The 55,347-nt window shown below is 69.2% G+C and carries 56 protein-coding genes (2 of these 56 only partly in view); 30 read left to right on the top strand and 26 right to left on the bottom strand.

Annotated elements, in window-relative coordinates; all coding sequences use genetic code 11:
- A protein-coding gene (locus C8D87_RS22385) for an ABC transporter ATP-binding protein (protein ID WP_109638635.1) crosses the window boundary here: on the top strand, positions 1-539 show its 3' portion. The gene continues 160 nt to the left of window position 1, outside the view; 539 of the gene's 699 nt are visible here — the last part of the coding sequence; the start codon falls outside the window, past its left edge; the stop codon is at positions 537-539.
- Positions 539-1,867, top strand: a complete 1,329-nt coding sequence (locus C8D87_RS22380) for an ABC transporter permease (RefSeq protein WP_170166535.1) — start codon at positions 539-541, stop codon at positions 1,865-1,867. Before C8D87_RS22385 ends, C8D87_RS22380 begins: the two co-directional genes overlap by 1 nt.
- Positions 1,868-1,938: 71 nt before the next feature.
- Here the strand turns inward: C8D87_RS22380 and C8D87_RS22375 are convergent, their stop codons facing one another.
- Both C8D87_RS22375 and C8D87_RS22370 read right to left on the bottom strand, forming a co-directional pair.
- Positions 1,939-2,730, bottom strand: coding sequence for an aldo/keto reductase (locus tag C8D87_RS22375; RefSeq protein ID WP_112228283.1), 792 nt, complete (start codon positions 2,728-2,730; stop codon positions 1,939-1,941).
- A gap of 55 nt (positions 2,731-2,785) precedes the next feature.
- Positions 2,786-3,550 (bottom strand): SDR family NAD(P)-dependent oxidoreductase, encoded by a 765-nt coding sequence (locus C8D87_RS22370; RefSeq protein WP_112228204.1) that lies wholly within the window; start codon positions 3,548-3,550, stop codon positions 2,786-2,788.
- 83 nt (positions 3,551-3,633) lie between these two features.
- On the opposite strand from C8D87_RS22370, the gene C8D87_RS22365 reads away from it, so the two are divergent.
- From C8D87_RS22365 to C8D87_RS22350, 4 genes are read left to right on the top strand one after another with little or no spacing between them, the layout of a single operon-like run.
- A complete protein-coding gene (locus C8D87_RS22365) occupies positions 3,634-4,071 on the top strand; it encodes a MarR family winged helix-turn-helix transcriptional regulator (RefSeq protein WP_109638632.1) in 438 nt (145 codons plus the stop codon).
- 22 nt (positions 4,072-4,093) lie between these two features.
- Positions 4,094-5,185 (top strand): acyl-CoA dehydrogenase family protein, encoded by a 1,092-nt coding sequence (locus C8D87_RS22360; protein WP_112228203.1) that lies wholly within the window; start codon positions 4,094-4,096, stop codon positions 5,183-5,185.
- Between the two features lie 15 nt (positions 5,186-5,200).
- Complete coding sequence (locus C8D87_RS22355) at positions 5,201-5,998, top strand: thymidylate synthase (protein WP_109638630.1); 798 nt, start codon at positions 5,201-5,203, stop codon at positions 5,996-5,998.
- The gene (locus C8D87_RS22350) at positions 5,995-6,450 is read left to right on the top strand and encodes a dihydrofolate reductase (protein ID WP_112228202.1); all 456 of its coding nucleotides are present in this window, start codon (positions 5,995-5,997) and stop codon (positions 6,448-6,450) included. Before C8D87_RS22355 ends, C8D87_RS22350 begins: the two co-directional genes overlap by 4 nt.
- Here C8D87_RS22350 and C8D87_RS22345 read toward each other — a convergent pair.
- Genes C8D87_RS22345 through C8D87_RS22335 form a run of 3 tightly spaced genes read right to left on the bottom strand, consistent with a single transcriptional unit; the run spans position 6,447 to position 8,227 of the window.
- Entirely contained in the window at positions 6,447-6,968 is a 522-nt protein-coding gene (locus tag C8D87_RS22345) for a YciI family protein (RefSeq protein ID WP_109638628.1), read from the bottom strand. The genes C8D87_RS22350 and C8D87_RS22345 overlap by 4 nt on opposite strands.
- Complete coding sequence (locus C8D87_RS22340) at positions 6,968-7,327, bottom strand: MmcQ/YjbR family DNA-binding protein (RefSeq protein ID WP_109638627.1); 360 nt, start codon at positions 7,325-7,327, stop codon at positions 6,968-6,970. The genes C8D87_RS22345 and C8D87_RS22340 overlap by 1 nt, the downstream gene beginning before the upstream one ends.
- A 9-nt stretch (positions 7,328-7,336) precedes the next feature.
- Positions 7,337-8,227: a proteasome assembly chaperone family protein gene (locus C8D87_RS22335; protein WP_233439840.1), complete on the bottom strand. Its 891-nt coding sequence runs from the start codon at positions 8,225-8,227 to the stop codon at positions 7,337-7,339.
- Between the two features lie 129 nt (positions 8,228-8,356).
- Between C8D87_RS22335 and C8D87_RS22330 the strand changes: the two genes are divergently transcribed.
- Both C8D87_RS22330 and C8D87_RS22325 read left to right on the top strand, forming a co-directional pair.
- Positions 8,357-8,965 (top strand): DUF4230 domain-containing protein, encoded by a 609-nt coding sequence (locus tag C8D87_RS22330; protein ID WP_112228201.1) that lies wholly within the window; start codon positions 8,357-8,359, stop codon positions 8,963-8,965.
- Positions 8,966-9,027: 62 nt separating this feature from the next.
- On the top strand, positions 9,028-10,632 hold the full coding sequence (locus C8D87_RS22325; RefSeq protein ID WP_112228200.1) for a serine/threonine-protein kinase: 1,605 nt from the start codon (positions 9,028-9,030) through the stop codon (positions 10,630-10,632).
- Here C8D87_RS22325 and C8D87_RS22320 read toward each other — a convergent pair.
- From C8D87_RS22320 to C8D87_RS22305, 4 genes are all read right to left on the bottom strand, one after another.
- Entirely contained in the window at positions 10,629-12,695 is a 2,067-nt protein-coding gene (locus C8D87_RS22320; RefSeq protein ID WP_112228199.1) for a transglutaminase domain-containing protein, read from the bottom strand. The two genes, C8D87_RS22325 and C8D87_RS22320, sit on opposite strands and share 4 nt — an antisense overlap.
- 87 nt (positions 12,696-12,782) lie before the next feature.
- Positions 12,783-13,889, bottom strand: a complete 1,107-nt coding sequence (locus tag C8D87_RS22315; protein WP_233442233.1) for a DUF58 domain-containing protein — start codon at positions 13,887-13,889, stop codon at positions 12,783-12,785.
- A 13-nt stretch (positions 13,890-13,902) separates the two neighbouring features.
- Positions 13,903-14,868 carry an AAA family ATPase gene (locus C8D87_RS22310; protein ID WP_211337475.1) on the bottom strand — a complete coding sequence of 322 codons (966 nt, stop codon included), beginning with the start codon at positions 14,866-14,868 and terminating at the stop codon, positions 13,903-13,905.
- Positions 14,865-17,021 carry an NHL repeat-containing protein gene (locus C8D87_RS22305; RefSeq protein WP_112228198.1) on the bottom strand — a complete coding sequence of 719 codons (2,157 nt, stop codon included), beginning with the start codon at positions 17,019-17,021 and terminating at the stop codon, positions 14,865-14,867. Before C8D87_RS22305 ends, C8D87_RS22310 begins: the two co-directional genes overlap by 4 nt.
- 185 nt (positions 17,022-17,206) lie before the next feature.
- On the opposite strand from C8D87_RS22305, the gene C8D87_RS22300 reads away from it, so the two are divergent.
- Positions 17,207-17,851: a methyl-accepting chemotaxis protein gene (locus tag C8D87_RS22300; RefSeq protein WP_109638624.1), complete on the top strand. Its 645-nt coding sequence runs from the start codon at positions 17,207-17,209 to the stop codon at positions 17,849-17,851.
- Positions 17,852-18,030: 179 nt separating this feature from the next.
- Here C8D87_RS22300 and C8D87_RS22295 read toward each other — a convergent pair whose 3' ends face one another.
- On the bottom strand, positions 18,031-18,702 hold the full coding sequence (locus C8D87_RS22295; RefSeq protein ID WP_112228197.1) for a fibronectin type III domain-containing protein: 672 nt from the start codon (positions 18,700-18,702) through the stop codon (positions 18,031-18,033).
- A complete protein-coding gene (locus tag C8D87_RS22290) occupies positions 18,699-19,301 on the bottom strand; it encodes a hypothetical protein (RefSeq protein ID WP_112228196.1) in 603 nt (200 codons plus the stop codon). Before C8D87_RS22290 ends, C8D87_RS22295 begins: the two co-directional genes overlap by 4 nt.
- A gap of 80 nt (positions 19,302-19,381) precedes the next feature.
- Between C8D87_RS22290 and C8D87_RS22285 the strand changes: the two genes are divergently transcribed.
- Positions 19,382-20,269 (top strand): LysR family transcriptional regulator, encoded by an 888-nt coding sequence (locus C8D87_RS22285; RefSeq protein ID WP_112228195.1) that lies wholly within the window; start codon positions 19,382-19,384, stop codon positions 20,267-20,269.
- Here C8D87_RS22285 and C8D87_RS22280 read toward each other — a convergent pair.
- The gene (locus C8D87_RS22280) at positions 20,172-21,035 is read right to left on the bottom strand and encodes an EamA family transporter (protein ID WP_112228194.1); all 864 of its coding nucleotides are present in this window, start codon (positions 21,033-21,035) and stop codon (positions 20,172-20,174) included. The two genes, C8D87_RS22285 and C8D87_RS22280, sit on opposite strands and share 98 nt — an antisense overlap.
- Before the next feature lie 93 nt (positions 21,036-21,128).
- On the opposite strand from C8D87_RS22280, the gene C8D87_RS22275 reads away from it, so the two are divergent.
- On the top strand, positions 21,129-22,037 hold the full coding sequence (locus C8D87_RS22275; RefSeq protein WP_112228193.1) for an RluA family pseudouridine synthase: 909 nt from the start codon (positions 21,129-21,131) through the stop codon (positions 22,035-22,037).
- Here C8D87_RS22275 and C8D87_RS22270 read toward each other — a convergent pair.
- Both C8D87_RS22270 and C8D87_RS22265 read right to left on the bottom strand, forming a co-directional pair.
- On the bottom strand, positions 22,032-22,925 hold the full coding sequence (locus tag C8D87_RS22270; protein ID WP_112228192.1) for a phosphotransferase family protein: 894 nt from the start codon (positions 22,923-22,925) through the stop codon (positions 22,032-22,034). The two genes, C8D87_RS22275 and C8D87_RS22270, sit on opposite strands and share 6 nt — an antisense overlap.
- The gene (locus C8D87_RS22265; protein WP_112228191.1) at positions 22,925-26,119 is read right to left on the bottom strand and encodes a GH92 family glycosyl hydrolase; all 3,195 of its coding nucleotides are present in this window, start codon (positions 26,117-26,119) and stop codon (positions 22,925-22,927) included. The genes C8D87_RS22270 and C8D87_RS22265 overlap by 1 nt, the downstream gene beginning before the upstream one ends.
- 53 nt (positions 26,120-26,172) lie before the next feature.
- On the opposite strand from C8D87_RS22265, the gene C8D87_RS22260 reads away from it, so the two are divergent.
- From C8D87_RS22260 to C8D87_RS22250, 3 genes are all read left to right on the top strand, one after another.
- Positions 26,173-27,438 carry a BNR-4 repeat-containing protein gene (locus tag C8D87_RS22260; protein ID WP_112228190.1) on the top strand — a complete coding sequence of 422 codons (1,266 nt, stop codon included), beginning with the start codon at positions 26,173-26,175 and terminating at the stop codon, positions 27,436-27,438.
- A gap of 40 nt (positions 27,439-27,478) precedes the next feature.
- A complete protein-coding gene (locus tag C8D87_RS22255; RefSeq protein WP_109638615.1) occupies positions 27,479-27,862 on the top strand; it encodes a VOC family protein in 384 nt (127 codons plus the stop codon).
- Positions 27,863-27,961: 99 nt separating this feature from the next.
- Positions 27,962-28,651: a chitinase gene (locus tag C8D87_RS22250; RefSeq protein WP_109638614.1), complete on the top strand. Its 690-nt coding sequence runs from the start codon at positions 27,962-27,964 to the stop codon at positions 28,649-28,651.
- A gap of 10 nt (positions 28,652-28,661) precedes the next feature.
- On the opposite strand, the gene C8D87_RS46065 is transcribed toward C8D87_RS22250, so the two are convergent.
- Positions 28,662-28,820, bottom strand: coding sequence for a hypothetical protein (locus C8D87_RS46065; RefSeq protein WP_170166493.1), 159 nt, complete (start codon positions 28,818-28,820; stop codon positions 28,662-28,664).
- On the opposite strand from C8D87_RS46065, the gene C8D87_RS22245 reads away from it, so the two are divergent.
- Both C8D87_RS22245 and C8D87_RS22240 read left to right on the top strand, forming a co-directional pair.
- Entirely contained in the window at positions 28,798-29,817 is a 1,020-nt protein-coding gene (locus C8D87_RS22245) for a chitinase (protein WP_112228189.1), read from the top strand. The two genes, C8D87_RS46065 and C8D87_RS22245, sit on opposite strands and share 23 nt — an antisense overlap.
- A gap of 38 nt (positions 29,818-29,855) precedes the next feature.
- Positions 29,856-30,347, top strand: a complete 492-nt coding sequence (locus C8D87_RS22240) for a DinB family protein (protein WP_109638612.1) — start codon at positions 29,856-29,858, stop codon at positions 30,345-30,347.
- Here C8D87_RS22240 and C8D87_RS22235 read toward each other — a convergent pair.
- Both C8D87_RS22235 and C8D87_RS22230 read right to left on the bottom strand, forming a co-directional pair.
- Positions 30,344-30,589 (bottom strand): mycoredoxin, encoded by a 246-nt coding sequence (locus C8D87_RS22235; RefSeq protein WP_109638611.1) that lies wholly within the window; start codon positions 30,587-30,589, stop codon positions 30,344-30,346. The genes C8D87_RS22240 and C8D87_RS22235 overlap by 4 nt on opposite strands.
- An 83-nt stretch (positions 30,590-30,672) precedes the next feature.
- Positions 30,673-31,791 carry a DUF2341 domain-containing protein gene (locus C8D87_RS22230; protein WP_112228188.1) on the bottom strand — a complete coding sequence of 373 codons (1,119 nt, stop codon included), beginning with the start codon at positions 31,789-31,791 and terminating at the stop codon, positions 30,673-30,675.
- Positions 31,792-32,097: 306 nt separating this feature from the next.
- On the opposite strand from C8D87_RS22230, the gene C8D87_RS22225 reads away from it, so the two are divergent.
- The 3 genes from C8D87_RS22225 to C8D87_RS22215 all read left to right on the top strand — a co-directional run bounded on the left by C8D87_RS22225 (position 32,098) and on the right by C8D87_RS22215 (position 34,720).
- Positions 32,098-32,718, top strand: a complete 621-nt coding sequence (locus C8D87_RS22225; protein WP_112228187.1) for a DUF4360 domain-containing protein — start codon at positions 32,098-32,100, stop codon at positions 32,716-32,718.
- A 60-nt stretch (positions 32,719-32,778) separates the two neighbouring features.
- Positions 32,779-33,426: a DUF4360 domain-containing protein gene (locus C8D87_RS22220; protein ID WP_109638608.1), complete on the top strand. Its 648-nt coding sequence runs from the start codon at positions 32,779-32,781 to the stop codon at positions 33,424-33,426.
- Between the two features lie 91 nt (positions 33,427-33,517).
- Complete coding sequence (locus C8D87_RS22215) at positions 33,518-34,720, top strand: hypothetical protein (RefSeq protein ID WP_146771827.1); 1,203 nt, start codon at positions 33,518-33,520, stop codon at positions 34,718-34,720.
- On the opposite strand, the gene ilvA is transcribed toward C8D87_RS22215, so the two are convergent.
- Positions 34,721-35,956: a threonine ammonia-lyase IlvA gene (gene ilvA, locus C8D87_RS22210; protein WP_112228185.1), complete on the bottom strand. Its 1,236-nt coding sequence runs from the start codon at positions 35,954-35,956 to the stop codon at positions 34,721-34,723.
- Positions 35,957-36,024: 68 nt separating this feature from the next.
- On the opposite strand from ilvA, the gene C8D87_RS22205 reads away from it, so the two are divergent.
- Both C8D87_RS22205 and C8D87_RS22200 read left to right on the top strand, forming a co-directional pair.
- Positions 36,025-36,879, top strand: a complete 855-nt coding sequence (locus tag C8D87_RS22205; protein WP_146771826.1) for a lytic polysaccharide monooxygenase auxiliary activity family 9 protein — start codon at positions 36,025-36,027, stop codon at positions 36,877-36,879.
- A gap of 84 nt (positions 36,880-36,963) precedes the next feature.
- The gene (locus tag C8D87_RS22200) at positions 36,964-38,196 is read left to right on the top strand and encodes a ThuA domain-containing protein (RefSeq protein ID WP_112228281.1); all 1,233 of its coding nucleotides are present in this window, start codon (positions 36,964-36,966) and stop codon (positions 38,194-38,196) included.
- On the opposite strand, the gene C8D87_RS45240 is transcribed toward C8D87_RS22200, so the two are convergent.
- The gene (locus C8D87_RS45240; RefSeq protein WP_170166492.1) at positions 38,193-38,543 is read right to left on the bottom strand and encodes a hypothetical protein; all 351 of its coding nucleotides are present in this window, start codon (positions 38,541-38,543) and stop codon (positions 38,193-38,195) included. The genes C8D87_RS22200 and C8D87_RS45240 overlap by 4 nt on opposite strands.
- Before the next feature lie 6 nt (positions 38,544-38,549).
- Here C8D87_RS45240 and C8D87_RS22195 point away from each other — a divergent pair, with 6 nt between their 5' ends.
- From C8D87_RS22195 to C8D87_RS22180, 4 genes are all read left to right on the top strand, one after another.
- A complete protein-coding gene (locus tag C8D87_RS22195) occupies positions 38,550-38,882 on the top strand; it encodes a hypothetical protein (protein ID WP_233442232.1) in 333 nt (110 codons plus the stop codon).
- A gap of 336 nt (positions 38,883-39,218) precedes the next feature.
- A complete protein-coding gene (locus tag C8D87_RS22190; protein ID WP_112228279.1) occupies positions 39,219-40,283 on the top strand; it encodes an ATP-dependent DNA ligase in 1,065 nt (354 codons plus the stop codon).
- The gene (locus tag C8D87_RS22185; RefSeq protein WP_112228183.1) at positions 40,280-40,885 is read left to right on the top strand and encodes a YigZ family protein; all 606 of its coding nucleotides are present in this window, start codon (positions 40,280-40,282) and stop codon (positions 40,883-40,885) included. Before C8D87_RS22190 ends, C8D87_RS22185 begins: the two co-directional genes overlap by 4 nt.
- A 110-nt stretch (positions 40,886-40,995) precedes the next feature.
- Positions 40,996-41,289 (top strand): WD40 repeat domain-containing protein, encoded by a 294-nt coding sequence (locus C8D87_RS22180; protein WP_112228182.1) that lies wholly within the window; start codon positions 40,996-40,998, stop codon positions 41,287-41,289.
- A 12-nt stretch (positions 41,290-41,301) separates the two neighbouring features.
- Here the strand turns inward: C8D87_RS22180 and C8D87_RS22175 are convergent, their stop codons facing one another.
- On the bottom strand, positions 41,302-43,899 hold the full coding sequence (locus C8D87_RS22175; protein ID WP_112228181.1) for a glycoside hydrolase family 3 protein: 2,598 nt from the start codon (positions 43,897-43,899) through the stop codon (positions 41,302-41,304).
- Between the two features lie 514 nt (positions 43,900-44,413).
- Positions 44,414-46,060, bottom strand: coding sequence for a glutamate--tRNA ligase (locus C8D87_RS22170; protein WP_112228180.1), 1,647 nt, complete (start codon positions 46,058-46,060; stop codon positions 44,414-44,416).
- 77 nt (positions 46,061-46,137) lie between these two features.
- On the opposite strand from C8D87_RS22170, the gene C8D87_RS22165 reads away from it, so the two are divergent.
- Together C8D87_RS22165 and C8D87_RS22160 are read left to right on the top strand one after the other, a co-directional pair.
- Positions 46,138-47,319 (top strand): zinc-dependent alcohol dehydrogenase, encoded by a 1,182-nt coding sequence (locus C8D87_RS22165; protein WP_112228179.1) that lies wholly within the window; start codon positions 46,138-46,140, stop codon positions 47,317-47,319.
- 19 nt (positions 47,320-47,338) lie between these two features.
- Positions 47,339-47,959, top strand: a complete 621-nt coding sequence (locus C8D87_RS22160) for an L-threonylcarbamoyladenylate synthase (RefSeq protein WP_109638594.1) — start codon at positions 47,339-47,341, stop codon at positions 47,957-47,959.
- A gap of 3 nt (positions 47,960-47,962) precedes the next feature.
- Here C8D87_RS22160 and C8D87_RS22155 read toward each other — a convergent pair whose 3' ends face one another.
- Positions 47,963-49,801, bottom strand: coding sequence for a S8 family serine peptidase (locus tag C8D87_RS22155; RefSeq protein WP_112228178.1), 1,839 nt, complete (start codon positions 49,799-49,801; stop codon positions 47,963-47,965).
- A gap of 226 nt (positions 49,802-50,027) precedes the next feature.
- Here C8D87_RS22155 and C8D87_RS22150 point away from each other — a divergent pair, with 226 nt between their 5' ends.
- Positions 50,028-50,987 (top strand): hypothetical protein, encoded by a 960-nt coding sequence (locus C8D87_RS22150; RefSeq protein ID WP_146771824.1) that lies wholly within the window; start codon positions 50,028-50,030, stop codon positions 50,985-50,987.
- 316 nt (positions 50,988-51,303) lie between these two features.
- Here the strand turns inward: C8D87_RS22150 and C8D87_RS22145 are convergent, their stop codons facing one another.
- A complete protein-coding gene (locus tag C8D87_RS22145) occupies positions 51,304-51,891 on the bottom strand; it encodes an NUDIX domain-containing protein (RefSeq protein WP_233439836.1) in 588 nt (195 codons plus the stop codon).
- A gap of 127 nt (positions 51,892-52,018) precedes the next feature.
- Between C8D87_RS22145 and C8D87_RS22140 the strand changes: the two genes are divergently transcribed.
- Complete coding sequence (locus C8D87_RS22140) at positions 52,019-53,116, top strand: helix-turn-helix transcriptional regulator (RefSeq protein ID WP_170155073.1); 1,098 nt, start codon at positions 52,019-52,021, stop codon at positions 53,114-53,116.
- Between the two features lie 4 nt (positions 53,117-53,120).
- Here the strand turns inward: C8D87_RS22140 and C8D87_RS22135 are convergent, their stop codons facing one another.
- Positions 53,121-54,014, bottom strand: coding sequence for a ParB/RepB/Spo0J family partition protein (locus C8D87_RS22135; RefSeq protein ID WP_112228176.1), 894 nt, complete (start codon positions 54,012-54,014; stop codon positions 53,121-53,123).
- Positions 54,015-54,094: 80 nt separating this feature from the next.
- Positions 54,095-54,487 (bottom strand): CoA-binding protein, encoded by a 393-nt coding sequence (locus C8D87_RS22130; RefSeq protein ID WP_112228175.1) that lies wholly within the window; start codon positions 54,485-54,487, stop codon positions 54,095-54,097.
- Between the two features lie 117 nt (positions 54,488-54,604).
- Here C8D87_RS22130 and C8D87_RS22125 point away from each other — a divergent pair, with 117 nt between their 5' ends.
- Positions 54,605-55,027 carry a YciI family protein gene (locus C8D87_RS22125; RefSeq protein WP_109638588.1) on the top strand — a complete coding sequence of 141 codons (423 nt, stop codon included), beginning with the start codon at positions 54,605-54,607 and terminating at the stop codon, positions 55,025-55,027.
- Here the strand turns inward: C8D87_RS22125 and C8D87_RS22120 are convergent.
- A protein-coding gene (locus tag C8D87_RS22120) for a PucR family transcriptional regulator (protein WP_112228174.1) crosses the window boundary here: on the bottom strand, positions 55,021-55,347 show its 3' end. 429 nt of this gene lie beyond the right edge of the window; only the last 327 of its 756 coding nucleotides appear in the window; its start codon lies beyond the right edge, outside the window — the gene reads right to left on this strand; the stop codon is at positions 55,021-55,023. The two genes, C8D87_RS22125 and C8D87_RS22120, sit on opposite strands and share 7 nt — an antisense overlap.

The following is a 55,347-nucleotide window of genomic DNA, read 5'->3' as shown; positions in this document are numbered from 1 at the left end:
GCAAGTCGACGCTGCTGAGCCTCATCGGTCTCTTCGACCGCGCCGACGAAGGTCAGTACCTCCTGCACGGCAACGACATCACGAAGCTGCCCGAGCGCAAGGCCGCGGCGTTGCGCAGCGCGGAGTTCGGGTTCGTGTTCCAGCGGTTCTTCCTGCTCAAGCACCTCACCGCGGCGCAGAACGTGGCGATGGCGCTGGTGAACGGCCAAGGCTGGTCGTCGCGCCGCAAGCGCAAGCAGCAGGTCATGGAGGCGTTGGAGCAGGTCGGCATCGCGCACCTCGCGAAGTCCAAGCCCTCCAGGCTCTCCGGTGGTGAGCAGCAGCGCGTGGCGATCGCCCGCGCGCTCGTGCGGCAGCCGCGCGTGATCCTCGCCGACGAGCCGACAGGCGCGCTCGACACCGAGACCGGCAACCTCGTCGTCGAGGTGCTGCTCAACACGACCAGGCAGGGCTGCGGCCTCGTGCTGGTCACGCACGACCACGACCACGCGCGCAAGATGGGCCGCGTGCTGGAGCTGCGCGACGGGCGGTTCAACTGATGTTCTCCGGCAAGCTGCGGTCCGCCCTGGTCATCGGCGGACAGGGCATCCGCGCCCGCAAGCTGCGCACGTTCCTGTCGATGGTGTCGCTGTTCCTCGGCGTCCTCGCGATCGTGGCCGTGCAGGCGGGTTCCGAGATCGCCGAACGCGCGATGCTCACCGACGTCGAGCTCCAGGAGGGCAAGGACGGCACGGTCACGGGTTACATCCCCGGTGAGAAGGGTGCGCCGGGGATCGTGGAGGCGACGTTCAAGGGCCGCACCGACGCGGTGGCGATGATCAGTTCGAAGGCGGTCATCGGTGAGCCGGGTGTGCGGCCGATCAACGAGGGCGGCATGCCGTTCGAGTACGCGAACCAGGGCGGCAGCTACGGCGGTCCGTCGATGATCTGCGACGTCGGCGGCGTGTGCCACGAGCAGAAGCCGCAGGAGAAGAAGCCGGACGGCCAGGCGATCGAGGTCAGCATGGTCGCGCTGACCGGCGACATCCGCCCGTTCAAGCCGTTCCGCCCCGTCTCCGGCAGCTGGCTCGACTTCACCTCGGCGCCGTCCCTCGCACCCCGGATCGTGCTGAACGAGGAAGCCGCCAAGGGTCTGCAGCAGTACCGCGTCCCCGGCGAGATGATGATCGAGGGCGCCACCCACCACGTGACACCGCAGATCGTCGGCGTGGTGCAGGACGGCAACATGCAGCCACGCGTCTACCTGCGCCTCGACGAGCTGCGCACGTGGATGCCGACCGCGACGGAAACCAACAACGCCAACCGGTACGGCGGCGGCGGCACCGGCCTCGAGGTGTACCTGCAGCCCGGTTCCGACGACCTTCAGCAGCTGCTGAAGGCCAAGCTCGTCGGGGCCGGCGTCGACCAGAGCCAGCTCCACTTCCGCGCGGTGAACTCCAAGGAGCGCATGGAGTCCCAGCTGAAGATCATGCGGCTGATCTTCCTCGGCATGGCGTTCCTGGTGCTGCTGATCGGCGTCGCGGGCATCCTCAACGTCGGTCTCGCCACGGTCGGCGAACGCGTCGAGGAGTTCGCGCTGCGCCGCGCGGTGGGCATGTCCCGCATGCTGCTCGCGGGCATCGTGCTCGCCGAGACGTTGCTGACCGGTCTGCTGACCGCGGCGCTGGCGATCGGCGCGGGTGTGGCGGGTCTGCAGATCGCGCTGATGATGTTCGGCAGCCGCTTCCCGTCGTTGCAGGGCACCGCCTTCCCGTGGGAGGCGGGCGTCGCGGGGGTGATCGCGGGTCTCGTCGCGGGTGTGCTGGGGGGTCTCATCCCGGCGATCCGGGCGGCGCGCATCCCGATCGCCACAGTCATGCGGGCCTAGGAGCAGGAGGCAGGCCCGTTGCCGGCGAAGCCCCGGACCGCGAGCATGCGGTCCGGGGCTTCGTACTTCCGTCAGGCTTCGTTGAACTCGTCCGGGTTCGGCCCCATGCGGCCGCCGCGGTCGAGAGTGGACAGTGCGGCCATCTCCTCGTCCGACAGCTCGAAGTCGAACACCGCGATGTTCTCCCGGATGCGGGACGGCGTCACGGACTTCGGGATCACGACGTTGCCGAGCTGCAGGTGCCAGCGCAGCACGACCTGCGCCGCTGAACGGCTGTGGCGTGCCGCGATCTCGGTGACGACCGGGTCGGCGAGCAGCTCACCGCCCTGGCCGAGCGGCGACCAGGCCTCGGTCCGGATGCCGTGCTTCGCGTGGAACTCGCGCAGTTCGGCCTGCTGCAGGTACGGGTGCAGCTCGATCTGGTTGACCGCGGGCACCACACCGGTCTCGTCGATCAGGCGGCGCAGGTGCGCTGGCTGGAAGTTCGAGACGCCGATCGCGCGGACCCGGCCCTCCTTCTGCAGCTGCACGAACGCCTTCCAGGTCTCCACGTACAGGTCACGGGCGGGCATCGGCCAGTGGATCAGGTAGAGGTCGAGCACGTCGAGCCCGAGCTTCTTCACCGACTCGTCGAACGCGCGCAGCGTGGCGTCGTGCCCGTGATCGGAGTTCCACAGCTTGGTGGTGACGAAGACCTCGTCACGGTCCACACCGGACCGCGCGATGGCCTCACCGGTGCCGCCCTCGTTGCCGTAGGCGGCGGCGGTGTCGATGCTGCGGTAGCCGGCCTTCAGCGCCTCCGCGACGGCGGTCGTGGCCTCGGCGTCCGGCACCTGCCAGACACCGAAACCGAGCTGGGGCATCTCGACGCCGTTGTTGAGCTTCACGATGTTCACAAGCGATCTTCCTTACTCTGGCTTACGGGATCAGCGTCGGTGCGGTGCCGCCGTCGACGCGCAACGCGGCTCCGGTCGTCGCGGACGACAGGTCCGACGCGACGTAGGTGATGAGGTTCGCGACCTCGTGCGGGCGGATCAGGCGGCCCAGCAACAACGTCGGGCGTTCGGTGCGGACGAACTCCGCCTCGCCGCCGTCGCCGACGCGGTCGCGGATGAACTCCTCGACGCCCGGCGTGAGAGTCGGGCCGGGCAGCACCGAGTTCACCGTGACGCCGGTGCCCTTCACGGCCTGCGCCATGCCTCGCGAGATCGCGAGCTGTGCGGTCTTCGTCATGCCGTAATGGACCATCTCGGTGGGCGTGAAGACGGACGACTCGCTGCTCACGAAGATCACCCGGCCCCAGCCGCGCTCGACCATGCGCGGCGTGTAATGCCGCGAGAGCCGCACGCCGGACATGACGTTGGTGTCGAAGAACCGCTGCCATTCGGCGTCGTCGATCTCGAACACCGGCTGCGCGCCGTAGATGCCCATGTTGTTGACGAGCACGTCGACGTCCGGCACCTGCTCGATCAGGTCCGCGGCGCCCTCGGCGGTCGCGATGTCCGCCGCGACGCCGCGCACGTCACCGTGGCCGCTGAGCTTGCCGACGGCTTCCGCCACCCGCTCCTCGCCGCGGCCGGTGACGAAGACCTTCGCACCCGCCTTGAGCAGCGCCTCCGCCGTCGCGAAGCCGATGCCGGAGGTGGAGCCCGTCACAAGCGCCGTGCGTCCAGACAGATCCATGTCTCTCCCCGGTAGACTTGTTGAGGACGATAACGAGCGTACGCAATAGTTGCAGACGCTGTCTATTCGAGAAGGGTTGACCTATGTCACTGGACGACGACGCCGTCCAGGCGCGCGCTCAGGGCTGGCGCACGCTCGCGGCGTTGCACGCGCGCATCGAGGACCGCCTCGAGAGAGCCCTGCAGAAGGCGCACGAACTCTCCGTCAGCGAGTACACCGTTCTCGACGTCCTCAACCGCCAGGACGGCTTCCACCTCCGGATGAACCAGCTTTCCAACGCCGTGGTGCTCAGCCAGTCGGCCACGACGCGCCTGGTCACGCGCCTGGAAGACCGCGGCCTGCTCGCCCGCTACCTCTGCCCGACGGATCGCCGCGGCATCTACACCGAGGTCACCGAGAAGGGCCACGAACTGCTCGCCCTCGCCCGTCCCACTCACGACCAGGCCCTGGCGGCGTCGCTGGAGGAGGCCGAGGGCATCCCGGAGCTCAAGCCGCTCGTCGAGGCGCTCGCCAAGCTGTAGCCCGCCCGGCAGGATCGCCCGCATGGATCTCCACGCCCTGATCCGCTCCGAAGCACCGCTGGCCGAGCAGCAGCGCGCCCTCACCGAGCCGGTGGTGACCGCACTGGTCGACCACGGTCTGCACCGGATGCTCCTGCCGGAGCGCCACGGAGGCCTCGAACTCGGCCTGCCCGAGTGGAGCCGGGAGATCCAGAACCTGTCGTGCTCGGACGCCTCGACGGGCTGGACCGTGATGACGACCACCATCTCGTCGTCACTCGCCTGGTTCCTGCCGGTGGCCGCCGCGGACGAGATCTTCGGCGATCCGCGCGCGCTGATCGCGGGCACCGCCGCACCGATCGGACGTGGTGAGCCCGCGGACGGCGGCTACCGCGTGTCCGGCCGATGGGGCTGGGGCAGTGCGGTCCAGCACAGTCAGTGGGTCATCGGCGGAAGCCTCACGCCAGACGGCCCGCGTCTCGCCGTGTACCCGCGTTCGGACGTGACGATCCACGACACCTGGTACGTCTCCGGCCTGCGCGCCACCGGTTCGCACGAGTTCTCCGTCACGGACGCCTTCGTCCCGGCCGGCCGGACCGCGCTGCCGGGCGTGACAGCCCCCGGCACCAACGGCCCGCTCCCCCGCTTCCCGTTCTTCTGCTTCCTCGCCGCCGGCGTTGCCTCGGTGAGCCTGGGCGTCGCGCGGCGCGCGATCGACGAGATCGTGGCGCTGGCCGTCGAGAAGACTCCGCAGCACGCGTCGAAACGCCTCGCCGACCAGACCGGAGTCCAGATCGACGTCGCTCTGATGGAGGCCAGGCTCTCGGCCGCCCGCGCGTTCCTCGCCGATGAGCTGAGCGCGGCCTGGGAGCTGGCCGTGGCCGGTTCGGAGGTGCCGGACGCCGTCAAGGGCCGGTTGCGGCTCGCCTGCACGTTCGCGTCCGCCGAGGCCACCGAGGTGACCCAGAAGGCGTTCGCGCTGGGCGGCGGCACGTCCGTGTTCGAGTCGTCGGCGCTGCAACGATGTCTGCGTGACGCCCACGTCGCGAACCAGCACACGATCGTGTCCCGCCGACTGCTGGAGACGTACTCGATGGTGCGGTTCGGGCTCGGCCCGGACACCGCGCGCTTCTAGATTAGGCTCACCCGTATGGCCGACACGCAGTACGAAGACCTCCTCCTGCACGTCCTGAAAGAGGGCGTGCGCAAGGAAGACCGCACCGGCACCGGCACGCGGTCGATCTTCGGCCATCAGCTGCGCTACCCGCTCGCGGCGGGCTTCCCGCTGATCACCACCAAGAAGGTGCACTTCAAGTCGATCGCCTACGAGCTGCTGTGGTTCCTGCGCGGCGACAGCAACGTGAAGTGGCTCCAGGACCACGGCGTGACGATCTGGGACGAGTGGGCCTCCCCTGACGGTGAGCTCGGCCCGGTCTACGGCGTGCAGTGGCGCTCGTGGCCGACCCCGGACGGCGGCCACGTCGACCAGATCGCCGAGGTGCTGCGCACGTTGCGGGAGAACCCCGACTCCCGGCGGATCATCGTGTCCGCCTGGAACGTCGGCGAGATCGCGCAGATGGCGCTGCCCCCGTGCCACGCGTTCTTCCAGTTCTACGTGGCCGACGGCAAGCTGTCGTGCCAGCTCTACCAGCGCAGCGCGGACCTGTTCCTCGGCGTGCCGTTCAACATCGCGTCGTACGCCCTGCTGACGCACATGATCGCCGCCCAGACCGGTCTCGGCGTCGGCGACTTCATCTGGACCGGCGGCGACTGCCACATCTACGACAACCACGTGGAGCAGGTCGAGCTGCAGCTGAGCCGCGAGGCCCGGCCGTTCCCGGCGCTGACGCTCGCGCCGGCCGACAGCCTCTTCGACTACACCTACGAGCACTTCACGATCTCCGGCTACGACCCGCACCCCGGCATCAAGGCCCCGGTGGCGGTGTGATCGGCCTGATCTGGGCCCAGGCGGCCAACGGCGTCATCGGCCGCGACAACGCCATCCCGTGGCACATCCCCGAGGACATGAAGCACTTCCGCGAGATCACCGCGGGCTCGGCCGTCCTGATGGGCCGCCGCACCTGGGAGTCGCTGCCGCCGCGCTTCCGCCCGCTGCCCGGCCGCCGCAACCTGGTGCTGTCGCGCACCCCGCAGGAGGGCGCCGAGACGTTCGGCAGCCTGGAGAAGGCGCTCGCGGACGTCACCGGCGACCTGTGGGTGATGGGCGGCTCGGCGGTCTACGCGGCCACGCTGCCGTTCGCTGACCGCCTCGAGGTGACCGAGATCCGCGAGAACTTCGAGGGCGACACGTACGCGCCGAAGATCGACCGCGAGCCGAAGACGGTCGGTGCGTGGCAGGAGTCCAGGTCAGGGCTGCACTACCGGTTCGTCAGCTACTAGCGGCGGCCGCCGAACTCCCACTCGTGCACCTCGACGGCGGCATACCGTTCGACGGTGAGCACCGCGGCCGGATCCGCGGACCTGACCAGCGCCGCCGTACCGAGCCACGCCGTGCCGTCGTCGGACAGCAACGGCCCGTACGCGATCAGGCTCTCCGCACGCGCCGGGGCGAGGTCCACGGGCTCACCCGACCCGAACCCGAGCACCAGGTGGCCGCCGCCTTCCCCGCCTCCGGGAAAGTCCCACATGGTTCGTCCCAGGACGTTGCGCCATCTGCGCACGAGCACGTCGCGGTAGGCGCCGGCCTGGTAGTTCGGCTCGTCGAACGCGAACGCACGGGCCTCAACCGGAGACGCCACGTCGACGATGTGCACGCTGCCCGTCAGCACGTCACCGGTGAAGGTGGGGCCGCGGGCGATCAGCTCGAACCGGTCCATGTAGGACCAGTGCTCCTCGGTCAGCTTCTCGCGCAGCGGCAACGAACCGGGCCGATCCCGGTGGTAGCAGAAGAACTCCACTAGCGGCGCCTCGCCCGCGCGTGCCAGGCCTCGACGATCAGCTCTTCCAGCTCCCCCACCTCGATGTGCTCCAGCCGCACCAGGATCGCCGGATATCCGTGGAAGTGCGGTGTCGTGAAGTAGACCGTGCCGTCGGAGGCCAGCAGCGCCTCCTTCGCGCCCAGGTCCGGCACCCTGGCGGCGAGGATCGGCCCGGACGGCGCCGACGCGCCCAGCGCGGCGATGTCCGTTTTGCGCAGCGGGCGTTCCCACACGAACAGCTTGTCCTTGACCCTCCAGTCGACGACGCCCTCCCGCACCCGCTCCGTCACGTCGGGCATGGAGGTGGCGATCCGGCGCACGTCGTTCCAGGTGGCCATCTCAGGCTCCTACAGGTGGTCCGGCGGACGCTGCTGCTCGGCCAGGAACCGCTCGAACTCGGCCCCCAGTTCGTCCGCGCTGGGGAGGTCGGTGTTCCCGACAGTCTGGATGAAAGCGTCGTACTGCCGCTCGAGCGCTTCCACCACCTGGGCGACCTCTTCCGACTCCGCCACCTGCCGGTGGATCTCGGCGTCCGCGGCCTGGGCCGCGTCGATCAGCGACCCGATCGGCAACGCGAGGCCCGTCGCCCGCGCGACGGCGTCCAGCAGCGTCACGGCCGCGGTCGGGTACTGCGACTGCGCGAGGTAGTGCGGCACCTGGGCGGCGAAGCCCAGCGCGTCGTGGCCCGCCTGGCCGAGACGGAACTCCAGCAGGCCGGACACGTTGCCCGGCACCTGCACCCGGTTGAAGAACGGCTGGTACTCCGACACGAGCTCGGGCCTGGTCGCGTGGCCGATGACGTTCAGCGGACGCGTGTGCGGCACGCCCATCGGGATGCCGTGGAAACCGACGGTCAGGCGCACGCCCCAGCGGTCGATCAGCGACCGCACGGCGAGCACGAACGCCTCCCAGCTCCGGTCCGGCTCCGGGCCCGTGAGCAGCAGGAACGGGTGACCTGCGCTGTCCCACAGCAGGTGCACGACCAGCTCGGGGGTGGCGTAGTCCTCCCAGTGGTCGGTCGCGTAGGTCATCAGCGGCCGGCGGGACCGGTAGTCGATCAGGCTGTCGGCGTCGAAGCGGGCGACGACACGGCTCTCGAGCGTCTCGAGCAGGTGCTCGGCGAGCAGGCGGCCCGCGGCACCGGCGTCCATGAAGCCCTCGAAGTGATGCAGCAGCACAGCACCCGTCAGGTCTGGCACCTCCGAGTCCACCTCGTACAGGTTCTCCGGGTCCAGCACCGCAAGCCTCCAAAACCGTCGTTTCAGTCTCGTCCAAAGCCAACCAGATGGACACGTGACTGATTCCGCACGGGTCGATTAGCCCATACGCATCGTGTGAGCGCATCACCTCACGGGTACTCCAACGCGGTGGACAGGCGCTGGGTGACGCGTGGAGCTCTGGTCGTTGCCGTCTTCATCATCCTCGGCGCGGCGTTGTACGTCTTCGGGCAGTGGAAGCCCTCCGGTGACTCCATCGACCGCAGCCAGCCCGCGGTGCTCAAGTCGGTGCGGGACCTCAGCCAGTACCACGCCGCCTCCGGCGAGTTCCAGGTCGTGCTGGACATCGAGCACGACGTGAAGTGGGTGCCCGCCGCACTCGCCGGCGAACGAACGCTGTTCGTCGCCGCCGGGTCGGTCAACGCCTACGTCGACCTCGGCAGTTTGAAGGACGACGGGCTGGTCGTGTCGCCGGACGGCAAGACCGTCGAGATCCGCCTGCCGGAGGCGCAACTGGACAAACCGAACCTCCACCACGACCGCTCGTACGTCTTCAGCCAGCAACGCGGCCTGATCAACGATCTGCAGGCCCTGGCGGGACCCCCTGACCAGCAACGGTTCTACGTCGCGGCCGAGGCCAAGCTGTCGGAGGCGGCGAAGCAGTCGGAGCTGCGCAAGCGCGCGCAGGACAACACCCGCGTGATGCTGACGGGAATGCTGCAGTCGCTGGGATTCCAGGTGAACGTGGTTCGCGACTGAACCCTTTCCGCGGTGACGCCGAACGTCGGGGTGAGCCGGCCGCAGCGGGATAGGATTCGTTGGTGGAAGACGATCTGATGGCGTGGGCGCCCGCCGCGGGTGCCGCGGCGGCACCCGAGATCGCGTTACCCGGCTACAGCGGTTTCCGCGTGATCGCGCAGGGTGGCGAGGGCACGATCTACCGGGCCCGCCAGGACGGCCTGGGCCGCGACGTCGCCGTCAAGGTTCTGCAGGTGACCGATCCCGCGACGCTGACCCGTTTCCGCCGCGAGCTGGCGATCACCGTCGAGCTCGGCCGCCAGCACCCGCACATCGTGACGGTGCTGGACACGGGCACGCTTCCGGACGGCCGCCCGTGCATCGTCATGGAGTACTACGAACGCGGCTCGCTGCACGACCGTTTGCGCGCCATGGGCCCGTTGCCCGTGCCGGACGTCGTCGCCGCCGGCATCGCGGTCGCCGACGCGCTGGCGTTCGCGCACGGCCAGGGCATCCTGCACCGCGACGTGAAGCCGCAGAACGTCCTCGTGCTGCCCACCTCCTACGTCCTGGCCGACTTCGGCATCGCCCGCGGCACCGACGCGGGTCACTCGGCCTCGCTGCAGATGGTGAGCTACCGCCACGCGGCGCCGCAGATGCTGGAGGGCGGCACCCCGTCGTTCGCCGACGACGTCTGGTCGCTCGGCTCGACCCTCTTCACGCTGCTGGAGGGCAAGCCGCCGTTCGCCTCCGACAACCCGGACGAGGACACGCTCCTGTCCTACGTCGGCCGCGTCAGCAGCGCCGAGCCCCGCTCGCTGACCCGCTTCGACGTGCCGGCGTCGCTGGTCGCCGTGATCAGCCGCTGCCTGCGCAAGGACCGCGCAGAACGCTTCACCTCCGCGCTGGAACTGCGCGACGCGCTGATGGCCGTGAGCGCGGGCGTGTCGACCGCGCCGTCAGTGTCCATTGTGGACCCCGACTCGACGATCATGCTCGGCGAGCGCACCACGGTCTTCCCGGACGGCCCGACCGAGGCCCCCGGCTTCGGCCCGCGCCCGAAGATCGAGGACGACAAGCCCGCCGAGGAGCCGGAAGAAGAACCGGACGACTCGTGGCAGGGCAGGCTCGCCGACCTGACCTACCGTCAGCAGGACCTGGTCGCGCCACCGCCACCCCGGCAGGTGGCCGTGCTGCCGACGCTCGACGTGCCCCCGGCCGAACCGATGACCGCCCCGGTCCGCAAGGGCAAGCGTTCCGGCGTCCTGGCGCTGCTGGCCGTGGTGGCGGTGACCGGTGGTGTCCTCGCTGGGCTGCTCCTCAGTCGCCCCGACGACCGGCAGACACGGACGCTGGTGTCCACGACGCTCCCGGTGCCGACCTCGGAGTCCACCGCCGCGGGCTCGCCCCCGAACGCCGACCCGAAGTTCGTGCCCGTCCTCAAACGCGCCGAGTACCAGGGCAAGGCGATCGAGCTGGAGTGGTCGGACCCGAGCGGCGGTCAGGCCGAGTTCGTGGTGATCGACGTGACCGGCGCCAAGCCGCAGGCCGTGACCAGGGTGACCGGCGGCGGCACCAAGTACGTCATCGAGGACGGCGGCGGCATCCGCCGTTGCTTCCAGATCGCGGCCTTCGGCTACAACGGCGAACGAGGCGCTTCGGCCAAGGTCTGCGCGGCCAGGAACTAACGGCGGAACAACGGCCGCGGGTCGATCGCCCACACCGCCTTGCGCCACCAGGAAGCCTTGCGCCGCACCGCCTTCCGCACCTGCCGGGCCAGCCGCCAGCTGTCCTCCTGCCGCGGCGGCTGTGGTGCGAACGCGGCCTGGTCCACCATCGCGGCCAGCCTCACCCCGGCCTCGCCCCACTCCCGTCCCACATCCGGCACGGTGCGGCTGGCTTTCGGCCTCAAGCCCGCCAGCTGCAACGAGTCCAGCACCTCGTGCCACGCCCCCACCGGCCCGGCCGCCCGCAGTCGCAGCCGGCGCGAAGTCCGCGCCACGTACAGCGCGACCAGCAGCAGCACCGGCGCGAACGCCCAGAACGGGAACCCCTTCGGCGCCTCGGGAGCGGCAACCACGTCCGGCTGCACCGCGGTCGGCTGCACCAGCGGCGGCACCGACGGCAGCGACGTCGGCGTGGGCTTGGCGGTCGTGGACGCGAGCCGGTTCAGCACCTCACGCTTGGACGCGGCGCTGGGCCCGCTTCCGTTGCCGGACACGGGATCGAACGCCACCCAGCCCCATCCGCTGAAGTACACCTCCGGCCAGGCGGTGGCGTCCGCGGCCCGCACGATCCGTTCGCCGTCCTGCTCCGGTACCGGCTGGAACCCGACCACCACCCGCGTCGGCAGCCCGACCGCCCGCGCCAGCACCGCGTAGGCCGACGCGAACTGCTCCGCCGTCCCCGCCCCGGCCCCGGCCTCGCCGGCCGCACCGAACAGGAACGTCTCCAGCCGCGCGTAGGAAGACCCGACCGGCGCCTCGGCGTCCGGCCGCCGGTTGAGCCGCACGACCTGTTCCAGCGCCACGGCCTTCTCGTACGGCGTGCGGGCGTTCTGCGTCGCCTGCCGCGCGTACTCCGCCAGCGTGAACGGCAGCCGCGGCAACGCCGTGTACCGGGTCGCGCCGACGGGCACCGCGGCCTCGGCGAGGTCCGCGTCGGAAGGCGTCTCGACGACACCGCGCACCGTGTAGCTCAGCCCCGTCCGCAGACCGTCCGCGACCACCAGAGATCCCGTGTCGGGATCCACCATCGCGTTGCTCACCGACACCGCCTGCGGCTTCCCCACGCCGGGCAGCCACTCGCCCTGCAGCCCGGTGATCCGCAGATCGACACTCGCGTCCTGGAACTTCCTGCCCATGGGCAGATCCGGCGCGTCCACCACACCGAGCGGCCCGTACGTCGAAGCCGCCTCCCACGACGCCCCCGAGTACCGGCTGAGCGTCACCAGCCGCACCGGCACCTCGGGCCCGCGCATCCGGAAGAGCTCGGCGTCCCCCTGCGCGGCCCAGGCAGCGAGTTGCGGCAACGGGTTAGCGATGGCCACGTTGGTGACGGGCGGCGTGACGAGCTTGCGCGGCTCAAAACCGTTGGTGGGCAACACGACCGTCAGCAACGTCAAGGCCGCCAACGCCGTCGCCAGCACCGCGGGCGGCACGACGGGCCCGCGCCGGTCGATGACCAGCCAGCCCAGCGCGAGCAACACGACCAGCACCAAGGCGACCAAGCCGTAGCGGTCCGCCCTGCCCGTGGTGAGCAGCGCCGCCGACACGTACAGCACCGCCGCCCCCAAAGCGGGCACGAACAACGCCGTTCCCCGCCTGGCCACCGACAGCACGGCCGCCGTGGAGACCCCGATGATCAGCAACAGCCCCGGCACCAGCAGCTCGGGCGTGGCCGGCGCGGGACGGGCGGCGGTGAGCAACCGGGGCACGGTGTCGAGCAGCACCCAGGCCGGGTCGCGGTCGGGCGACGCGCCACGGGCCGCGAAGAACCCGCCCGCCATCGCGAGCACCATGACCCCGAGGGCCGCCAGCCCGGCCGGCACGAGCCGTTTCAGCAGCAGCGCGAGGAATCCGGTGAACGCGGCGAGTCCGAAGTAGACAAACGCGCCGTCCCACGCCTGCGCGAGCTGGAGCGAGGCGACGAGGAGGACAGCGGCAACCCACGCGTACTTCACCAGGCCACCACCGCGTTCCAGGCCCGCCTCGGCCCACGCTGCTCGGCGAGCAGACCAGGAGCCATCCACACGCGCTTCATCACGCCACCACCACGCTCCACGCCCGCACCGGCTCTCGCTGCCCGGCAGCCAAACCGGCAGCCACCCACGCGCGCTTCACCGGGCCACCACCGCGTTCCACGAGTCGACCAGGTCCTCGGCCCGCGCCCCGCTGATCACCAGCACCGACCCCGCCGCCCCCACAGGACGCTTCTCGTCCACCACGAGCACGGTGCCGAACGCGGCCCGCCCCGCCTCCAGCACCAGCGCGGGCACGGCGGTTCCGCTGATCACGGCCACCACGTCGAGGTCGCGCACCGGAACCGTCGGGCGCGCGTCTACGTCGCGCAGCTCCAGGTCTGCCAGGGCGGCCAGGATCGGCGCCGAGTCCTGCGTCTCCTCGAGGTCGGTGTCGCCGGACGACGTCATCAGCCGCACCGGATGGCCCTGGTCCAGCGCCGAGGTGATCAGGGACGCCGCCACTTCGACCGCCTCCTCGAAGCGCTGCTCGTCCTCGTACGACGAGGAGTTGTCGTCCAGCAACACGGCCAGGTGCGGGCGCGCCGGGTCGGCGTCCTCACGGATCATCAGCGTGCCGGTGCGTGCCGAGGTCGCCCAGTGCAGGCGGCGCAGGTCGTCGCCCGGCACGTACTCCCGCAGGCCCACCAGGTCCGTGCCGCCGCGCTCAACGCGTTCGTCGGCGCCCACCTGGCCTCGCCGCGCACCGGAGGGCAGCCCGCGCACCGGCAGCACGCGCGGCACGACCCGCACCTGCACCACCTCGCCGAGCACGGTTCGTGCCTGGGCCAGACCCGCCAGTCCCTTGCGCCGCAACGTCAACGGCCCGACGTCGAACACGCCGCGCCGCTCGGTCGGGATCGTGTAGTCGACCGCCTCCACCACGCCCGGCTTGAGCAGCGGCACGTCCACCGCGGCAGGTGAACCCGCCACCATGTCCACGGCGTCGAGCGCCACCGGCCACCGGCCCGTGGCCGACAGCTCCAGCCGCCCGCCGCACCGCGCCAGCCGGGGCACGGTACGCGGGCGGACGGTTCGCGACACGGTCAGCGGCGAGGCGACCAGCACCGAGACCGCGGACGCGACCACCAGAGCGGTCAGCGCCAGGCCGAACGCCGCCATGCCCGCGTAACGCCACCAGAGTCCGACGCCGAGCATCAGCAGGCCCAGCACCGCGGTTCCGGTGCCGCGCAGGGTGAGTCTCATCGCGCGTCCCGGATCACTGCGAGGCGGGCTTGGGCACCGGCACCCGCGAGAGCACGTCGGCCAGCACCTCGGACGTCGTCACGCCCGCCAGCACGCTCTCCCGCGTCAGCACCAGGCGGTGGGCCAGCACGGGGTCCGCGATGTCCTGGACGTCCTGCGGTACCACGAAATGCCTGCCCTTCGACGCCGCGTACACCTGTGCACACCGCACCAGCGTCCGCAGGCCACGCGTCGACGTGCCGAGCCGCAGCCGCTCGTCCGACCGCGTGCCCGAGCCCAGAGCCGAGATGTAGTGCAGGATCGGGTCGGCCACGTGCAGCAGCGACAACCGCCCGCTGAACGCGCTCACCTCGCGCGGCGACGTCACCGTCCGCACGTCGGCGATCCGCCCGGCACCACTGCCGGGGCGCAGCACGTCCAGCTCGTCGTCCAGCGACGGATAGCCGATCGACGTCCGCAGCATGAACCTGTCGAGCTGCGCCTCCGGCAGCCGGTACGTGCCGTCGAGGTCGATCGGGTTCTGCGTCGCCACCACCAGGAACGGGTCCGGCACCGCGTGCCCGACACCGTCGATCGTGACCGTCCGCTCCTCCATGACCTCCAGCAACGCCGACTGCGTCTTGGCCGCCGCGCGGTTGATCTCGTCCGCCAGCACGATGTTCGCGAACACCGGACCCGGCCGGAACCGGATCTGCCCCGTCTGCGGGTCGTAGACCGAGGTGCCCGTGACGTCGGACGGCAGCAGGTCCGGCGTGAACTGCACGCGCCGCGACAGGCCGCCCAGCGCACCCGCCACCGCGCGGGCCAGCGTCGTCTTCCCGGTGCCCGGCACGTCTTCCAGCAGCACGTGGCCACCCGCGAACATCGCCACCAGCACCAGGTCGATCACGTCGCGTTTGCCGCGCACCGCGCTCTCGACCGCGTCACCGAGTCGGGTGTGGAGGTCGCGGAACGCCGAGACCTCTCCGGTGTCAATCACTTGTCCTCTTCTCTGCGAACACCGATGCGCAACAGGAACGCGCACGCCAGCAGGCCCAGGCCACCCGCGCCCATCGGCGCGGTCTGCGCTCCGGCGGGCGCCATGCGCGGCACACACGTCGGCTTGCCGTTGCACTCGTCCATGGTGAAGTTCGTGGTCCTGGCCGCCGAGTCGACTTGGCCGGGACCGGACGCCGCATAGGCGCGCACGACGATGCGGTTCGAGCCCTCCTCCACCGTCATCTGCGCGGACGTCGCGTTGCAGGGAATGCCGATCGCGTAGTCCCACGTCGTGTTCACGACTTCGCAGCGACCGTTGTGGTTGGCCCAGTCGGCGGGCGGAGTCAACGTGAGGCGCTTCGTCGGCACCCGAGGGCCGCCGGTCAGCCCAGTGATCACGGTGGCACCCGCCGTCGGCAACGACGGTGGCGGCGGGGGTGGCGGAGGCGGAGGCGTGGTGGTCGTCGTCGTGACCGGCGGCGGGGTGGGCGCCGGGTTGTTCGGCGGCGGTGGCGGGGGCGGCGGCGGGTTGTTCGGCGGCGGTGGTGTGTTCGGCGCCGTCACGGTGAACGACGCCATGCCCGCCGCACCCGCCGTGGACGCCGTCGAGGCCCGCACCGTCACCTCCAGCCTGCCGCTCGTGCAGAACGTGGAACCCGTGCACGGCAGAGAGAGATCAGCAGAGGTACCGGCCGACTGCGCCGACACCGAACCACCGCTGAACGAGCCGGAACCCGTCACCGTGTAACCCACGACCGGGTCGGTCGAGGAGACGGCGCTCCAGCTCACCGTCACGACCACCGCCGAAGTGGTGCGCGACTTCTCCCGCACCGTCACGCCCGCAGGAGCCGCTGGCGCCGTGCCGCCGGTGGAAGGCGGTGTGGACGACGGCGGCGGCACCTCCGAGGTCGGCCCGTTGTTGCCGTTGTTGCCGTTGCCGGGGTTGCGCGGCGGCTTCGGCGGCTCGTTCGGGTTCGGCGGCGGGGGCGGCGGCACGGACGGCGGCGGCGAGCGGTCCGGGTCCTTCACCGGCAGCTCGGGGCTGCGGATCGTCAACGAGCGCGTCGCACCGTCGGCGTCGACCAGCACGCCGGTCGAGGAGCCCGGCACGTTCACGAACAACCGGCCGTCGTCGAACACCAGCTCGGGGTCGGAACCACCGGACGTCCGCACGTCGTCGCCACCGCGGTTGCCACCGCGGTCGAGGATGATGACCTTGCCGGATCCCTTGCACGGCACGTAGACCTTGTCGCGGAACACCGCGGGCCGGCCGGGCTTCGGACAGCCCATCGCGCCCACGTCGACACGGCGCACCTGCCCGTCGACGACGAGCACGACCACCGCCGAGTCCGGCACCGACGCGGGCACGAGATCCGTCGGCGCGGTCTGCGCGGCGATCACCTCGGCGTCGGTGCGGTCGGTCGAGCGCGCCACGTCCTCACCCGTGCCGTCGCGCACCACGACACCGCCGTCGAGACCGATCAGCGTCACGCCCTGGTCGTGCGGCACCAGCACCGTGCGCGGCCCGGCACCGGTGACCTGGCGCTGCGTGCGCTCCTGGAACCGCTCCTCGTCCTCCGACCAGTCGAGCGACCGCAACGTGCCACCGTGGTCGACCAGCCACAGCACGCCCTGCTCGTCCACGACGGCGTCGGCGAGGGGCTGACCCGCCTCCCACTTCTGCCCGATGTCGGCCAGCGTCAACGGATCCGCGGTGTGCACGGTGCCGGACGCGCGGTCGACGACGAACACCATCCCGTTCGCCACCAGCACCTTGCTCGCCGCACCGGGTGGCGCCTGACGACGGCCGGAAGCGAGCAGCGTCGCGAGGTCGATGACCGTGATCTCGCCGGTCCGCCGGTTCAGGACGATCAGCCTGCCGTCCTCCTGCGCGATCTCCAGCTGCGAGTCGGGGCCGCTGATCTGCAGGCGCGTCTGCGGCTTGCCCGACACCGGGTTGACCTGCACGACCTCACCGCGCTGGTCGTCGCCCAGCCAGGTCAGCCCGTCCGACACCGCGACCGACGTCCGGGAGATGCCCTGCCCGAGCGCGGCGCCCGCGAGCACCAGTACACCCAGCAGCGCCGCGACGAAACTCGCCGACTCCCGTCCTCCACCGGAGATGATGCGTCTGAACCGGTGCCACCAAACCATGTGCGCCTCCCTCGCCCGCCGGGGATGCTAGCCCTCGACTCTGACAACTTCGGACGGTGCACGGTTCCCGGTTCGCCCGGTCAGCCGACTGGCCGACATCAACGAATGCAATGACGGGGTCTGACAGTTCCGGATCCTGAATGGCGCTCCCCCGAACCGATCAACACATAGGGCAAAGTGGTCGTATGGAGATTCCCGGCCTCGGACTGGCCAAGCAGGCACTCGGCACCGCGATCGACACCACCGCGGCCGTGGCCGCCGTACCCGGCCGCGTGCTGAACCTCATCGGCGAGGTCGAGCAGCTCGTCCGCAAGGTCAGCGGCACGGTCGACGCCGTCGACGGCATCGTGAGGAAGGCCGACGAGCTGGTCGACCGCACCGGGCAGGTCGTGGCGGACGCGGAGAAGGCGGTCGACGCGGTCCGCGCGATCACGGCGAGCGCGGGTGACGTCGCGGAGCGGGCCACCCAGGTCGTCGCGACGGCCGGCCAGACCGCGCACACGGCCAACGAGCTGATCGGCATCTACGAGCCGATCGCCAAGCAGGCCCAGCCGCTCGCGGCGCGGTTCGTGAACGAGCTCTCGGCGCACGAGGTCGAGGCCGCGATCAAGCTCGTCGACGAGCTGCCGGTGCTGACCGAGCACCTGATCAACGACATCCTGCCGATCCTCGCGACGCTGGACAGGGTCGGTCCCGAGGTGCACCAGCTGCTCGAGGTCACCAACGACGTGCGCCAGGCGATCCTCGGCATCCCCGGCTTCGGCTTCATGCGCCGCCGCGGCGAGAAAAAAGAAGACGAAGAGGGTGTGAAGGAGCTCGAAAACGGGTAACCCGGCCCTCATGACCTCCCGTGCACACGAAGATCATCTGACGTGGTGGCTGCTCAGCTCCGTTTTCGGTCTGCTTTCCATGATCAACATCGGCCTCGCCGTCACCGAACGCGCGGTGTGGCCCTACGCGCTCGCGGCGTTACTGCTCGCCGCGAGCGCCTGGAGCGCCAGACAGGCGCTCAGACCTTCCCCGTCTTCTGATGAGTCAGGTTCGACGGTGCTCCGAACCGGTAGGGCCGCACCCGACAGGTCACGGTTTTCTCGTCTGGGAGTGTGATCAGCCCGAACGAGGTGACGTCCGGATCGAGCTGCGCCGCGACCCGGTAGTCGGCCGCGCCCGCCGGCTTGAGCTCGATCAGGTACCCCTCCTCGTCGGATGCGTGGTCCTCCCACGTGAACAGGATCCCGTTGGCGTGCTTCACCTCCGCCTTCAGGTTTCCCGGCACCGCCTCCGGCGCGGACACCGGATGCGTGCCGCCGCCGCCCTTGCGCGGTTCCGCCCACTGGTGCCCGTCGGTCTCCGGCACCTCCTCACCGGGCGGCAGCGTGATGTCCACGGTGGAGGAAGCGGGTCCGCTGAACGGCCGGACCCGGTAGTAGAACCCGGTCTCCGGGATCAGGTCCGGGTGCTGGTAGGAGGTCTTGCCCGGCGGAACGAACTCCAGCACCACGTAGTCGCCGTCGGCCGCGTTCGCGTACTCGACGACCTGCCCGGCGGCCCCCTCCTGCGGACGCCAGTGCAGCGTCACGTCGGTCGGCGAGGTCAGCTCGGACGTCAGCACGGGGTCCTGCCGTTCCTGGCCGCAGGCAGCCAGGAACAGCAGTCCCACCAGGGAAACGCGCTTGATCACTTGCGCCAGAACCGGATGTTGCTCCAGACGACCGTCGCCGGTCCCTGGCCGCTCGACGTCCGGTACGCGCCGAACTTGTCGTAGAAACTCGTGCCCGAGCTCGCGTAGGTGTGCTTGCGCGAGCCGTTGATGTACGTGCGGTGCTCTTTGCCCACGTTGTGCACGGTGTTCACGCGCACGGTCGTGCCCACGGTCGCCCCGGTGGCGATGGTCGCGCCACCGTGCACGGCGTACAGCCGGCCGCCGCGTTCCACGGCGAGCATCCAGAACGGCCCCGCGGTGGGAGCGTCCCGGAACGTCTGCTTGAGACTGATGCGGGTGCCTCCGAGACTCGTGATCCGGAAGCTGCCCTCGAACTGCCGCGTGCCGCCGGTGTAGGTGGCGTACCGGCGTTCGGCACGCTGATCACCGCTCGCGGTGGAACAGGTGAGCTGGAACGTGAGGTTGCTGACCACACCGCAGCCGCGTTGCTGAACGTTGAACGACGGCGACTCGCTGGTCCACGGCCCGGTTTCCACCTGCGCCAGTGCGGGAGAGCCCGCCACGAGCAGCCCGGTCGCCAGAGCGATCCCCGCGACGATGCGGAGTCGTTTGGACATACCGATACCTCCTCAAAACGTGCTGAGGACAGCACGTGTTCTCAGGGGGCGGTAGCGGCACCATATCGGATAATGATCCGATGTTCGACCTCCATCGGCTCCGGTTGCTGCGCGAGCTTTCCCAGCGGGGCACGCTCGCGGCCGTCGCCCAGGCGCTGAACTACAGCCCCTCCTCGGTCTCGCAGCAGCTGTCGTTGCTGGAGACCGAGGTCGGGGTGCCGCTGCTCGAGCCGGTCGGACGGCGGGTGCGCCTCACCCCGCAGGCAGAGATCCTGGTGCGCCACACCGAGGAGGTTCTCGCCCGTCTGGAACAGGCGGAGTCGGAGGTCGCCGCCTCACTGCACGAGATCACCGGGACGCTGCGGGTCGCGACGTTCCAGACCGCGGCGCTCGCGCTGATCCCGGAGACCCTGGCGCGCATGCGCGACGAGCACCCGTCACTGCGGATCGAGTTCCAGGTCCTCGATCCGGCGGAAGCGCTTTCCGGGTTGAACGCCAGGGACTTCGACCTCGTCTTCCTCGAGGAGTGGCCCGACCAGCCGGAGCCCCGGTTCGCGGGCCTCGAGTACCGGGAGCTGTACCGGGACCCGATCCGGCTGGCCGTCCCGCGTGGACTGTCGATGGCCGAGATCGGCTCCCAGCCGTGGATCATGGAACCCGCCGGCTACCCGCAGCGGACCTACAACGTGAACTGGTGCCGCCGCAACGGCTACGAGCCGGACGTGCGCTTCTCCTCGACCGACGTGCTCGTGAAACTGCGGTTCGTGGAACGCGGTCTCGCGGTCTCGCTGCTGCCGGACCTGGTCTGGTACGAGCGCGAGGTCACCGTCGACCTGCACGAGCTGCCGGTTTCCCAGTCGCGGCTGCTGTTCACTGCGGCACGGGCAGGACGAGGTCAGCATCCCGCCGTACAGGCGTTTCGGGAGGCGCTGGCGCTTTCCGTAGCGCTGCTCCAACCCCAGCGGTGATGACCAACCCGATGGCGCACAACGAGATCACGCTCAGGTGCTGGCCGAGCAGCACCGCGCCTGCCAGCGCGGCGGCCGCGGGCTCCAGTGCCAGCACGACACCGAACGTACTGGCCTGCAACGTCTTGAGCGCCCTGATCTCCAGCGTGTAGGGAATCGCGGACGCCAGCAGCGCGACCAGGGTGCCCAGCAACAGGATCTTGGGCTCGAACAGCGTGGTACCCGCGGTGGAGAGCCCGTACGGCAGCGTGAGCGCCGCCGCGATCAGGCTCGCCCCGGCGAGACCGCCGGTGCCGAGTCCTTCGGTCGCGAGCTTGCGCCCGGCCAGCACGTAGCAGGCCCAGAACGCGGCCGCGAGCAGGGCGAGCACGACACCGATCAGGTCCAGGCGCGCCCCGGTGTACTCGCGCACCCCGAGGATCACCACACCGACGAGCGCCAGCCCGACCCACACGAAGTCCCTGGCTCTCCTGCTCAGGATCGCCGCCAGCCCCAGCGGCCCGAGGAACTCGATCGTCACCGCCACGCCGAGCGGAATCCGGTCGAGCGCCAGGTAGAACGTGCCGTTCATACCCGCCATGGTCAGGCCGAGCACGATCGTCTCCTGCCGGAACTTCGGCCTCACGACGACGGCCAGCATCAGCGCCGCGATGCCCAGCCGCAACGCCGTCGCCCCCGGTGCGCCGATCTGCCCGAAGAGCTGACTGGCGAACGCCGCGCCGAACTGCAGTGAGATGACCGAACCGAGGACCAGGAAGACCGCCATGCGTACAGCCTCGCTGACCAGGTCTCTTCGGTACAGCGAATGTTTTCGAGCGATATCCTTCGGTTCTTCCGACCATTTAGACTGGCGGGTGCGATGAGACGCAAACCCTCCTCCCCGCTCCCCCAGCGCAACGGCCTGGACGCAGCGCGGCTGAAGCTGCCCGCGGAAGGCTCCTGGCCGTCCCTGCGCGACCACCTGGTCGAACGTCTGCCGCGGGTGGCCCCGGAGCGGATCGAGGAGATGCTGCGCGAGGAGCGCATCTGGACCGTCTCCGGCCCGCTCGGCATCGACGCGCCGTTCGTGCCCGACAGCTACATCTGGTTCCACCGCGACCTGCCGATCGAGGTGCCCGTCCCGTTCGAGGTGGGCGTGGTCCACCAGGACGACGACATCGTGGTGGCCGACAAGCCCCACTTCCTCGCCACCATCCCGCGCGGTCAGCACATCATGCAGACCGCGCTGGTCCGCCTCCGCGACTCACTGGGCCTGCCCGACCTCTCCCCCGCGCACCGCCTGGACCGCGTCACCGCCGGCCTGGTGCTCTTCGTGGTGCGCCGCGAGCTGCGCGGCAAGTACCAGACGATGTTCCGCGACCGGTTGGTGCGCAAGGAGTACGAGGCGATCGCGGGCTACGACCCCGCGCTGGAGCTGCCACGGGTGGTGCGCTCGCGGATCATCAAGGAACGCGGCATCATCACCGCGTCCGAGGTCGACGGCGAGCCGAACGCCGAGACGCACGTGTCCCTGGTGGAGCACCGGAACGGCTTGGGCCGCTACCACTTGAAGCCGCTGACCGGCCGCACCCACCAGCTGCGCCTGCACATGTCCGGCCTGGGCGTGCCGATCGTGAACGACGACTTCTACCCCGTGCTCCGGGAACGCCCGCTGGACGACTTCTCCTCGCCTCTGCAGCTCCTCGCCCGCACCTTGTCCTTTGTGGACCCCATCACGGGCGATGAGCGTTCGTTCACGTCAGGGCTGAAGCTGTCCGCCTGGTCATGAGATGTGCGTGCGCCGGGTCGCGATCGGCTGCGGCTCCCAGATCCGGTTCATGCGCTCGAGCAACCGCCGGGCGAGCGCGCTCATCGCGGGGTGGGTCTCGGTGAACCCCGCCACCACCCGTGCCCGGAACATCAACCGGCCGCGTGCGGTCGTGCTGTACCAGAACCAGTCCTCGTCGACGACCCTGGCGAGGTGGTCGGTGCCGTCCCGCTCGGCCCGCTGCACCAGCGCGTCACCCTGCACCAGCCACCGCACGCAGGCGTCCTCCGGCGGCTCGGCTCTGCCGCGTTCGGAGAAGTAGGCCTGCTCGGCGGCCTCCCGCAGCTCTTTCGGGGTCTCGGACACGGTCGCGCAGGTCGGAAAACCCATCCGCAGGTACACCAGCTCGGTGAGCCCGTCGCCGAGCATCGCACCTTCGAGGTCGACGAACCGGGCTCCGCGTTCGGTGTACATGTCGTTGCCAGGACACGGGTCGCCGTGCAGGAGGTCGAACTTGCCGGTGTCGGTGAAGGCGAGCTCGGTCTCCGCGTCCCCGATCTCGACGTCCAGCGCGCGCACGAACCGCAGGAACGGCTCCGGATCGGGAACCTCCTGGCGCGGCAGGGCTCCGGCGTGCTCGGGACCAGTCGCCTGGTGCAGCCGGGCGAGGCCGCGGGCGTAGTCGATCACCCAGTCCTCGTCGAACGGATGAGACGGCAGCCGCTCCATCACGACCGTCCGGGTGTCCGGGTCGACGTCGAGGACGCGCGGCACCATTCCGGTGTGTTCGGCCAGCCGCAGCGCGGTGACCTCGCGGGTGAAGGCGGCCGCATCGCCGATGACCTGCTTGACGATGCGGTCGCCGTCGGCCCAGACGCGGGACCGCACTCCGCTTTTCAGTCGCTCCATCAGGCCAGTGTGAGCGCGTACAGCTCCACTCGCGGGTCGTTCGGCAAAGTCACCGAGCGGACCGTCTTGGCCGCGTCCAGCCGCAACGACTGCCCGAACAGCCGGACCGGCGGCCCGTCCACACCCTGCCCGGCCTTGATCCGGTGCGGCATCTCCAGCACCACCGGGCCACCGGCCGCCCAGTCCGGCACCGAAGCGGCCACCTCGGCCGAGGTGCCATCCGTGTACCAGACGGTGAAGGACGTGGACACCGGCCCGTTGTGCGACGCACCGACCACGTGCAGCCAGGAGAACTGCCCGGCGGGCAGCAACAATCCCTGCCCGCGTGCCTCCACGAAGTTCGCCGCGGTCCCGGTGGGATCAGGCGCCTGGTAGGTGATCCCGCCCCACGTGACAGGACCAGCGGCAGGCAACAACGCCGCGTCGTAACTCCAGCCACCACCGTCGAAGTTCCCGGAAGCGGAGTCAGCCACCGTGGCCGTGCCGTCGTGGTTGCGCTCCGGTCCGACGTCCACCGCACACGTCGAGAAGGCGCACACCGCCGCCGGCTTCACCTCGACGACGGCCTTCACCGTCACGGACTCGACCTTCACCGAGATCTCGTACGACCCCGGAGCCACCCCGGCGGGCACCGACACCGTCAACGGCACGGTCCTCTGCACCGGCAGATGTCGCGACACGATGACAATCGGCCGTGCTCCGCTCACCTTCCAGCCGGCCGGAGCGGTCACCTCGGGCCGGACGGTCGTGCCGGACGGCGACTGCGCCAGCACGTCGAGCTGCAAGGTCAGCGACTGCGCGGAATCCGATGTCGGCATCACGATCTCGCTGTTCCGCAACGACGCCGACAAGGCGCGCCGCGAATCAACGTTGCCGTCGTTCAGCGAAGGCGGCTCGTCCGAACGACCGGTGCCCCAGGACGAAGGCCGCGAGGACACCTCGTACACCAGCTTTCCGCCGCGTGCCAAGGAAGACCACGAAAGCCAGGTCTTGTGCACATCACGGCCGTTCAGCGAAGCACTGCGGACGTACCGCACCGAATCCGAGACATCGGGCGCCGAGACCGTCAACGTACCGCCCTGCGAGCCGTACTGTCCGATCCGGACGGTCGCGGACGGGAACTGCGGTGACGACAGCGCGAAGAAGTCCGAACCGTTGAAGGTCGGGTACATGCCCAGCGACGAGAAGACGTACCAGGCCGACATCGTGCCCAGGTCGTCGTTGCCGGTCATGCCGTCCGGGCCGGTCGTGAACAACGTCATCGCGGCCCGCACGACCGTCGCGGTCTTCCACGGCGTGCCCGTCCACAGGTACATGTAGGGCGCGAGCAGGTCGGGTTCGTTGTTCGGGTTGTAGGTCGGTTTGCCGTAGTAGTCGTACGGTTCGGTGATCCAGTCGTGGCGCGCGGTGCCGGCGGGGTCCACGAGGAGCTTCTCGTAGGCGAAGAACGCGTCGAGGCGTTTCTCCGTCTCGCGGCGGCCGCCCATCAGCGACACCAGACCGGCCGGATCCTGCGGCACGAGCCACTGGTACTGGTAGGCGCCGCCCTCGTGGAACTGGTGCGCCGCGTCGACCGGGTTGTACGGCGTCAGCCAGGTGCCGGCGACGGTGCGGGGCCGGAAGTGACCGGTGGACGAGTCCCACAGGTTTCGGTACCACTGGCCACGATCAGCGAACAGGCGCGCGTCGGAGCGATGACCCAGACCGCGTGCCATCAGCGCCAGCGACGCGTCCGCCGCCGAGTACTCGAGCGTGGCCGAGGCCGGGTGCACGCAGTCGTTGTCGCCGCCCTTGTGCGCGCAGTCCGTGCCCAGCTTCAAGCCGGACGGGATGTAGCCGCGGTCCGAGTAGTAGTTGACGCCGGACCGTCCGTTGTAGGGAGAGTCGGCGGGAGGCAGCGACAAAGCGTTGGCGCGCAACAGCTGGTACGTCTCTTCCTCGTACCCGCGCAGCAACCCCTTCGACCAGGCCTCGACCAGGAACGGCGTGACCGGGTCACCGGTCATGATGTTGGTCTCGGACGAGGCCAACGCCCAGCGCGGCAACCATCCCCCGTCCCTGCCACTGGCCACAACGGACAGTGCGACGTCACGGGCCACACGGGGTTCCAGGATCTGCAACAGCTGGTTCTGTGGTCTGTACGTGTCCCACAGCGAGAAGTTCTGGTACGGCGTGTAGCCAGAAGCCGTGCGTACCCGGCCGTCGAAGCCCATGTACTTGCCGTCCACGTCACCGGCGAGGTTCGGATGCAGCACCGAGTGGTACAACGCGGTGTAGAAGGCGACCTGCCGGTCCCGCGACCCGCCGGACACCCGCACCGCGTCCAGCTGTTTCTTCCACACGTCCTTGGCCGCAGTCACCACACCGTCGAAGTCGTGGGAAGGAGCCTCCGCCGCGAGGTTCTTCCGAGCGCCTTCCAGCCCGGTGTAGGACAGGCCGATCTTCAGCACCACATCGCGGTCCGCCGTTGCGTCGAACGTGACCCACGCGCCGTTGCCACCGGTTCCGGCCGCGTCACGGGCACCCGGTGTGGGAACGCTCCCTCGCCACGCGCCAAAGGAGGCGAACGGCCGGTCGAACGACGCCGTGAAGTAGACGGTGTGCTCGTCCTTGCCCGCGCAGAACCGACCGTTGCGCACCCGGCCCTCGATCGTCCGGTCACCGACGACGTGGATCTCGGAGTCGAGCACCGTCTGGTTCGAACGCCCGGTGTTGAACAGGACGTTGGCAGCGGCCGACGACGGGAACGTGTAGCGCTGCCAACCGGTTCTCGGAGTGGCCGTGAGCTCGGCGTTCACCCCGTACCGGGACAGCCCGACGCGGTAGTACCCAGGTTGCGCGGCCTCGTCCGAATGGCTGAAGTCCGACTTGTAAGCGTTGATGTCAACGTTGTCAACGGACCCGACTGTCGGCATCACCGGCAGCTCGCCCATGACGCCGCAGCCCACGCCCGACAGGTGTGTCTGCGAGAAGCCGTAGATGGAGGTCGCCTTGTAGTCGTAGCCGCCCTGTCCTCCCGTATCAGGGCTGACCTGCACCATTCCGAACGGGACCGATGCTCCCGGGAACGTGTTGCCGAAGTTCTGCGTACCCACGAAGGGGTTCACCAAGGACGAGGGGTCTGCGTCAGCCTGTGCCGCTTGAGCAGGAACTGTCAGACCCAGTAACAGCCCGGCTACAACCAGTGTCCGCATGAGAGGCAGTATTGTCCGATCGTCGCCGCCCCGACACCCATCGGAGGTCGGCGATGCGCGCATTGGCCGCAACGCTGCTGCTAATCGGGATTTTCACCCTACCGGCGCAAGCCGCGCCCACCCTGGACACCGTCACGACGACCTCCGTCTACGGCTGCCTGCGCACCAACGGCGCGGGTGTGTACGACGCGACGGTCAACAAGACCTTCGCGTCGTACTCGGGCACGAGGCACGACATCTACGTGAAGGCGTTCGACCATGGCACGAACACGTGGTCGGCGGCGGTGAAGGTCGCCGCGCTGAACCTGACGCACGACAACGCCTACCACGACTACCCGGTGCTCACCCAGCTCGGCGACGGCAGGCTCGCGGTCTTCCGCGCCACGCACACGACGTCGCTGCAGCTCTACACCGCGCCGGCGCCGCGCTCGATCACCGGCACGTGGACCGCCCGCACGATCTCCACGGACAGGAACACCTACCCCGAGCCGGTCGTCACCGGAAACACGATTCACCTGTTCTACAGCCACAACACGGACCTGTCGCACCCGTACCGCACCTACAAGATGATCAAGTCGACGGACCACGGCAGGACCTGGTCCGCACCGCGCACGATCATCGACTCGGGCCGGACAGCAGACCGGTACGCCGAGGTGTACGCGTTCGGCGTGACACAGCGGAACGGCCGCATCTACCTGACCTGGTCGATGCACGGCGGCCCGAAGGGACACAACGGCGGCGGCAAGAACATCTACGTCGCCTACCTCGACACGGCTTCCGGCGGCATGCACACCGCCGGCGGCGCGACGCTCGGCACCGTCGTCGACGCGGCCGACCTCGACAAGACGCGGGTCGTGACGACGAACCCGGCGGATCTGCCGGCGGGCAAGACGTTGCCGGAGGAGAACCCGGTGACCGTGCCGCTCGGCGACGGCTCGCTCGTGCTGGGCTATGGCGTGCACACCAGCAGCAGCAGCGCAAAGATCGTGCTCGCCCGTTTCGCGAACAACACCTGGACCTCCACGACCGTCGACACCTCGACCTCGTTGTTCAAGGACCTCGTCGCGACCGGCACCGGCGTCGACTTCTCCTACGCCAGCGCGGATCGCAAGCGGCTCCTCGTGAAGTCCTGGACGCCCGGTGGTTCCGCCACCGCCAAACACGACCTCGTGGTGCCGTACTCGGCCGGCGCCGACACGACGTTCTACGCGAACTTCGTGGAGAACCGGCCGAGCGACCTGGTCGCGAACACGATCGATCACGAGACCCGCAAGACCAACCACACGGGCAAGTGGCCGGTGTTCTCGCTCCGCGGCTGACCGCAGGACAAGGGCATGACACCTGGAGTAAGCAGGTGTCATGCCCGTACAGCTCAACCACACCATCGTCCACGTCACCGACCAGGAGCGTTCGGCGCGCTTCCTCACCGCGCTCCTCGGCCTGCCGGAGCCGGTCCGCTTCGGGCCGTTCCTCGTCGTCGAGGTCGCGAACGGCGTCTCGCTCGACTACCTCACCAGCCAGGGCCCGATCACGTCGCAGCACTACGCGTTCCTGGTGACCGAGGAGGAGTTCGACCAGATCTTCGGCCGCATCCAGGAACGCGGCCTCGACTTCTGGGCCGACCCGTTCCACAGCAAGCCGGGCCAGATCAACCGCAACGACGGCGGTCGCGGCGTCTACTGGGACGACCCCGACGGCCACGCGCTGGAGATCATCACCAGGCCTTACGGTTCCGGTTCCTAAAAGGTATAGACCACCTCTTGTGCTCGGGGTGCCCGGCCTGCCACCGTGAGAGCGGTAACTCACAGTGGGCGCGCAGATGCTCTGAGGAGTTGGTTCCCCATGTCCGGAACACGCGCCGCCGCCCTGATCGTCGCGCTGCTCGGCGTCTTCACGCTCGTGCAGCCGGCGACGGCGGCGCCGTTCATCGTCACCGAAGCGCAGTTCAACCGCATGTTCCCGTCCCGCAACGGCTTCTACACCTACAGCGGCCTGAAGAACGCGATGGCCACGTTCGGCTCGTTCGCGAACCAGGGCAGCGACACGGTGAAGAAGCAGGAGCTCGCGGCGTTCCTCGCCAACGTCTCCCATGAGACCGGAGGTCTCGTGTACATCGAGGAGATCAACAAGGACGGCGACTACTGCGACGAGAGCAAACCGTACGGCTGCCCGGCCGGGGTGAAGCAGTACTACGGCCGCGGCCCGATCCAGCTGTCGTGGAACTTCAACTACAAGGCGGCAGGCGACTACCTCGGCGTGGACCTGTTGCGCACGCCGAGCCGGGTGGCCCGCGACGCGACCATCTCGTGGCGGACCGCGATCTGGTACTGGATGACGCAGAACGGGCCAGGCACGATGACCCCGCACAACGCCATGGTCAACTCACGCGGCTTCGGCCAGACGATCCGCAGCATCAACGGATCCCTGGAGTGCGGCGGGAAGAACCCCGGCGCCGTCGAGAGCCGCGTGTCGAAGTACCGCCAGTTCACCGGGATCATCGGCGTCGCACCCGGCGGCAACCTCTACTGTTGACGGAACAGGTCTAGACCCTTGACTGGTCTGAACCAATGGTGCCAATCTCAGCGGTGTTCACATCCTTGATTCCTCGGGCGCGCAGACTCCAGGAGTGGGTGACCTTGCTGAGAAAACGCATCTTGGCGTCTATCGCGGCAGGTGTGATGGCGGCGGCGCTGGCCGTCATCACGCCCTCCGCTTCCTCACAGGCGGAAGTGTCCGCACAGGCGTGTACGTTCACCGACTGGGTGCAGGGTCAGTGGTACACGGCAGGTTCGATCGTGAGGTTCGAAGGCGCGTACTACATCGCCGAGCACGACAATCCCGGTTACAGCCCAACGGTTTCCACCTGGTACTGGGAACCCACGAACTGTGACGGAGGTGGTGGCGGCGGCACCTGCGCCTACCCCGACTGGGTGCAGGGACAGTGGTACACCGCCGGCTCCATCGTCAGGTTCGAAGGCGCGTACTACATCGCCGAGCACGACAATCCCGGTTACAGCCCGACGATTTCCACCTGGTACTGGGATCCGTACAACTGCAACGGCGGTGGCGGAGGTGGTGGCGGCGGCAGCTTCGTCGTCAGCGAAGCCCAGTTCAACCAGATGTTCCCGTCCCGCAACAGCTTCTACACCTACAGCGGCCTGGTCGAGGCGATGAGCGCGTTCCCCGCGTTCGCCAAGACGGGCAGCGACACCGTGAAGAAGCAGGAGGCGGCGGCGTTCCTCGCCAACGCCTCGCACGAGACCGGTGGGCTGGCGCACATCAGGGAGATCAACCAGGGCAACGACCTCTGCGACGAGAGCAGGCCCTACGGCTGCCCGGCCGGGACCTACGCCTACTACGGCCGCGGCCCGATCCAGCTGTCGTGGAACTTCAACTACAAGGCGGCCGGCGACTACCTCGGCATCAACCTGCTGGTCTCCCCGGACCAGGTCGCGACCGACGCCGCGATCTCGTGGAAGACGGCGCTCTGGTACTGGAACACGCAGACAGGGCCCGGCACCATGACCCCGCACAACGCCATGGTCAACGGCAACGGGTTCGGCGAGACGATCCGCAGCATCAACGGATCGCTCGAGTGCAACGGCGGCAACCCCGCCCAGGTGCAGAGCCGGGTCTCGAAGTACCAGCAGTTCACCGGCATTCTCGGAGTACCCACCGGTGCGAACCTGTACTGCTAGGACCGGAGCTGTCCTAATTCGGCCCTAACGTGCTCCGCATGACCTCGGAGCACGACGAACTGCTGCACATGCTGAACGAACAACGCCGGATGCTCCGCATCACGATGCGGGGCCTGACCGCGGCCGACGCCGTCAAGCGCACCACGGTCAGCGAGCTCACCCTGGGCGGGGTGCTCAAGCACCTCACCCGGGGCGAGCTGGGCTACACCCACATCCTCACGGAACAGCCCGGCATGCCGGACGGCATGCTCGACACCGGTCAGTACGTCTGGGACGGCGACTCCTTCGAGGAGTTGCTCGCCGCGTACGCCGAGGCGGGACGCGCGACCGACGCGGCGGTGCGCGCCGCCGATCTCGACAAACTGGTCCCGATGCCACCGGCACCGTGGGATCCGAACCCGGAGCCGTGGACGATCCGGCGCATCGTGCTGCGCGTGTTCCAGGAGACCGCGCACCACTCCGGGCACGCGGACATCATCCGCGAGGCGCTGGACGGCGCTTCCACGACCGCCCAGCTCTTCTCGGACTAGGCCGCCAGCTGTTCCTTGACCTGACTCAGCGACGGGTTGGTGAGCGCCTTGCCGTTCGGGAAGTGGACGGTCGGCACCGTGCGGTTGCCGCCGTTCACGCTCATCACGAAGTCGGCCGCGCCGGGCGTCTCCTCGATGTTGATCTCGACGTACTCGATGCCCTCGCGGTCGAGCTGGTTCTTCAGGATCCGGCAGTAGCCGCACCACGAGGTCGAGTAGACGGTCAGCTGGTCGGGAGCCATCAGAGGCACTCCTCATCGAGGTTGGTCAACGTCATCAGTATCAACGCTCGACGAGGAGTGCTTCATCCCGGGTGCGGCCGAACTCACTTCTTGTGCTTGAGCAGCTTCGAGCCCGGCTTCTGCGACTCGAAGTCGAGCTTCGCCCAGTTCTTGTCCTTCGGCACGGACAGGATCCGCGCCTCGTCGAGCAGGCCGTCGAACGAGCGTTTGCGACTGTTGCTGCCGGGCGTCTTCTCGTTGTTGCCGATCGTCACGGGCTCGGTGCCGGTGGTCTTCCACGCATTGGTGTCGGTCTTGCCGACTTCGAGCTTGCCGTTGATGTAGTAATAGGCGTTCGGCTTGTCGATGACGAAGACGAAGTGGTACCAGGTGTTGTTCTTGACCTTCGTGTAGGCGCCGGACGGCAGCGGGCACCAGTCGTAGTTGGCGACGTCGATGCACGGCTCGGTCTGGTCGCCCTCGCCGAAGTAGTGGATGCGGAAGCCCGTCTCCCCCTTGGAGAACATCGCGATGTACGCGGCCGGGTGCGTCTTCGCGTTCGACCAGATCGAGAAGGTGCCCTTCGACGGCAGCGGGTTGAACAGGCCGCTCGACTCGCTGCCGGGCAGCAGCACGTACTCGCTGCGGGCCCTGCTCAGCGACAGCGCGTTGCCGACCACGCCGGCGCCGGTCGCGTCACCGGTGATGTTGACGCCCTTGCCGTTGAGGTTGCCCACCGAGTCGCGGTAGCCGGCGGCCGCGCCCTTCTCGGCGAGGTGGTGGGCGGTGATCCAGCCGTCTGCCTTCGGGAAGACCGCGGCGCCGTTGCTCTCCGACTTCGCCCCGGGGTTCCCCCACTTCAGCGTCACGGACTGGCTCGCGTTGTTGCCCTTCACGTCGGTGCGCACCCAGATCGCCGCCTGCCTGGCGCCCGCGTCCCACTTCTCGATCTCGTACGGCAGCGGTTTGCCCGCCGCGTCGTCGAACCTGATGTCCGCGCCGTCCGGCCTGGCCTGGCCGAAGTCGAAGTTCGTCGCGTCGAGCCTCACCGGCACCGGGAAGCCCTTGACGTCGCCCGCGACGTTCGCGCCCGCGGCCGACGTGTCGATGGTGATCTTGCGCTGGTGCGCCCATCCCGCCTGTGCCTGTGACGCCAGCACGGGCAGCAGGAGGCCCGCGAGCAACGCGGCGGAGATGGTGAGAGTGCGCCCTGTCTTCTGCATGTGGTCCCTTTTGTCCGGGGCGGCGGACACCCCAGGTCTACTGGAAACCTTGTTGCCTGTCAGCCCCGCATCACTCGAACGGCCTAGCGCGACACGATCGTCAGGAAATCGTCAGGTTAATTCGTCACAACGTGGGTGAGCATGGTTCGCGCACGGACCGAAATTTCGGCCGTGCAATTAGCCCTGCTTTCCTCAACGTATTGCCGAGCAATTCAGTCACCCATTCGGCGGCCCTTTTCCGACAAGGGCTTCCGATATCGTCTGACTTCCGCCGCCGGTACCACACTCCAGAAAGAAAGGCTCGCCATGCTGAAAATGGTGGCGGCTGCTGCCCTGGCGCTCTCCGCGGTCCTTACCGCGCCTGCCGCACACGCAGCACCCGACGTTCCCGATTTCGTCACGATCGACGTGGTCACCGTCAACGGATCCGGCTGTCCCGCGGGTACCGCCGCGGTCGCGGCCTCCGACGACCGGACGGCGTTCACGGTCACGTACAGCGATTACCTCGCCCAAGCCGGACAAGGCGCAGCGCCGACAGACTTCCGAAAGAACTGTCAGCTCAACATCAGAGTGAGCTACCCGCAGGGCTTCACGTTCGGCATCGCCCAGGCGGACTACCGCGGGTTCATCCACCTCCAGGCCGGGGCGACGGGCACGGAAAGAGGGAACTACTACTTCCAGGGCATGTCGAACGGCGCGAGCCGCACACACAACTTCACCGGCCCGAAGAGCGACAACTGGCAGGCGACCGACCGCGCCCAGGTGTCGGAAATCGTTTACGCGCCGTGCGGTGAAGTCCGGCACCTGAACATCAACACCGAGCTGCGGGTCAACGCGGGTTCGTCGAAGGCCGCGAGCTTCATGACGATGGATTCGACGGACAGCAGTGTGAGCACGAAGTACCAGTTCTCCTGGAAGCGCTGCTGATCCAGGCACCGATTGCCGCCGCCCGTTCATTTTGTTGAACTTCAGACGGAAAGGTGCCCCATGCTCACCACACTGGCCGCGGCCGCGTTCGCAGCGTCGACGATCATCATTCCGCCCGGAGGCGCCCCCGGCACCACGCCCCCGCCGGACATCATCACCATCGACGTCGTGACCATCAACGGGTCGGGCTGCAAGCCGGGTACGGCCGCGGTCGCCGTCAGCCCGGACAACAAGGCGTTCACCGTCACGTACAGCGAGTTCATGGCACAGGTCGGGCCGGAGGCGAAGCCGACCGACTTCCGCAAGAACTGCCAGCTGAACCTGCGTGTCAACGTGCCGTCCGGTTTCACCTACGGCATCGCGTCCACCGACTACCGCGGCTTCGCGCACCTCGAGCGCGGCGCCACGGCACTGGAGAAGGCCAACTACTACTTCCAGGGCATGTCGGAAACGCAGTACAAGCAGCACAACTACCGGGGTCCGTTCAGCGACGACTGGCAGGCGACCGACACGACCGACGTGGCCGCGATCGTCTACCACCCGTGCGGCGAGAAGCGGAACTTCAACATCAACACGGAGCTGCGCGTCAACGCGGGCACGTCGGACCCGAAGAAGGTCACGAGCTTCATCTCGATGGACTCCACCGACGGGTCGATCGAGACGACCTACCACTTCGCGTGGAAGACCTGCCCACCACCGAGGCCGTAGTCCCGGTGCCGGGCACTCCGAAAGGCAGTGCCCGGCATCTCCCCGCCTGAGAAGATCGTCCCCGACGACGTCTGGGGGGACGATGACGAAGATGCATTCGCTGGCAGGGGTGGAGCTGGGGCCGGAGTTCCACGCGATGGTGGACGCGATCGCCGAGCCGCTGCCCGTACCGCGGTACTCGCGGTTCCCGGTGCTGCTCGACGACCTGCCGCACTTCTCCGCGCGGCTGGACCTGGTGCGGCTGGCCGTGATCGTGGCGCTGGAGCGGACAGCGGACAGCGTCCAGGTCGTCCCGGCGGCCGGCCGCGAACGGAGCTCGCTGGGCCACGACTGGCTGATCTGCGAAGAACGCCCATCCGCCGAGCGCACGGTGACTCTGGCCGAGGGCGGCGACGGGCGGGTGCGCGTCACGGTGGACGGCACGCTGGTCCACGTCGAGCCACCGTCCGAACAGGAGTCGCGGCGGCTGCTGGAATCCGGGGCGCGGGGCACGTCGCTGCGGTTCCCGATCTTCCCGAGCGCGGGTCCGTCGCTGGTCGCCCGAGGTGACGGGCCGGACGAGCTGGTGCTGTGGCGGTGCGGACTGCCCGCCGCGAGATTCCGGCTGCCCGGTCCGGTGCTGGCCGCGATCTACGTGTCCGAGACGAGCTTCGAGATGCTGGTCGCGTTGATCGAGGTCGATGGCGAGCTGGTCGTGCACATCGAGGGCGACCAGGACACGTACCTGCGGAAGCTGCGCGTGCCGATCGACTTCAGCGCCCGCGACGAGGCCGCGCACGACCTGTCGCCGCTGTACCTCCACATGGAGGAGTTCTGGCAGTTCGGCGTCTACTTCCGCCGCGCCGGACAGTGGTGGACGCTGCGCTGCGACGGCGTCCACATCGTCCTGGAACCGTCGAACGCAGCACTGCACCAGCCCGAGTCCACCCCCTTCCAGACCAGGCTCGACGGTGCCGGCCAGGTGCTGTTCGGGCCCGGCAGCTGGACCGCCGGACTGCGCGCGGCCGGGTGGACGGTGTGGGGGCCGGGTCTGGACGACACGGTCATCCCAGTGCCGTCCGGCGCGCACGTGCTGGGCCTGACGAAGGTCGCGAACCGGCCGGCGCTGCTGACCCGCGAGGGCGGCACCGTCCGGGTGCGGCTGGAGAAGGAGTCGCGCACAGTCGTGGAGTTCGCCACGCCGGTGGTGCGGCACCACCACCTGCCGTGGCTGGCGGTGCAGCGCTCACCTCACCTCGTCGAGGTGCTGGACGTCGCGACCGGCGCGGTGCTGCACCGCCTCGGCACGGCCTGATCAGATCAGGAAGCGGTACGCGGTGGTGCCCGGTGCCACGTGCTGGATCTTGAGCGGGGACTCCTTCATCCGGGCCCACAGCAGGTCGTAGTCCTCGCGGCGGCCCAGCTCGATGCACACCAGTGCGGCACCGGTCTCCCGGTTGTCGCGCTTGATGTACTCGAACTGCACGATGTCGTCGTCCTTGCCGAGCACCTCGTCGAGGAACCGCCGCAGCGCGCCCGGCTCCTGGGGGAACTCCACCAGGAAGTAGTGCTTGAGGCCGCGGTGGACCATCGACCGCTCGACGACCTCGGCGTAGCGCGAGACGTCGTTGTTGCCGCCGGAGAGCAGGCAGACGACCGTCGAGTCCGGCGTCACCGAGATCTCCTCCAGCAACGCCGCCGAGGCCAGCGCGCCCGCGGGTTCAGCGATGATGCCGTCGATCTGGTACAGCTCCAGCATCTCCGTGCAGACCGCGCCCTCGGCCACGGTGAGCAGCTCGGCACCGCTGTCGCGCACCATCGGGAACGTCACGTCGCCCGCCCTGCGCACCGCGGCGCCGTCGACGAACGTGTCCACCTCGGGCAACGTCACCGGGTGGCCGGCCTGGACGGCGGCGATCATGCTCGCCGCACCCGCGGGCTCCACGCCGATGACGCGGGTGCGCGGGAAGCGCTCCTTGAACCACGTGCCGACGCCGGACAGCAGCCCGCCACCGCCGACCGGCACCACGACCACGTCGGGCGCGCCGCCGAGCTGCTGGACGATCTCCAGGCCGACGGTGCCCTGGCCCGCGACGGTGCGGCGGTCGTCGAACGCCGGGACCAGGGTCGCGCCCGTGGTCTGCGCGTACTCCTTCGCGAGCGCGGCCGCGTCGTCGTAGGTGTCGCCGTCCACGACCAGGTGCACCATGCCCTGGCCCAGGGCGGAGATGCGGTCGCGCTTCTGGCGCGGGGTGGTGCGGGGAACGTGCACGCGGCCCTCGATGCCGAGCCGGCGGCACGCGTAGGCCATGCCCTGGCCGTGGTTGCCCGCCGACGCGCACACCGCGCCACCGAACGCGAACTCGGTCTGGCACAGCAGGTTGAACGCGCCGCGCAGCTTGTAGGAACGGCCGACCTGAAGGTCCTCGCGCTTGAACCACACCCGCGATCCGGTCCTCTCGGACAGCCGCTGGTTCACCTCGAGCGGTGTGGTGCGGGCGACACCACCGAGCCGGGCTGCGGCCGCGGACACCTCATCAGCGAAGGACATGGCACTACATCTTCCGTGAACGACTCGGGTCTGGCACGCGTACCCCTAGAAAGACAGGGGAGGTGCTCGTGTTTCGCCTTGTGGGCGTTCTGACGCTGCTCATGATGGTCTCCGCGGTTCCCGCGCACGCCCATGGCGCGCCGACCGACCCCGCGAGCAGGGCTTTCCTGTGCTCGCCAGGTCAGACCACAGCATCATCCTCGCCTTGCCGCAGCGCCGTTCAGGCGGGGTTGCCGTCCACGGAGTGGGACAACATCCGGCTGGCGAACGTGGCGGGGCGCGACCAGGCGAGGGTGCCGGACGGCAAGCTGTGCAGCGCCGGGATCCCGAAGTACGCCGGGCTCGACCTGCCCTCCGCCGAGTGGCCGGCGACGAGGCTCAGGAGCACCGCCTTCACCTACCGGGCGACGATCCCGCACCAGGGCTCGTTCCGGTTCTACGTGACGCGCGACGGCTACTCACCGGCCCGGCCGCTGCGGTGGGCGGATCTGGAGCAGTTCCTCACCGTCCCCACTCCTCCGCTGGTCAACGGCTCCTACGAGTTCAAGGTCCAGCTCCCGAAGCGGACCGGCCGGCACCTGATCTACACGGTCTGGCAGAACACCGACACTCCGGACACGTACTACTCGTGCACGGACGTCGAGATCGCCGCACCGGCGCCGGCACCCGCCCCCGCGCCGGCGCCCGCTCCGGCGCCTCAAGCCAAGCCGGTTCCACCCGCCGCGGCGACGCCGGTGACGCCGTCCAGCTCAGCCGCGCCCTCCACGCCGAAGTCGAGCACCCCGCGACCCGTTCCTGTTGCGTCGAGCGCCGAACAGCCTCCTTCCAGCGCCACGAGGTTCGGCATGTCCGCCGTGGTGGCGGCGCTCGGCGGCCTGGCCGTGCTGGGCGGGTTCCTGTTGTGGCGCAAAAGAATTCTGTGAACGTCCCGGTACCCACGAAGTCTAGACCATCCCTACGATGATCTTCGGGCGCGCAACCCCCGTGATGTGAAGGTGTGTGCCCGCATGGCTCGAAAACTGTTGGCATTGCTGGCGATGCTCGCCGCAACCCTCGTCCCGGTCACCACGACGAGCACGGCACACGCCGCGCCGTTCAAGGTGCTCGGCTTCTACTCGGGCACCCACGACCCGGCCCACATCGCCTTCGTCAAGGAAGCGAACCCGTGGCTCACCCGTGCCGGGCAGGAGAACGGGTTCACCTACGAGGCCACGAACGACTGGAACCGGCTGAACACCCTCACGCCGGCGCAGGCCCAGGTGGTGGTCTTCCTCGACAACCTGCCGAGCGGCACGCAGCGCGCCGGGTTCCAGCGGTACGTGGAGGCGGGCGGCGCGTGGTTCGGCTTCCACGTCTCGGCGTTCACGCAGAACGCGGCCGAGTGGAACTGGTACCACAACACGTTTCTGGGCAAGGGGAACTTCGTCAACAACACCTGGGAGCCGACGACCGCGGTGCTGAAGGTCGAGACCCGCACCCACCCGTCGACCCTGCGCCTGCCGGAGAGGTTCACCTCGTCGGTCAGCGAGTGGTACAGCTGGTCGCGTGACCTGCGCCAGAACCCGGACATCCAGGTGCTGGCGAGCGTCGACCCGTCGAGCTTCCCGCTCGGCACCGACCCGAACCAGCAGTGGCGCAGCGGGTACTACCCGATCATGTGGACGAACAAGAACTTCAAGATGATCTACGCCAACTTCGGCCACAACGCGATGGACTACCAGAACAACATCCCGAAGTCGTCCACGTTCGCGAGCGCCACCCAGAACAACTTCCTCATCGACAGCCTCCTCTGGCTGGGCGGTGGCGGCAGCCCGCAGCCGCAGCCCGAGTGGAGGACGCTCGTCAACAAGGGCAACGCCAAGTGCGTCGACGCCCGTGCCGCGGGCCTCGCGAACGGCACGGTCGTCCAGCAGTACACGTGCAACTCGACCACCGCGCAGAACTTCCGCGCGGTGACCACCAGCGACGGCTACTCCCGCATCGAATACCGCAACGACGCCACGAAGGTCCTCGACGTGAGCAACGTGTCCACTTCGGACGGTGCGGGCATCCACCTGTGGACCTACGGCGGCGGCACCAACCAGCAGTGGCGCGTCACGACCGGCGCGGACGGCTACTCGACGCTGACCGCGCGGCACTCGGGCAAGTGCCTTTCCGCGCCGCCCGGCAGCACCGACGGCGTGCAGCTGGTCCAGGCTGCGTGCGACGGGTCGGCGGCGCAGAGCTTCAAGGTGGGTTAGCCGGGTCGTGACTGGTTCTGGTCGTCGGAGCGGCCGGAACCACTCACGACCACCCGCTCTCCCTGCACAGGACCGCCGGAGCCCGAACTGGCCAGGAACCCGTACATGTCGTTGAGCTGGTGCAGCGCGGACACCGCGTCCCGCCACACCGGGCAGGGCCACGGGCGGTGCCGCCCGTACCAGGTGTGGCACGACCTGCACCGGTGCCGCTCGTTCGGCTCGTGCACCCGCAGCAGCCCGCGCCACCACGGCAGCGCGGCGCGCAGCTGTTCGCGCAGCTCGAACACCTCGTCCGGCGAGTCCGCCCGCGCGAGCTGGTCCATGGTCTTGTAGAAGACATCGATCACCGTCCGGTGAAAGGAGGCCTGTCGCTCTGCGAGCGCCATGTCCGAACTCCTCCTCACCGCAGTTGCCTGCACGAGCTCGGGCATCTCCTGGCCGGTCACACCAGCGACGAGCAGGACGACGACCGGCTCGCGGGCCTCTACCCCGACCTCGAACCGGACGCCGGGCGCCGGGCTTTGCGGCGCACCTCGTACGACACCGCGCACGAACGTGAGGCCGAGACGGTCGCGACGATCATCCTCGAGTGGGCGTCGGTGCTGGACAAGGTCGCGCCGCGCGCCTCGGAAGGCCCGGCGCGGCGCATGGCCTCCTCGCTCGCGGACCGCCTGGGGTGGCTCTGACGTGGAGTACCTGAAGGAAACGCAGGGCGTCGTCACCCTGAGCTGCTCCGCGATCATGCTCTACCTGCTGGCCGCCGCCCGCACGACCCGCGCCTGCGCAGCGTCACGGGCCTGGTCGCGGGGTGGGCGATCGGGCACCCGTTCGGCAGGGCTGCGGCGCCGGAGGAGCTGCCGCTCGCCGAGCGCCTGCGGGCCGGGCTGGAGACGCGGAGGTCCGGCGCGGTGACGATGCGGCACCCGGTCGCGCTGGCCGTCCCGGACGGTGACGGGCTGGACGCCGACGTGCGGGAGCTCGAAAGCTCGCGGTGGCTCTGCGCTGAGCTTATGGTCACGGGCGTGGACCTGCCCGTGATGCCGCCGGTGAAGCCGATGCTCGCGAAGTCCGTGCCCGAGCTGCCGCGCGGGGACGGCCTCGCGTACGAGCCGAAGTGGGACGGCTTCCGCTGCATCGTGTTCCGCGACGGCGACGAGGTGGAACTGGGCTCGCGCAACGACAAGCCGCTCACCCGCTACTTCCCCGAGGTCGTCGAGCTGCTGAAGGAGGCGCTGCCGCCGCGGTGCGTGGTGGACGGCGAGATCGTGCTGGTCACGCCGGACGGGCTGAGCTTCGACACCCTCCAGCTCCGGCTGCACCCGGCCGCGTCGCGCGTCCGCAAGCTGGCCCTCGAGACCCCGGCGAGCTTCGTGGCGTTCGACCTGCTGGCGTGCGGCGACTCCGACGTCACCGGCCTGTCGCTCGGTGAGCGCCGCGAGATGCTGGAGCAGATCGTCACCGAGGTCCCCGGCATCTACCTGACTCCGTCCACGACGGACCCCGGCGTGGCGCAGGACTGGTTCACCCGGTTCGAGGGGGCGGGCTTCGACGGCGTGATGGTCAAGGCGGTGGACGGCGTCTACGAGCCGGACAAGCGCGTGATGTGGAAGGTGAAGCACGAGCGCACTGCCGACTGCGTGGTCGCGGGCTACCGGTTGCACAAGGACGGCGAGACGGTCGGATCGCTGGTGCTCGGGCTCTACCAGGACGGTGAGCTGCGCAACGTGGGCGTGGCGAGCAGCTTCACCGCGGCCAGGCGCCGGGAGCTGGTCGAGGAGCTCGAACCGTTGCGCGACCCCGCCGAACACCCGTGGGCCGCGTGGGCGACCTACGAGGGGCCCGGCATGAACAGCCGGTGGAACCCCGGCAAGCAGCTCCAGGTCGTGCTGCTCGATCCGTCGCGGGTGGCGGAGGTGCGGTACGAGCACGTGCAGGGCGGCCGGTTCCGGCACACCGCGCGGCTGGTGCGGTTCCGGCCCGACAAGGAGCCGGGGCAGTGCACGTTCGAGCAGCTGGAGGAAGTGCCGCCGGCCGAGCTGGACGCCCTGTTCGGCGAAGCCGAGAGGCGGCGGACAATCGAGCTGTGAAGGTGATCAGGCGGGACGGCACGCACGAGATCGAGATCCAGCGGTCGCGGTTCCTGTGCCACGTCGCCCGCGTCGCCTCCGAGCAGGAGGCGGCGGAGTTCTTCGCGCGGATCCGCAAGGAGCACTGGCAGGCCACGCACAACTGCACGGCGTTCCGGACGCGCGACACGCAACGCTCCTCCGACGACGGCGAACCCGCGGGCACGGCCGGCGTGCCGATGCTGGAGGTGCTGACGCGCCGGGACCTCGTCGACACCGCGGTCGTCGTCACCCGCTACTACGGCGGCATCAAGCTCGGCGCGGGAGGCCTGGTCCGTGCCTACGGGCGGGCCGTGTCGGAGGCGATCGACGCGCTGGGCACGCTCACCCGTGAGCACCACGAGAGCGTCCTGCTCGCCGTGGACCACGACCAGGCGGGCAAGCTGGAGAACGCGTTGCGCGCCGCCGGCCACCACGTCGCGGACACCGAGTACGGCCACGACGTCACCTTCACCGTCCTGACGAAGGAGCCCGAGGCGTTCGAGGTCTGGCTCGCCGCCCAGACCGGCGGTGCGGTGACCGCGATCAGGGGCGAGCCCGTCGACCTCGACGTCGCCGGCTAGCGCGGGCGGCGCCCCACCCCGAGAGAGGCGCGCCCGCGACGGTCCTGACCACGTCTTCGGGTCCGGCGGCGGGTCGTCGGTTTTGCGGGTCTCGCCGCGCGGACGGCCAGGTGGACGCGAGCAGCGGCTGGGACGGCACGGTGTGGCCGTGGCGGATGAGCGAGCGGCACACGCGGGAACCGATCGTGCGGATCGCCGACGCGAACGGCTTCGTGCGCGGCTCGGTGTTCAGCCCGGACGGCACCTACATCGCGTCCGGGGGCAACGACACGACGATCCGCCTGTGGGACGTCGGTCTCGACCGGGTGATCGCGCGGTTGTGCGCACGCGAGCCCCGGCCGATGACCCTTCAGCAGTGGGAGGAGCACTACCCGGACGTGCCCTACCGGCAGTTCCGCCGGTAGGGCACTTTCGGGCTACGTGCAGGGAAGAACGTCCGGATCAGCGCCCGCCTTGGGCACCCACCGCACGTTCGCGAACGACGCCTGGAACGCGCCGTCGGTGTAGACCAGGAACGGCGTGTTGACGTTCTCCAGGTCCAGTCCCTTGTCGGCGAAGCAGTTGACCGAGAGCTTCACGGTCGACTTCTGCCCGATCGGGAGGCCGCGGAACGCGTTCGTCGCGTCGAACTCACCCAGGCACGGGTACACGCAGTGCGCGCTGATGACCGTGCGGTTGGCCGGGGCCTGGTGCACGATCACGTCGAACACGATGGCCGCGTTTGCGTTGCCGTAGCCCCGCAGGTCGGTGCCCGCCGGGCTCTGCAGGTACACCTGGCCGGGGCCGTTGCCGGTCCACGTCGCTTTGAGCGCGTCCTGCTGGACGTTGACGTCGGACTGCACGACGTTGATCTCGGCGTGCGAGGCCTGGCCGTCAGGTCCGATCTCGGTGCCGCCCCAGTTCTCCGGCGAGCCGATGTAGCTCTTGTACGGCGCGATGTCCGTGCGGTTGAAGATCTCCAGGTCCTCGGTCGCCGTGCCACCTCCACCGCCGGAGCAGGTGCCGCCGGGGCTCGACTCGTCGAGCTTGCCGACGTTGCCGGTCTGCCAGTCACGCAGGCCGTAGCCGCGCTTGAACAGCGGGTCCTGGCTCGGGTCGTTGAGCGGCGTCTGGCAGGCGCTGCGCGGCCACGAGTAGGACAGCTTGCCGGTGAACCCGTTGTGGCGTCCCCGGATCAGCAGGTCCGCGATGCCCTGGCCCTCGGTGCCGGGCAGCCACGCGGCGACGAACGCGTCGGAGCGGTTGATCTCCTTGTTCATGTACATCGGGCGGCCGCCGACGTAGACGGTGACGACCGGCGTGCCCTTGCCGGACACCTTGTCCAGCACGGCGAGGTCCTGCGGGTACAGGCGCGCGGTCTCGAGCGTCCGCTTGCCGATGTCGCCCACGCCCTCCGCGTACGGCGTCTCACCGATGACGGCGATGACGGCGTCGAAGCTCTTCGGGTCGACGTTGTCCGCGGTCTCGGCGAACGTGACGTTGGCGGCGCCCAGGGTGTCCTGGATGCCCTTGAGGATGCTGGTGCCGTTGGGGAAGTCGGCGTTGGTGTTGCCGGTGCCCTGCCAGCTGAGCGTCCAGCCACCCGACTGGTTCCCGATGTTGTCCGCGCTCTTGCCGACCACGAGAACCTTGCTGCGCTTGGAGAGCGGCAGCACGCGCTCGTTGTTCTTCAGCAGCACCGCGGACTCCCGCACGGCCTTGCGCGCGAGCTCCTTGTGCAGCAGCGCTTCCTGCTCACCCGCGTGCTCCCGCTGCGAGGGCTTCGGCGCGTCGAACGTGCCGGCGCGCAGCTTGACGCGCAGGATGCGGGTCACCGCGTCGTCGATGCGGGCCATCGGGATCTCGCCGGACTCGACCTGGGCGATCGTGTTGGTGATGAACGCCTTCCAGTCGTTGGGCACCATGATGATGTCCATGCCGGCGTTGATCGCCTGCGGGCAGCTGGCGTTGGTGCAGCCGGTGACCTGCCCGATGCCGTTCCAGTCGGAGACGAGCAGGCCGTCGAAGCCCATCTTCTCCTTGAGGATGCCGGTCTGCACGTACTTGCTGCCGTGCACCTTGCCCTCGTTGATGACGTCGTTCGTCCAGCTGTTGAACGAGATCATCACCGTCTGCGCACCAGCGGCCAGCGCCCCGTAGTAACCCTGCCCGTGGATGTTGATCATTTCCTGCTCGGTGGAGGGGTTGACCCCCTGGTCCTTGCCACCGGTCGTGCCACCGTCACCGATGAAGTGCTTGGCGGTGGCGATCACACCGTCCTCGCCGATGCGCTTCCTCGCGTTGTCCTGCAAGCCCTTGACGGCCTCGAACCCGTAGGCGCGCGTGATCCGCGGGTCCTCCGAGAACCCTTCGTACGTCCGCCCCCACCGGTCGTCGCGCACCACGGCGAGCGTGGGCGCGAACGCCCAGTCCTGCCCGGTGGCCCGAATCTGCTCGGCCGTGGCCTCACTGATGTCGCGGACGAGGCACGGGTCGTGCGCGGCACCGAGCCCGATGTTGTGCGGGAAGACCGTTGCGCCGTAGACGTTGTTGTTGCCGTGCACCGCGTCGATGCCCCAGATGACGGGAATCTTGGTGCGCGTCTGCTTCGACGCCTCCCAGTAGGCGTCGGCGAGCTTCAGCCAGTCCTGCGGCGTGGCCTTCTTGTTGCCGCCGGGCCAGCTGCCACCACCGTTGAGGACGGAGCCGAACCCGTAGGTCGTGACGTCCTGCGGCGTGATCGCGGCGATCTCGGGCTGCGTCATCTGGCCGACCTTCTCGGCCAGCGTCATGTCCTTCAGGATCGCCTTGATCCTGGCCTCGTCCCTGCGGTCGCCCTTGAGCTGGCTCTCGATCTTGGGCCAGTCCTTGAGGGTCGGCAGTGACTTCTCGATGCGGGCACACCCGTGCTCGGTCCTGGGCTGCCCGATGACCGGTTGTTTCGGCCCGTGCGCTTCCGGCGCGGCAACAGCCGCTGTCGCGCTGGCGGCGAGCGTCAGCCCCAGCACTGCGGCGAGAGTGCTTCTCCAATGCATGCCGCAGATCCTCAACGGCGTGTTACGTCCACGTCAATGGGAACGCTCTCATGAGTTTTTTCCGGAACTCTCGGAAGGAAGTTCCCAAAGCGGTCTCGGCCCCTGAACGGGGCCTCGTCCGGGCATCGCACGCGCCTGGTCCGGTCGTCGTACGAGTGTGGGGGGCGGTGGTCCGGATGGGTGGCTCAGGTGGCGGCTGGCCGGGTGGTCGCGTGGATCGGGTCGCGGTCGCGGCTGACGGTTGACACCGCGCGGGGCTGGTTGTTTTAGCTGGGTTTTAGCTCCAGCGGAGGGTTCCGGGCCGTGCGTCGCCTCGCCTCGTGTGGGTGGGCGCGTGGGCCGCTAGGGCAGCACGTCGCACTCAAAGTCAAGCCCAACCGCTTTGCAGCACCCTGTCGGCCAGCCAGCTCTCTTCCATCACGGCGGGAGTATGTGCGCTGCAACGGCGGATCGTCGCCGGAACATACGAACGGCCCCTGGCTCCTCAAAGGAACCAGGGGCCGATTCGAGGGGACTAGCCGGCCAGGGCGCGCACCCGGCGCAGCACCTCGTCCTTGCCCAGCGTGCGCGCGATGGCGTGCAGGTCCGGGCTGCGGTTCGAGCCGGTGAGGGCGACGCGGATCAGCTGCGCCGCCTCCTTGATCGAGCCGGGGTAGGCGTCCGGGTTCTTCTTGAACTCCTTGGGGTTCGGCGCGAAGCCGTGCTTGCCCGCGAGCTCGCGGATCTGGCCGAACCACTCCTGGCCGTCTTCGAGGTCCGCGTAGCCGTCGGCGAAGTCGGCGGCGAACGCGGAGATCAGCTCGGGCGACAGGCCGCCCAGCCGCTCGTCGGTGCGGTCGGTCACCAGCTCGAACAGCGACGGGAAGAAGAACCCGTAGGCCGCGCGGAAGTCCGACCACTTGCGGAGGTCCTTGCGCGGGTTCGCCACCTCCGGGCCGCGCTCGACCTGCAGGGCGGCGAGGGCGGAGTCGCGCTCGTCGGACAGCACGGACACGAGCGCCGGGTCGTAGGTCGACGCCCACGCCGAGATGCGTTCGATGATCTCGGGACCGGACAGGGTGGCCACGTGGTCGGCGGCGATGTCCTCGAGCTTCACCAGGTCGACCAGCGGACCGGCGACACCGCACTCGGACAGCGAGATCGGCGCCTCCAGTGCCTCGGACAGCGGCAGGTCCGCCAGGCGGGCGTTCACCAGGCCGCGCATGTAGAACTTCACGGCCTCGGCCGGGTAGCCCGCCTCGATGAAGTACTCGACGGACGCCTCGGGGTCCTTGCGCTTGGAGAGCTTGCGGCGGGAGCCGCCCTGCTGCTTCATCAGCGGCGCGATGTGGGCGTACTCGACGCGCTCGAAGCCCAGGGCGTCGAAGAGCTGCAGGTGGGTGGGGACGGAGGAGATCCACTCCTCGCCGCGGATCACCAGGTTCACGCGCATCAGGTGGTCGTCGACGGCGTGCGCGAAGTGGTACGTGGGCAGGCGCGGCGACTGGTCGGACGCCTTCAGGATCACGACGTCGTTGCGGTTGGCCTCGTGCTCCAGCTGGCCGCGGATCGCGTCGGTGAACGACGTGCGCTCCCCCGCCTTGCCCGGCGAGCGGAACCGGACGACGTACGGGCGGCCGGCGTCGAGGGCCTCCTGGACTTCCTCGGCCGTCTTGTCACGCCAGATCGCCCAGCGGCCGTAGTAGCCGGTGGGGAGCTTGGTGGCCTGCTGGCGCGCGGTGATGTCCGCCAGCTCCTCCTTCGTGGCGAAGCAGAGGTACGCCTTGTCCTGACGCAGCAGCTCGCGCACGTAGGTCAGGTAGATCTGCTCGCGCTGCGACTGGTGGTACGGGCCGTACGAACCCACGGAGTCCGCCTCGTCGGGCTCGATGCCGAAGTAGGCGAACGCGCGGTTGAACTGGTCGACGGCGCCGGGGACCTCACGCGCCTGGTCGGTGTCCTCGACGCGCACGATGTAGGCGCCGCCGGACTGGGACGCGACGTCGCGGTCGATCATGCCGACGTACAGGCCGCCGATGTGCAGGAAGCCGGTCGGCGACGGGCCCAGGCGCGTGACCTTCGCGCCCTCCGGAAGCTGTCGCGGCGGGTACTGCTCCTCCCAGAAGGACGGCTCGGGCAGGTCCGAGGGGAACAGGGCGTCGACGACGGCACGGTCGAGCATCGCTGAGGGTCTCCAAAACCGGGGAAAGAAAGTCCCCCCAGGTTATCAACGTGCGGCGACGGGGAACGCCACTGGGCATGAAGGCAGTCACTTGGCACGGCAAACGCGACGTCCGGGTCGACAGCGTGCCCGACCCCGCGCTCAAGGAGCCCGAGGACGTCATCGTGAAGGTCACGTCCAGCGGTATCTGCGGGTCGGACCTGCACCTGTACGAGGTGCTGGGGCCGTTCCTCACCGAGGGCGACATCCTCGGGCACGAGCCGATGGGCGTCGTCGAGGAGGTCGGCGCGGCGGTCACGCAGCTCAAACCCGGCGACCGGGTGGTGATCCCGTTCAACGTCTCGTGCAACAACTGCGTGATGTGCAACCAGGGGCTGCAGAGCCAGTGCGAGACCACGCAGGTGCGCGAGCACGGGTCGGGCGCCGCGCTCTTCGGGTACACGAAGCTCTACGGCCAGGTTCCCGGCGGGCAGGCCGAGTACCTGAGGGTGCCGTTCGGCAACACGCTGCCGATCAAGGTTCCGGACGGGCCGCCGGACGACAGGTTCGTCTACCTGTCCGACGTGCTGCCGACCGCGTGGCAGGCCGTCGAGTACGCGAACGTCCGGGAAGGAAGCATCGTCGCCGTGCTGGGTCTCGGGCCCATCGGCGACATGGCCTGCCGCATCGCCCGGCACCGGGGAGCCAGGGTCATCGGCATCGACCTCGTCCCGGAACGCCTCGCCCGCGCCAAGGCACGCGGCACGGAGACGATCGACCTGCGCGGCGCCGGCAAGCGCCTCACCGAGGTCGTCAGGGACATCACCACCGGCCGAGGCCCGGACGCGGTGATCGACGCGGTCGGCATGGAGGCCCACGGCGCGCCGGCGGCCAAGATCGCCCAGCAGCTCACCGGGCTGCTGCCGGACGCGATGGCCCAGAAGTTCATGAAGGAAGCGGGCGTGGACCGTCTCAGGGCCCTCTACAGCGCGATCGACATGGTCCGGCGCGGCGGCACGATCTCGATCGTCGGTGTGTACGGCGGCATGGCCGACCCGCTGCCGATGCTGACCATGTTCGACAAGCAGCTGCAGCTGCGGATGGGTCAGGCCAACGTGTGGCGCTGGGTCCCGGACATCCTGCCGCTGCTCACGGACTCCGATCCGCTGGGTGTGGACGGCTTCGCCACGCACCGCCTGCCGCTCGAGGACGCGCCCAAGGCGTACGAGACGTTCCAGAAGAAAGCCGACGGCATGGTCAAAGTGCTGCTCAAACCTTGATCGGCCTATCCTGCCCCGCATGGCCAAGTACCTCGACGTTCATCCGGTGAACCCGCAGAAGCGCGCCATCGACCAGGCTGTGCGGATCTTGCAGGAGGACGGCCTGATCGCGTACCCCACGGACTCCTGCTACGCGCTCGGCTGCCGTCTGGGCAACAAGGACGGCATCGACCGGATCCGCGAGATCCGCAAGCTGGACGACAAGCACCACTTCACGCTGATGTGCGAGAACTTCGCCCAGCTCGGCCAGTTCGTGGTGGTGGACAACGCGGTCTTCCGCGCGATCAAGGCCTCCACGCCGGGCAACTACACGTTCATCCTGCCTGCGACGAAGGAGGTGCCGCGCCGCATGATGCACGCGAAGAAGAAGACGGTGGGCGCGCGCATCCCGGACCACGTGGTGACGCAGGCGCTGCTCGAGGCGATGGGCGAGCCGCTGCTCACGTCCACGCTGCTGCTGCCGGACGAGGCGGAGCCGCTCGTGCAGGGCTGGGAGATCAAGGAACGGCTGGACCACCAGGTGGACGCGGTGCTCGACTCCGGGGAGTGCGGCACCACGCCCACCACGGTGGTGGACTTCTCCAGCGGCGAGGCCGAGATCATCCGCTACGGCGCGGGTGACCCGTCCCGGTTCGAGTGACCCCTACGACACGACCAGCGCGTAGTCGGCGTCGGTCGCGGCCGTCTCGACGTGACCGTCCACGTTGACGGCAGTCGCGATCACCTCGATCGTCCAGGTGCCCGCGGCGGTCGTCGAGAGGAGCACGTTCTCCACGGTGTCGACGGTGTTCGCGGCGCCACCCGACGTGGAGAAGTTGCCGGCCAGCAGACCGTTGTTGCCCCAGTAGACGGTGCCGCTGGGGGAGGTGACCTTCAACGTCAGGTCGTTGACGGTCGCCTTGGCCGCGGTCGGCGAACCGGCCGGGTCCGTGTACGCCAGCGTCGCGCGAAGCGGCGTCTGGCCGTTGGACGTGAAGGTGTACTTGCGCGACTGACCGGTCGTGAGGAGGTCGGTCTCGTTCACGAGCACCGGCAGCTTCCAGCCACCCGCACGCGCACGGTCGTACAGGTTGCGGACGGACGCGGTGCCCCACCCCTGGTGCGTGCGCGTCTGGTCATGCGCGGTGCCGACGAACGTGTGCTGGTTGGCGGTGTTGATCAGCAACGCCTTCGCGGTCGCCGCGTGCGGGCGGGACGCGAACACGTCACGTCCCTTGCCGGGACCGCCGTCGAACACGCCGTCCGCCCACATCTGGAACATCAGACCGGCGTTGCCGCAGGTGATCGGCGTGGCGCCGGAGGTGCCGCCGAACGACGTGGTGTAGGCGGCGTCGTTGGTGGACGTCGTGGTGTCGATGCGGTCGTAGTAGTTCGAGAGCTCCGGCTTGATGCGGCCGTCGGCAGCGGGGCCGATCGACGCGCCGCCGTTCCACTTGTCGTCCCCGCGTCCGATGGTGTTGTAGTGGTAGTGGCCACCGACCGACAGCACGTTCTTCGCCCACGCCTGCGGGCGCGAGCTGCGGGTGCCCGCGTTGCTCTGCGACTGGCAGATCAGGATGTCGTGGTCGAAGACGATCCGGTCCATCTCCTGGGAGATCGAGTTGTACGACGTGGTGAGCGAGCTGCCCCAGCTGTTGCTCTGGAACACGGCCCTGTACTGGCCGGCCGGGTCGACGAGCTGCTTGGTGTGCGCGTACCGGTCGCCCGAGTTGTAGACCGCGAAGATGCCCTGCGCCTCGGGCAGCAGGCCGCGGTGCGCGGACGAGACGCCGGACGCGAAGATCTGCCCGTACGTCGAGGTGCCGTGCGAGGTGCTCGTCGAGTTGCCGGTGTGCATCAACGGCGGCCGGGCGCGGAACTCCTGGTGCGTGGTGCGCAGGCCGCCGTCCATCACCTCGCCCCGCACACCCCGGCCGCGGTAGCCGCCCGCGGCCTCGATGTGGTTGGCACCGGACGACTCCCGCGAGATCGCCATGTCGGTCTCCGGAGCGGACACCGGGTCGATGGCGATCACGGCAGGCAGCTTCGCGACCTGCGCCGCCTGACCGGCGTCCAGCGTCGCCATGATGTGCTCACGGCTCGCCGAGATCACGTTCACCTTGCCGCCCAGGGACTTCACCTTGGCCGCGACGGTCTGCTGGTCGCGCGTGTCCTGCTCGGCCAGCGTGATCAGGTAGTCCGCGGCGCCGCCCAGCGCGATGATCTGCGGCTGGGCCTGGAACGGGCGCACCTCGCGGACGTAGCTCAGCCGCGAGACGCGCGATGTGCTCGTCATGCGGGCGACGTAGGTGCCGTCCTGCACGAACGCGCCGAGCCGCACGCCGAGGCCCTTGAGCTGGTGGCGCTGGGCGTCGTTCAGGGTCGTGCGGAACTGAAGCAGGTAAGCGCTCTCCGCCGGGGCAGCGACGGCGGGGACGCCGCTGATCAGCGCGAACGCGGATATGGCCGATAAAATTGTGCGCAGCACGAATCGAACCTCCACATCGGCAGGGTCGGCGGTGACCGGAGGGAGTCACCGCCCGTGACCAGCACGTTACCGTGAAGGGCCAGGTCAGAACATCAGTCGAACGGCGGTGATCATCTTGACGAGGGTGTAGAACAATCCCTTTGACCGCCGATATTCACGTTCACCCGGATGGTGCATCCGGAGTAACGTCGGAGCAGGTATGCCCGACATGCCCGGCAAAGCATTTCCGCGCGGAGGACGGATGTCTGTCTCACCTGAGCAGCTGATGGAAGAACTGCGCACGTTGTGCCGGGGGCGCGGGGTGCATACTCCGGGAATCGACTTGCACGTCGGGCCCGCGCTGCGCCAGGTGTGCGGCATCGTGGAGACCGACGGCGCGGAAGCCGTGCGAACGAAACTGCGCGACTGGGTCACGAACGCGGTCCGCGCTTTCCCGGCGGAGGTCCGCAACGCCGTTCTGGCGCCGCTCGGACTGCACGAGGAAGCGCAGTTCCGGTTCCTCAACGAACGCATCGAGTGGCTCGCGAAGCAACAGGACCGCGGCGCGCGCACGGTGCGCAGGAGGATGGAAGCCGGGCTGCAGCGCCTGGTGGAGGTGGCACTGCAGCCGGCACCGTCGACGGCGCACGTGACGCCGTCGGAACTCTGGCACGTCAAGGAGTTCGACGCGCTGCTCAAACTGGACGGTCCGACGCCCGCGTGCACGGAACGCCGGACCGTCGTGGCCGACACCGATGGTGTCAACGAGATCGCGTGGTCCATCACGATCCCCTCCCCCACGCCCGACGGCGCTCCTGGCGACGTGGACGTGGAGGTGTTGCACGGGGTGGAGCTCATCGGTCACGAACGGCCGTCCCCGCGGCGCTTCCTGATGAAGCTGCGCTTGCCCCGACCCCTCAACGCAGGACAAACACACCAGTTCGCGCTCGAGGTCAAAGTGCCGCGAGGACAGTCGATGCGTCCGACCTACGTGTTCTGGCCGGAGCGGATGTGCGAGTCGTTCCGGTTGCGCGTTCGGTTCGACCGGGACGACCTGCCGGACTCGGTGTGGCGCGTCGAGGAGGCCCTGGCGCGCGACACCGACGACCTGACTCCTTGGCCGAAGAAGCTGCCCATCGACGAGATCGGCGAGATCGACGTGTCGTTCCCGCACCCCCGTCAGGGCCGCGGCTACGGCGTTCAGTGGACACCACGCGTCTAGCTGGGCACGTTCAGATCATGAAATGCGGTTCCACGGCTGACACCTCCCTTTGTCAATCAGGGAGAACCGCAGTCCGAAGCCGGGTCAGATCACCGAGACCGTGAGGAAACTGCCGACGACGAATCCCACGAACAGGCAGATCGCGGCAACCTTCACGACGGCGGCGAGTGAGCAGATCATTCTCATCGAGAAATTCACCTTCTCATTCTGACTGGCTTTCGGCTGAGGTTCTCGCCGATGCACCAAGAGTGGCTTTCCGCCAGTCGGATGAGAACGGGTTTCCTGTTTCCTCCGAAATCAGGAAACCCCGGTGTTGTTATTTCTGGACCGTGCGGCGCAACGCCATCACGAGCAATGCGTGCGAACTGCCGGCGTGCGGCAGCATGCCGCGCTGGACGAGGTCGAGCGCGTGGTGGAACGGCAGGGTCCGCACGCGCAGGTCGGCCTCACCGGGACCGAGATCGGGTTCGCCCTGAGTGAGGCCGGTGGCGAGGAAGATGTGGTCGACGTGGTTGCTCAGGGCGTCGGCACCGTGGATCTCGCCCAGCTGTTCCCACTTCTCGGCGCTCAGCCCCGTCTCCTCGGCGAGCTCGCGTCGTGCGGCGGCCAGCGGATCGGGGTCCGTGTCGTCGACGGCGCCGCCGGGCAGCCGCCATTCGGTGCCGCCGTGCGTGTAGATCCATTGTCTGGTCAGCACGACGTGATCGTCGTCCTGGAGTGCGAGGACGGTGACCGAACCCGGCGCCACGACGTGGGAGTAGGTGCAGTGTCCGCCATCCGGCGCCACGACGTCGTCGGTGTGCACCTCGAACCACGGGATCCGGGACTTGTGGACCACGTTGGTCGCCAGGCGCTGCCAGACCATCACCACGCCGGCCGCCTCGTCGGAGCGCATCATCACCATGACTCACATGGAACCATCGACAACCGCTTCAGTTAGCCCCAGTTGATCGTCAATCAACGGCCAAATCGTGGACATTCGGTATCCCCGTGTTTGAACCCGGCACACTGTCCGGGAGGGGGTGAAACCGTTGTCGCCCACGTTCGCACAGGAGGTTCGCCGCCTGCGCAACGAGCGCGGACTCTCGCTCAGCAGGATGACCGGCCTCGTGCCGTACAGCAAAGGTCACCTCAGCAAGATCGAGAACGGTCAGGTCCAGCCCAGCCAGGAGATGGCGCGGATCTTCGACGACGCGCTGCGGGCGGACGGCCGCCTGATCGAGCTGGCCGACGCCCCGGCCCGGCCGATCCCGAGCGACCACGCCACTCTGCTCACCTACGACGCGATGTTCGACAACCATCGCGCGCTGGGCCACCGGCTGAGCCCCCGGGTGGTGCTCGCGAGCCTGCGCCCCCAGGTGGACGCCCTGGACTCCCTGGCCCGTTCCGCCGACGACCCCGGCCTGGGCCGCGCGCTGTGGCTGCTGGCCGCCCGGTACGCCGAGTACGCGGGCTGGATGGAGCAGGAACGCAGCAACGACGCCTCCGCCGCCGAACTGACCAGGCGCGCGGTGCTGTACGCCGCGAAGGGCGGTGACCGGGAGCTGGAGTCCTGGGCGCTGGTCCGCGCCTCCGAGTTCGCGCTGTACCGGGGAGACGCGCGCGCGACCGTCGACTACGCCCGCCGCGCGGGCAGGTCCCGCTCCACCGCCGTGCAAGCCGCTGCCGCGCAACGCGAAGCCCTGGGCTTCGCTCTCGCGGGCGCTTCCTCCCTCTGTGAGGACGCGCTGGACCGCGCGGACGAGCTCCAGCGTGCGGCCGGCGAATCCCCTTACGGCTCAAGGAGTCTCGTCGACCAGGTGGCGATCGTCCGGGCGTGGTCGTTCCACGATCTCGGCCGCCACGCCGAGGCTGCCGCCATCCTGGACAAGCAGGTCCCGCTGATCTCGCCGACCGCGTTGCGCGCCCGCACCCGTTTCGGCCTGCGCCGCGCGCTGGCCCACGCCGCGGCGGGCGACGTGGACCACGCGTGCGAGCTCGTCGTCGGGCTGCTGGACGACATCCGCCAGGTGCAGTCGGCGACCGTGCACGTCGACCTGACGGCGTTCAGCAAGCTGTTGTCCCGCTTGCGTCCCGCGGCGGGCCGCGAGGTGGCCGGCGAGATCAGCGAGATCCTCTTCGGCGACTAGCGGCTCAGGCGGTGCGCCGGCTTTCCTGTTCCAGGGCTTCTGCCATCTGGGCCCACACCTCGGCGCAGCCGCGCGCCATGTCCGCGACGAGCTCGCGGCAGTGCGACGGAACCCCGTCCACGACCGCGGCCCACTCCCCGGAGGACACCGCGTGCGCCTCCAGCCACCGCAGCACCAGCCGCCCGTGTTCGTTGAACCGCAACGACGGATCGCGCCGCAGGATCGGCAGGGTCGCGCCCGGTGCCCGCACCTCGGTCCGTGCCGCCGGGACCTCGACCTCGGCCTGCTCGGCGGCCCGCATCCGTTCCGGCACGGGATCCAGCCCGGCGCTGAGCCGCCGCCGGACGTCCCGGACGGTCCCCGGCGACACCCCGGCCGCGCGGGCGATGTCCCGCAACGACGCCGATGGTTGTGCCTCGATCATCTCTCCGGCCAGCCGCCGCCCGGCGGCCGAGTTGACCGGCCGGACCTTGCCGTCGCGCCCCACCCGGTTGGCGGCGCGGCCACCCACGGCGCGCCGCAGCACCCCGACGGACTTGGCGGCGAGGCCGGTGGACGCCGCGATGGCCCGGTCGGACCACTGCGGGCGCGACCGCAGCAGGCGCCGGGCGGCGGCCTCGCGGTCAGCGGTGGACAACGTCGCGACGTTGAGGGAGACGGACAGGACGAACACGTCCTCCGCCGGTCCGTCGACGTACTCGACCTCGACGGATCTCTCCCCGCGCAGCGCGGCCGCCCGCAGGCGGTGCGCTCCGTCGACGACTCTCATGGAACCCCGGTGCACCACGATCGGCGCGAGCGCGGCACCGGAGGACGCCAGCGAACGAACGAACTCCTCGCTGCAGCCACCGAGTCGCGGCGAGTCCGCGGGCTGCAGCACGTTGATGTCGACGAGCATGCGAAACAAAGCCCCCCAGGCTTGGTGTCCCCAGTACCCCCAGGTGTCCGGGAACCTCACGCCGCAGACTAGCTACTTGGTCAACCGGAGCGCCACTCGATCGCGGGACAGACATCCATGACCATCCGCAGCCCGGCGGCCTTGGTCCGTTCGTACGCCTCGGGATCCACCACTCCGAGCTGGAACCACACCGCCTTCGCGCCGATCGACACCGCCTCGTCCGCGAACCGGCCGGCGTCCTGCGAGCGGCGGAACACGTCCACGACGTCGACGGGGAACGGGATGTCCGAGAGCGTCGGGTAGCCCTGCTCGCCGTGCACGGTCTCGGCGGACGGGTGCACCGGCACGATCTTCTTGCCGCGTTGCTGCAGGAACCTGGCCACGCCGTGGGCCGCGCGGGACGGGTTGTCCGCGAGCCCGACGATGGCCCAGACCTGGCAGTTCTCGAGGATCCAGTCGACGTCTTCGCGCATGCGGCCAGCGTAGCCGCGTGACGCCGGTCACAATTCGGTCAAGCTCGTCGAAAGCCGGGAGCCCCAATCGACGCGTCGGTAGAAACGCACGGACACACCAGACACGAGGAGATCGAGATGCGGTTCATGGTCATCGTCAAGGCGTCCCCCGAGTCCGAGAACGGCCAGATGCCCACGGCCGAGGAGCTGACCGCGATGGGCAACTACAACGAGGAGCTGGTGAAGGCCGGTGTGATGCTCGCGGGCGACGGCCTCTACCCGAGCTCCAAGGGCGCGCGGGTCGCGTTCGACGCCAAGGGCGCGACGACGGTCATCGACGGCCCGTTCGCCGAGACCAAGGAACTGATCGCCGGGTTCTGGATCTGGGAGCTGCCCTCGCTGCAGGACGCCGTGGAGTGGCTCAAGAAGGCGCCGTTCCAGAGCGGCGAGGTCGAGATCCGGCAGGTCCACGGCGCCGAGGCGTTCGAGGACGTCATGACGGACGAGCAGAAGGCGCAGGAGGACCGGCTCCGCGAGCAGATCAGTGCGCGGAGTCAGTGAGGCAGCGGCACTTCCGGGCACGAGTGGGCGGTCAGCGCGACGCTCAGCGTCAGCAGCGCGCGCGGTGAGGCCGGGCGGTGGCCGGTGAGCCGTTCAACCAGCCGCAGGCGGTGGTCGAGCGTGCTGCGGTGGATGTCCAGCCGCCGCGCCGCCGCCGCCCGGTTGCCGTCCTCGGAGATGAACGCCCGCAACGCGTCCAGCAGCGGCTGCTGCGCCACCACTGGTTCGATCATGCGGGCCAGCCGCTCGGAGACGTGCGGCTGGCGCAGCACCGCGAAGTCCGCCAACACGTGGCGCAGCTCGTAGACGCCCGGCGCACG

The sequence above is a fragment of the Lentzea atacamensis genome (assembly GCF_003269295.1).
GTDB lineage: Bacteria > Actinomycetota > Actinomycetes > Mycobacteriales > Pseudonocardiaceae > Lentzea > Lentzea atacamensis.
This window is presented reverse-complemented; position numbering and strand designations above follow the sequence as displayed.

Coding starts and splice junctions, on each gene's coding strand:
- C8D87_RS22230 (WP_112228188.1), bottom strand. CDS start 31,791: ATGCAGAAGACAGGGCGCACTCTCACCATCTCCGCCGCGTTGCTCGCG.
- C8D87_RS22175 (WP_112228181.1), bottom strand. CDS start 43,899: ATGCATTGGAGAAGCACTCTCGCCGCAGTGCTGGGGCTGACGCTCGCC.
- C8D87_RS22255 (WP_109638615.1), top strand. CDS start 27,479: ATGCCCGTACAGCTCAACCACACCATCGTCCACGTCACCGACCAGGAG.
- C8D87_RS22215 (WP_146771827.1), top strand. CDS start 33,518: ATGCATTCGCTGGCAGGGGTGGAGCTGGGGCCGGAGTTCCACGCGATG.
- C8D87_RS22125 (WP_109638588.1), top strand. CDS start 54,605: ATGCGGTTCATGGTCATCGTCAAGGCGTCCCCCGAGTCCGAGAACGGC.
- C8D87_RS22365 (WP_109638632.1), top strand. CDS start 3,634: ATGTCACTGGACGACGACGCCGTCCAGGCGCGCGCTCAGGGCTGGCGC.
- C8D87_RS22130 (WP_112228175.1), bottom strand. CDS start 54,487: ATGCGCGAAGACGTCGACTGGATCCTCGAGAACTGCCAGGTCTGGGCC.
- C8D87_RS22305 (WP_112228198.1), bottom strand. CDS start 17,021: ATGGTTTGGTGGCACCGGTTCAGACGCATCATCTCCGGTGGAGGACGG.
- C8D87_RS22245 (WP_112228189.1), top strand. CDS start 28,798: ATGGCGGCGGCGCTGGCCGTCATCACGCCCTCCGCTTCCTCACAGGCG.
- C8D87_RS22375 (WP_112228283.1), bottom strand. CDS start 2,730: ATGCCCCAGCTCGGTTTCGGTGTCTGGCAGGTGCCGGACGCCGAGGCC.
- C8D87_RS22290 (WP_112228196.1), bottom strand. CDS start 19,301: ATGTCCAAACGACTCCGCATCGTCGCGGGGATCGCTCTGGCGACCGGG.
- C8D87_RS22165 (WP_112228179.1), top strand. CDS start 46,138: ATGAAGGCAGTCACTTGGCACGGCAAACGCGACGTCCGGGTCGACAGC.
- C8D87_RS22280 (WP_112228194.1), bottom strand. CDS start 21,035: ATGGCGGTCTTCCTGGTCCTCGGTTCGGTCATCTCACTGCAGTTCGGC.
- C8D87_RS22275 (WP_112228193.1), top strand. CDS start 21,129: ATGAGACGCAAACCCTCCTCCCCGCTCCCCCAGCGCAACGGCCTGGAC.
- ilvA (WP_112228185.1), bottom strand. CDS start 35,956: ATGTCCTTCGCTGATGAGGTGTCCGCGGCCGCAGCCCGGCTCGGTGGT.
- C8D87_RS22250 (WP_109638614.1), top strand. CDS start 27,962: ATGTCCGGAACACGCGCCGCCGCCCTGATCGTCGCGCTGCTCGGCGTC.
- C8D87_RS22145 (WP_233439836.1), bottom strand. CDS start 51,891: ATGGTGATGATGCGCTCCGACGAGGCGGCCGGCGTGGTGATGGTCTGG.
- C8D87_RS22170 (WP_112228180.1), bottom strand. CDS start 46,060: ATGCTCGACCGTGCCGTCGTCGACGCCCTGTTCCCCTCGGACCTGCCC.
- C8D87_RS22370 (WP_112228204.1), bottom strand. CDS start 3,550: ATGGATCTGTCTGGACGCACGGCGCTTGTGACGGGCTCCACCTCCGGC.
- C8D87_RS46065 (WP_170166493.1), bottom strand. CDS start 28,820: ATGACGGCCAGCGCCGCCGCCATCACACCTGCCGCGATAGACGCCAAG.
- C8D87_RS22240 (WP_109638612.1), top strand. CDS start 29,856: ATGACCTCGGAGCACGACGAACTGCTGCACATGCTGAACGAACAACGC.
- C8D87_RS22355 (WP_109638630.1), top strand. CDS start 5,201: ATGGCCGACACGCAGTACGAAGACCTCCTCCTGCACGTCCTGAAAGAG.
- C8D87_RS22285 (WP_112228195.1), top strand. CDS start 19,382: ATGTTCGACCTCCATCGGCTCCGGTTGCTGCGCGAGCTTTCCCAGCGG.
- C8D87_RS22380 (WP_170166535.1), top strand. CDS start 539: ATGTTCTCCGGCAAGCTGCGGTCCGCCCTGGTCATCGGCGGACAGGGC.
- C8D87_RS22340 (WP_109638627.1), bottom strand. CDS start 7,327: ATGGCCACCTGGAACGACGTGCGCCGGATCGCCACCTCCATGCCCGAC.
- C8D87_RS22360 (WP_112228203.1), top strand. CDS start 4,094: ATGGATCTCCACGCCCTGATCCGCTCCGAAGCACCGCTGGCCGAGCAG.
- C8D87_RS22260 (WP_112228190.1), top strand. CDS start 26,173: ATGCGCGCATTGGCCGCAACGCTGCTGCTAATCGGGATTTTCACCCTA.
- C8D87_RS22265 (WP_112228191.1), bottom strand. CDS start 26,119: ATGCGGACACTGGTTGTAGCCGGGCTGTTACTGGGTCTGACAGTTCCT.
- C8D87_RS22135 (WP_112228176.1), bottom strand. CDS start 54,014: ATGCTCGTCGACATCAACGTGCTGCAGCCCGCGGACTCGCCGCGACTC.
- C8D87_RS22235 (WP_109638611.1), bottom strand. CDS start 30,589: ATGGCTCCCGACCAGCTGACCGTCTACTCGACCTCGTGGTGCGGCTAC.
- C8D87_RS22150 (WP_146771824.1), top strand. CDS start 50,028: ATGTCTGTCTCACCTGAGCAGCTGATGGAAGAACTGCGCACGTTGTGC.
- C8D87_RS22160 (WP_109638594.1), top strand. CDS start 47,339: ATGGCCAAGTACCTCGACGTTCATCCGGTGAACCCGCAGAAGCGCGCC.
- C8D87_RS22270 (WP_112228192.1), bottom strand. CDS start 22,925: ATGGAGCGACTGAAAAGCGGAGTGCGGTCCCGCGTCTGGGCCGACGGC.
- C8D87_RS22200 (WP_112228281.1), top strand. CDS start 36,964: ATGGCTCGAAAACTGTTGGCATTGCTGGCGATGCTCGCCGCAACCCTC.
- C8D87_RS22300 (WP_109638624.1), top strand. CDS start 17,207: ATGGAGATTCCCGGCCTCGGACTGGCCAAGCAGGCACTCGGCACCGCG.
- C8D87_RS22220 (WP_109638608.1), top strand. CDS start 32,779: ATGCTCACCACACTGGCCGCGGCCGCGTTCGCAGCGTCGACGATCATC.
- C8D87_RS22315 (WP_233442233.1), bottom strand. CDS start 13,889: ATGAGACTCACCCTGCGCGGCACCGGAACCGCGGTGCTGGGCCTGCTG.
- C8D87_RS22225 (WP_112228187.1), top strand. CDS start 32,098: ATGCTGAAAATGGTGGCGGCTGCTGCCCTGGCGCTCTCCGCGGTCCTT.